Source organism: Bacillus sp. 166amftsu (assembly GCF_900107445.1).
GTDB lineage: Bacteria > Bacillota > Bacilli > Bacillales > Bacillaceae_G > Bacillus_A > Bacillus_A arachidis.
This window is the reverse complement of record NZ_FNQA01000001.1, coordinates 1-57,671: the sequence shown is the minus strand read 5'-3', so window position 1 is coordinate 57,671 and position 57,671 is coordinate 1. Positions and strand designations below refer to the sequence as shown.

The following is a 57,671-nucleotide window of genomic DNA, read 5'->3' as shown; positions in this document are numbered from 1 at the left end:
GAACGAATGCGGTTATGCTTTCTGCTGAAAGTGCATCAGGTGGTCATCCAATTGAAAGTGTTAAAACATTGCGTCTCGTTTCTGAATTTGCTGAGCATGTAAAAAAAGATGGTCCTTTTGTTATGAAAGATGTACTAGAATTGTTCCGTAAATCTCTTTAGTATATAAGACTGCATTAACCGCTCAGCTTAAAAAGGGAAATGTTTCTTTTCATAATTAAATATGAAAAATGCATCCTTTTATTTTGAGGAATTTATTGAGTCTTAGCTTTCTCAAGATGTGGTAAGATTACGAAGTACTGTTGACATTTCTGCATAATTTTATCCCACTATCCATGGGCAGTAAGCACTACAGCTTAAGGTTCATAGGGGAATGAATTGATAACTGCTCGTAAAAGAGCTGGACTGGTGAAGGCCTTCCATCAGTGAGAGATAAAGCTCTCCACCACTGATGGAAGCTTCACTATATTAAGTTTCACACAATGTACAAAAATTAACTAATTACACTATGGTAATATTATTAATGTAATAATGTGAATTTAGAATATGATGAGGAGGATAAAATATGACGACTTGGTTTATAGTTATGTTAATTCTTTTCGGTGCTTTAAAAATAGTAGTGACGAGTATGCCCACTTCTGTTATAGAGTCTATTATCGGTAGATTTGAACTGCACCCGCAATTGAATAATGAGGCTGTTACCGTAACGATTGATGGAAAGCGTTTAGAAGGGGAAGAAAAAATTCAAATTGTTGATTATTTTAACGAAGCGATATTTTTAGAAAAATATTATTTTCCTCCACACAGCAGTGGAACGCCATTGGTTATTGATACGAAAAAAGGAAAAAATGATGTTAGGTTTTCTGTGTACAGGTATGACGATCACGTTGATGTAGTCAAGCAGTATAAGAAGAAAGTGGTCGCGTATAGTCTACGTTCTAAAAGCCTTCAAAATTGTTCAATGTTAGTAGCCGGAAATTTAGCTTAAAGAGATCGTTAAAGAGACGGTCTTTTTTTTATTACATATGAAATGTTAAAAAGTAACATTCTTGAAATAGCATATGGGGGCGAAGGACTTAGAGTAGATATCCCCGTTGTTACGTTTTTTCATAGCCATGGAAAAACGTGAGTATTTAACTGATTTGGTTTAAAGAAATGTAACACTAGGAAATGGTAGAGTGAAAATTAGCGGACAAACATCTGCAGGAGACGATACAATTGAATCGAATTAAAAATAGACCAGGCTAACTGGTCTATTTTTAATGTAAATCACGATATACACCGATTACTTTTCCGATAACAGAAACTCTATCTAAAATGATGGGTTTTAAAGAAGAGTTTTCAGGTTGTAAACGGAAGTGATCTTTTTCTTTGTAAAAACGTTTTACAGTTGCTTCGTTATCTTCTGTTAAAGCAACGACAATTTCTCCGTTATATGCAGAATGTTGCTGACGAACAACAACTAAATCTCCGTCTAAGATACCTGCTTCAATCATGCTATCTCCAGAAATTCGTAACATAAACACTTGATCTGCTCCAGCAACAACGCTTGCAGGTAGTGGGAAATGCTCTTCTACACTTTCAACTGCTGTAATTGGTAAACCAGCTGTAACTTTTCCGACAATTGGGACTTGAACCACTGATTGTGTTTCTGTTTCGATTTTTACTTCCCCTAAAATTTCAATAGCTCTCGGTTTTGTTGGATCACGTCGAATATAACCTTTTTCTTCTAGACGTGATAAATGTCCGTGCACCGTAGAACTAGAAGCAAGGCCAACCGCTTGACCAATTTCGCGTACGGAAGGTGGATAACCTTTTTCTTGTACTTTTAGCTTAATGAAGTCGAGAATGTCTTGCTGGCGTTTTGTTAACTTTTCCATGTTTTTTAACACCTCGTTTTCTTTCAATTTTCTTACTTATAAGTATAACATGGGAAAAAACATTCTACAAACATAAGTTCGAACAAAAAAGTGATTTGTGATACACTAAAGTAAAAATTGAAGTGAGGAAGAGGGTTTTAAAATGAATGCAATTATTTATGCCCGTGTAAGCACAACAAAAGAAGCGCAAGAAACGTCATTATCACGTCAAAAAGATGAATTATTGCATTTAGCTAAGCGGTATCAAATGAATGTTATAAAGGTGTTTGAGGAGAAGGCAAGCGGCTATACAATTGAACGAGATGGTATATTAGAAGTATTGGATATGATTCGAGCTGAACAGGTCGATGTGCTTCTTATTCAAGATGAAACAAGGCTTGGAAGAGGAAATGCAAAGATTGCTTTAATGCACTGTTTACATAAAGAAGGGGTAAAGGTATATACGCATACACATAATGGCGAATTACAACTTTCTGATTCAGATTCTATGGTACTAGATATTATTGGTATAGTTGAAGAATATCAGAGAAAGATTCATAATTTGAAGATTAAACGTGGAATGCAGCGAGCGGTGGATAGGGGATTTCGTCCAGAAAAAAATTTAACAAATCGTCATTTAAGTACAGGCCGTGAAAAGAAAGAAGTACCGATTGAAGAAATTGTGCGTCTTCGTCGTAATGAATTAACATTTGAGGAAATTGCTGCAACACTTCGTGGTTTTGGTCATGATGTATCCAAAGCAACAGTACATCGCAGATACGTGGAATACACGAAGCAACTGCTTGATAAACAAGACTAACTATTGTATGATAATAATCAGTTTTAAGTAGAAAGGGGATTCGAGATGCTAAGTCACGAACTCATTGAACGCATTAATTTCTTAGCGAAAAAAGCAAAAGCTGAAGGATTAACTGAAGAAGAACAACGTGAGCGCCAATCGCTCCGTGAACAATATTTAAAAGGATTTCGCCAAAATATGTTAAACGAATTAAAAGGCATTAAAATCGTTAATGAAGAAGGTAAAGATGTTACACCGGCGAAATTAAAGGCATTGAAAAAACAAGATAATGCAAAGTTGAATTAAAAGATGGGCGAAGCCCATCTTTTTTGATTTTAATAGAATTGTTTATGGTATTACCAAAAACGAGAAGGAGGGGGCAGGAATAATGGTTCACTTATTTTGCTCGTTTTTGTTCAGAATTAGACTCTTTGGCTAAATTCCTTCATAAAGTGAAAGATAATGGAGGATACCTTTTGCATTTTTGAATGTAATCTTTTTTCCATCGGGGTGACCACATATAAAAACATTATTTTTTTCTAAATAAAGCTGAAATAAAAGAAATAGCAGTTGCAATAAATAAAGAAATAACGGCAATAAGAAACAAGAGGATCGCCATGAAACTATATAGATATCCTAATCCTTCACTTATTATAATTGCGCCCTGATCAAAATATAGTATGCAAAATGTAGCGATGGAGAAAATAAGCATGAGGACACCTGGGATGTATTTATGGGGTGATTTTAATTTGACTGAAAAATAAATAGAAAGAATTGAAATGAGGGTCAAAACCATTATAAAGGTGTAAGAAGCTATTCCTTCACTCATTATTTCGCATTCCTCCGTTTTTATTTAATCTATACGATGAAAATTAATATATGTTCATTTTAATGATATGTTGTGAATAGAGGGGACGATATGGAGTGGATAGAATATTTGTTAAAAATTTTTACGAGTCACGTATAAAAAATATAGATAATTCCCTTTATTGTTAATAAATGAATAATAAAAAAGTATAGCAGATTGAAACCCTATACATTGTGGAATTTCGTATTTTTTTTGAACAAACTCGAAAAAACATCAACATATTTGTCGATACATGTTGTATAATCTTGCGTGGGAAGCTATCATATAAATGTGTAAAACGTTTACTAATATAAGCGAAGGGAAGAATAGCATGTCACATTCAATCGAACAACTTTCTATCAACACGATTCGCACATTATCCATTGATGCGATTGAAAAAGCAAACTCTGGTCATCCAGGAATGCCAATGGGTGCAGCACCAATGGCTTATACATTATGGACGCAATTTATGAAACATAATCCAAATAACCCAACGTGGTTTAACCGTGATCGTTTCGTATTATCTGCAGGTCATGGTTCAATGTTATTATACAGTCTACTTCATCTATCTGGTTACGATGTAACAATGGATGATTTAAAGAACTTCCGCCAATGGGGAAGTAAAACTCCAGGACATCCTGAGTATGGTCATACAGCAGGCGTAGATGCAACAACTGGTCCACTTGGGCAAGGTATTTCAACAGCAGTTGGTATGGCAATGGCTGAGAGACATTTAGCAGCGAAGTATAACCGTGATGCATACAACGTAGTTGATCATTATACATATGCAATTTGCGGTGATGGTGATTTAATGGAAGGCGTTTCTGCTGAAGCATCTTCATTAGCTGCTCACTTAGGATTAGGTCGCCTTGTTGTGTTATATGATTCTAACGATATTTCATTAGATGGTGATTTAAATCGCTCATTCTCTGAAAGTGTAGAAGATCGTTATAAAGCATACGGCTGGCAAGTAATCCGTGTTGAGGATGGAAACGATGTTGAAGCGATTGCAAAAGCGATTGAGGAAGCAAAAGCTGATGAAAACCGCCCAACGCTAATTGAAGTAAGAACAACAATCGGTTTCGGTTCTCCAAATAAATCAGGAAAATCAGCTTCACACGGTTCTCCACTAGGTGTAGACGAAACAAAATTAACAAAAGAAGCGTATGCTTGGACGGCTGAACAAGACTTCCATGTATCAGAAGAAGTATATGAGAACTTCCGTAAAACGGTACAAGATGTTGGCGAAACAGCTCAAACTGAATGGAATACAATGCTTGGTGAATATGCACAAGCATATCCAGAATTAGCAAATGAATTACAAGCAGCAATGAAAGGTCTTCTTCCAGAAGGTTGGGATAAAAACTTACCAACTTATGAATTAGGATCAAAAACAGCAACTCGTTCTTCTTCAGGTACTGTAATTAACGCGATTGCAGAAGCTGTACCATCATTCTTTGGTGGATCTGCAGACCTTGCTGGTTCTAACAAAACATACATGAATAACGAAAAAGACTTTACAAGAGCTGACTACAGTGGTAAAAACATTTGGTACGGTGTACGTGAGTTCGCAATGGGCGCAGCAATGAACGGTATCGCGCTTCATGGTGGCTTAAAAACTTACGGTGGTACGTTCTTCGTATTCTCTGATTACTTACGTCCAGCAATCCGTCTTGCAGCATTAATGCAATTGCCTGTAACATATGTGTTTACACATGACAGTATCGCTGTTGGAGAAGATGGACCAACGCATGAACCAGTTGAACAATTAGCGGCGCTTCGTGCGATGCCAAACGTATCTGTTCTTCGTCCTGCTGACGGTAACGAGTCAGTTGCAGCTTGGAAATTGGCTTTAGAATCTACAAACAAACCAACTGCATTAATCTTAACTCGTCAAGATCTTCCAACATTAGAAGGTGCATTAGACGATACGTATGAAAAAGTTGCAAAAGGTGCGTATGTAATTTCTGCAAGCAAGAAAGAAACTGCTGATGTAATCTTACTTGCAAGTGGTTCTGAAGTAAGTTTAGCGGTTGAAGCGCAAAAAGTATTAGCAGAAAATGGTGTTGATGCAGCTGTTGTCAGCATGCCATCTATGGATCGCTTTGAAGCACAATCTGCTGAATATAAAGAATCTGTATTACCAAAAGCAGTAACAAAACGCTTCGCAATCGAAATGGGTGCTACTTTCGGATGGCACCGTTACGTTGGTCTTGAGGGAGATGTGTTAGGTATCGATACATTTGGTGCTTCTGCTCCTGGTGAAAAGATCATGGAAGAGTATGGATTCACTGTAGAAAATGTTGTTCGTAAAGTAAAAGAAATGCTTTAATGATTTGTGAAAAATCTCTCCGGCATGGAGAGATTTTTCTATGTAAATGAGTTTATTCGACAGAAAAAGTTTTTTCTTTCTCCGCAGTCAGACAATCATTGCATATTATCTTTTATATAATGTAGAGAAAAAGGTTGTCCAGTGCGGGAGGGAAAGTATGAAAACGTATGAATTGTATTTAATTCAAGAAGATATTGCGAAGGCATACTTTGGTCGGGAGTATTTGTTTTTCGATTTATTTGCTCGATTTTCAGAATCTGGTTCCCTTTCGGAAAAGAAAGTGTTATATAAGCAGATGATGTATATTACGATGCCATTACAAGTAATGAAAATTCACCATAAATTAGAACAAGCATTACGTAGTGTTGGAAAGTATAAGAGAATACACCATACGCACATATTATCTACGGGTGCAGAATATGGGGAAATAACGGTGAAATCACAATATATTCAAATGAATACATCTGGGAATGTATCGATGGAAACGACTTTCTTTGAGGTTCTTAGGAAATGTGAATTGACATTTTTGGCAATGGATTATGAGAATAAAAAGTATGGTTGGCTAAATCCTTTGAAACAAGCGCGAACATATGTGTAAAAAATGTCGAATACAATCTTGTCTTATTGAAAAGGTTTTAGTACACTGTAAGGTAGACAACATGAAGGAGGAAAATATATGTCAATTTGGGTAGTTGTTCTAGTGGGCGTATTAGCACTAGTAGCAGGCGTGGCGTTAGGATTTTTCATCGCCCGCAAATATATGATGAATTATTTACAAAAAAATCCACCAATCAATGAACAAATGTTAAAAATGATGATGATGCAAATGGGACAAAAACCATCCCAAAAGAAAATCAATCAAATGATGAGCGCAATGAACAAGCAACAAATGAAATAAGCGCTAAAGGGACACTCGATAAGAGTGTCCTTTCTTTTTGGAAAACTTTAGTGTTGAAAACTTTAAAAAATTCTGTGATTTTGATACACTGAAAACATCGCTCATTTCAGGGGAGGAGGATATGATGAAAGTATTTTTTAATTTAGCGTGGTTTTTTAAACAAGAAAAACGGGCGTATATAACGGGGATTATTTTGTTGTTTGGGGTAGCACTTCTTGAGCTTGTGGCACCAAAAGTCATTGGGATTATTGTAGACGAAATTAACAACCAGACGCTAACATTTGAAAAGTTGTTACAGTGGGTTGTTCTTTTAGTAGTTGTTGGGATTACAATGTATATATTACGTTACATATGGCGTATTATGATTTTTGGATCTTCTTTAAAGCTCGCACGCCAATTAAGAAAGAAATTATATGAACATTTTACAAACATGAGTCCGTCATTTTATCAATCACATCGTACAGGGGACTTAATGGCACATGCAACGAATGATATTCAAGCAATTCAACAAACAGCTGGGTCGGGCGTTTTGACACTTGTGGATTCGTTAGCCGTAGGTGGATGTGTACTTGTGGCTATGGGACTTACAATTAGTTGGAAGTTAACATTGTTAAGTCTAATTCCAATGCCGATTGTAGCGATTTCAACTAATTATTATGGTACTTTATTACATAGACGCTTTCATAAAGCACAGCAAGCGTTTTCTGAGATCAATGATAAAGTCCAAGAAAGCATGAGTGGGATGAAAGTGATTCGTTCACTCGGTCAAGAAAAGGAAGATTTACAAGCATTTAGAAAAAAATCAGAAGATGTTGTACATAAAAATATGTTAGTTGCACGTATCGATTCACTATTTGATCCAACAATTTCTCTTATTGTCGGTTTTTCATTCTTAATCGCTGTATGTTATGGATCACTATTAGTTGTTCGTGGAGAACTGACAGTTGGTGAATTAATTACATTTACAACATATTTAGGGACACTTGTTTGGCCGATGCTTGCATTTGGTTGGCTATTTAATATTATGGAACGTGGTCGTGCTTCATATGACCGTGTGGAAAAAATATTATCTCAAACTTCAGATGTGGTGAATAAGGAGAGCGCAGTACAAAATGTAGCAAGCGGTGACATTACGTTTGCAATCGATACATTTTCCTATAAGAAAAATGAAATAATTAATTTAGAAGATATTCATTTTACGCTAAAAAAGGGTGAAACATTAGGTATTGTTGGCCGAACTGGTGCAGGGAAAACGACATTACTAAAATGTTTAATTCGAGAATATGATCATTTTAATGGAGCATTGCAAGTTGGAGGAAAAGATATTCGTGATATGACGCTTCACGGTATTCGATCGGCTATTTCGTATGTCCCTCAAGACCATTTCTTATTTTCAGCAAGTATAGGTGAAAATATTGCATTTGGAAAGGTGGATGCTATGCATAAAGACATTACGCATGCTGCGAATATTGCTTGTATTCATGATGATATTATGCAATTTCCAGAAAGGTATGACACGGTAGTAGGGGAACGCGGGGTTTCTTTATCAGGTGGACAAAAACAGCGGATTTCAATTGCACGTGCTTTATTAACAAATGCTGAAATTTTAATTTTAGACGATTGTTTATCTGCAGTTGATGCAAAAACAGAAGAAACAATTTTAACGGCATTGAAACGAGAAAGAGCACAAAAAACAACAATAATTACAGCACACAGATTAAGTGCTATCCAACATGCAAATCTTATTCTTGTTGTTGATGAAGGGAAAATTGTAGAGCGTGGTACGCATGAACAACTAATGGGGCAAGAAGGTTGGTATAAAGAGATGTATGAAAGTCAGCAGTTAGAAGCGTTAGTTGAGAAGGGAGGCATATAATGGCTGAGAAAAAAAGAAGCGATTTATGGCGATTACTTTCGTATATGAAACCATATAAAGGCTTATTGGCACTGGCATTTCTATTTCTAGTTGGTGCAACTTTCACAGAAATGATGGGGCCATTTTTAATTAAGCAGTTTCTTGATGAACATTTAGTTCCACGGAACTTTGAACAATCAGCACTTGTAACCCTATTTGTTGTATATATGATTGCTCATTTATTAAAGGTTTTATTTACGTATTTAAATTTACTATATTTCCAAAATATTGCGTTTAAAATTGTGCAAGACATGCGGGTTGAAGTGTATGAACATGTACAAAGGTTGTCATTAAGCTTTTTTGATCGTACGCCAATTGGTACTCTCGTATCTCGTATTACTAATGATACGGAAGCAATTAAAGATTTCTATGTGAGTGTGTTATCAACATTTGTAAAAAATGTTGTGTTTTTAATCGGGATTTTGGTGGCAATGTTTTTACTTGATGTGAAGCTTGCTTTATGTTCTCTTATATTAATTCCAATTATGCTTACAATTATGACGATGTATCGCAAGAAAAGCTCTATTTTTTATTTGGAGCTACGGAATCAATTAAGTATTTTAAATGCTAAGCTCAATGAATCGATTCAAGGGATGAATATCGTGCAAGTATTTCGCCAAGAAAAACGGATGCGAAAAGAATTTGAAGAAGTGAACGATAAGCATTACGGTGCTGGGCGCCGTACGTTAAAACTAGATGCGTTATTTTTACGCCCAGCAACAGACCTTGTTCATATTATGGCTATCGCTTTAGTGCTTGCATTATTTGGCTTTAACGCCTTGAATAGTCCAGTTGAAGTTGGGGTATTATATGCTTTTGTTAATTATATTCATCGTTTTTTCCAACCTGTAAATGAAATGATGATGAAACTTTCTTTCTTTCAGCAAGCGCTTGTTTCTTCCTCACGTGTCTTTCATTTGATGGATGAAAAAGATTTAGCCCCTGTTCAACAAGGAAATGGAGAGTCAAAAGTGGATGAAGGAGAAATTGAATTTAAAGATGTTACATTTTCCTATGATGGAAAGCGTGATGTTTTGAAAAATGTATCTTTTCATGTGAAGCCTGGGCAAACGGTTGCTTTTGTTGGGCATACTGGAAGTGGGAAGAGCACGATTATGAACTTATTGATGCGTTTTTATGATATTAAGTCAGGCAATATTTTAATAGACGGGGTAAACTTAGAAAAATATGAAGAGCAGGAAATTCGAAAGAAAATTGGGCTTGTACTTCAAGATGCATTCTTGTTTGCTGGAAACGTAAAACAAAACATTCGTATGTATAATGAAAGTATTACGGATGAAGAGGTAGAAGAAGCTGCTAGATTTGTGCAAGCGAATATATTTATTGAAAAGTTACCAGAGCGATATAATACAGAAGTAGTAGAAAGAGGAGCTGCGTTCTCAAGTGGGCAAAGGCAACTCATCGCGTTTGCGAGAACAATTGCTACAAATCCGAAAGTATTAGTATTAGACGAAGCAACAGCAAATATTGATACAGAAACAGAAGAAGCGATTCAAACAGCACTGCAGCGCATGCGAAAAGGTAGAACAACAATTGCGATTGCGCACCGCTTATCTACTATTCAAGATTCTGATCAAATCTTTGTTATGCATGATGGAGAAATTGTAGAAAGAGGAACGCATCAAGAATTACTGAGTAAGCAAGGATTGTATTACAACATGTATTTACTTCAGAATAAAGGAAGCCTTCAGAATGCCTTATAATATTGAGGTTTTGAAGGCCTCTTTTTTATTCTCTTAAAAATGCCTCTATCTCTGTAATTTTTGTTATGCCCCACATACTGAATTCGTAGTGATACTCTGCTCGTTCAATACATACACCGAATGCTACATTATCTCCAACTAAATAAAATTTTTGAGAGAGTTCCTATCATACCGATTATAACTGCTTTTTTCAGTTGTTTTTCTTAATTTAATATTATTATCAAGAAAATCTGTGAGCTTTTTATTGAGAAACATTTGTACTATTGATGAGTGAAAGGAATTAAGATGCATAGGAAGAATACTGTTTATAAAGAATAAGACGATGTGTTCAAACTATCATACTCATTAATTGAATAAATATGACCCTTAGAAATTTTAGAAGCAAAGGAGTCTTGGGAATTATAGAAGTAATGGTATTGCAATAGCATAGCAATTTATAAACTCTGCGTCATCTTTCTGAAAAAAGGAGGGGTTATTATGTACGCGTCGTTTAAAAGATGCATGATGTTGATTACTACATTCATTTTACTCGTTACTCCTATTAGTATTGCAAGCGCTGAAGCAAATACTACGCCGAATTATGGTGGGGTGCTTCCGCCAAAAGAAACATTTAATCCAGGAGATTGGTTTTTAGGTGAGAAGCCTTTAAATTATGATGAAAATAGGCCACCGATTGTTTTTGTACAAGGGAGAAATGGAAGTGCAGATAGTTGGTATGGAAAAACAGTTTATCACGATGTAAACGATATGTATGATTATGCGTATCGTGCGGGATATCAAACGGTGTTTGTTCAACTATATGATGCAGCTGGAAAGGGATCTGCAAGTCAGTGGGATAATGGTAAATTATTGGCTGCAAAGCTAGAAGAGATTTATAATCATTTTGGTAAAAAAGTGAATATTGTGGCTCATAGTAAAGGTGGAATTGACACCCAAGCAGCGCTCATTCAATACGGTGCGAATCGTTTTGTAGGAAATGTTATTACACTAGCTTCGCCGCATTATGGGTCAAATTTAGCAGACTTATCCTATAGTTGGTGGGCGGGGTGGTTGGCTTCATTACTCGGACAAAGAGACGATGGCACTTATTCTTTACAAACAGGTGAAATGGCACAATTTCGTTCTGTAATAGATAACAATCCAAACGCTAAATTAAATCGTTATTATACAGTTGCAGGTACAAGTTGGGGACCGGCTTTCTCTGCTCTATCTTTAGGTGGGTTATATCTTTCTGCGTATGGCTCTAATGATGGTTTAGTGAATGAATGGAGTACAAAATTACCGTATGGAACACATTTATTTACTGATTCTAGATTTGATCATGATAATATTCGAAAAGGTTCAGCCGTCTTTTCTCGAATTGAATCGTATTTACGTACTTCTACTGCTACATTCGTTCCTCCTTATACTTTAAATAATAATAGAGAATTTGTTGATAATTTAAATACTACATCTAATCAAAGCATTTTAGGTGGAGAACTGGAGCCGAATAAATGGATTGATCAAACAATTGCGGTAGATACAAAAACAGAAGGTGTGGTCTCTGTGTTGACAGCATCTTCAGAAGTGAAAGTACAACTTATTTCTCCGTCGGGCAAAGTATATACGAATAAAGATAGTAAGTTTACGGTTGGAGACGAAACTTCCTACTTTAAGGGGGCGTCCATTCGGACATTTAAAATTAATCAAATGGAAACCGGAGAATGGCATGTTAAACTAATGACCACACATACAAAAGATGCCTATATGGTTGTTAGTGATTATAAACAAACAGCGCCGTTTACATTGAAAATGCCAGGGAAAATTAAAGCTGATAAAGTTGAATTTCAATTGAAGCAATCTACTAAAGAACTAGGAAAACAAGAGAATCTTTCTTTTACTGTTCGAGTTGTTGATCGAGAAGGGAATTTAGTATTACAATCGAACCAGCTGCAAAGGTTAGATGAGGCTGCATTCAAAGGCCTTTTGGATCATATAAAAAAATCAGATGTATATAATATGACGATTGATATTAAAGGTATTAACGCAGAAGGTAAAGCTTATACTCGTACAATTGTGCGTTCTGTGTATATTGAAAAATAAATCGTAATTACGAAAAAAGTACGGTTTGATGGCCATCATGTGCTGTTATTCTTTTTTAAAGATAGAGGTAATGGCAAGAAGACTGTAAACGTTTTGGTCTAAGTACAGTGTAATAAACGTTTATGAAAAATCTCCTACATGATGGGATGTTTTTACTTTACAATAAAAGAAGCTTTCGAAAAACCTTGTAATGTTGAGGTTTCGAGGGCTTCTTTTTTATGATTGATTCTTCTTAAGTTCTTGACTTTTTTCTACATATGTTTTCCTCTGATCTTAAATCAGTTGAGAGATAACTTGTTCACTTTTTATAGTAAATAAAGTATGCAAAATTTATCCAAATTTTACAGATCGTTATTATAATACGTAGTATAATAGATTGAAAATATTTTTAAAATTTTAGGTGATATCTACCTAATCTATAAAGGAGAAAAAAGATGGAATATGTATTCATATGTGTGATTTTAGCATTGCTAGTTGGAATATTTGTATTGTTTTATAAGAATAAACAGTTAGAATCTGACAAGCAACAAGTGGAGTTTGAAAGGACACAATCAATAGAAAACTACCAAAGTGAAATTGCTGCAACAGTAGCTACTTATGAGGAAAAACAAGAGACGTTAAAAAGTGTAGAACGAAAAAAGTATAACAATTTAAAAGAGAGTACAGCAAGAGAACTGGAAAATGTGAGAATGATGAAAAATCAATTAGCTGTGCAGCATAATAAGGAACGTAATGAGATGCAACAAAAACATAGTAATGAGATTCATTTGCTACAAAACCTTGTTACAGAGTTAAGAGCGTATTCCAAAAATAGCGAAGAAATGAATACACATGAAATATTAACTTATATGAAACGGGGATTTGTTCAGGAAGGCCTTATAACTAGAGAGGAGCTCTATATTATTCCGAATGTATTTGTACTCAATACCGATAGTGAGGCAGAAAATAAAAGTGGCTATACTCGAATTGATCATCTTGTATTATGTACGACTGGAATTTATGTTATTGAGACGAAAGAATGGCAGGGACGACTGATACATGGAGTGACGAAAGAGAATGCCGGTGTATATTCGTTTATGATTGATGAGATTGGTAAGTATCAAAAGGAAGAGACGTTTACTTTTGTTTCAGAGCGATCATCAGACGGAAATTCATTGAGTTTAAGAGTCGAGAATGAAGGAAATCCAGCATATAAAATAAAACATGCGTCCTCTGTTTTATATGATTGCCTTAAAGAAAGCTATCAGCAAGAAGTTAAAGAAGAAATTAAGCCTCTTTTATATTTCGGTAATGAGACGAACGGAAATAGGAATGAAGTGATTGATCTTTCTAATGAAGCACTCCCACGGCTGAAGGGAAGAGAGCAGCTAGTTACTTATTTTAGAAATGAAAAATTAAAAGAAAAAGAATTATATACGGTAAAAGAATTAGAAGATATAAAAGAAGTCATTGAACGTATGAATTATATGAAACTCTGAGGGGGTTAAAAGTTCAAATTTAAAATGAAGGTGGTTCTTTCTTGAAGAAACATAAAAATACTTTATTGTGGGGAATATTATATCTTTATGTTTTTGTGTATTTATTCATATATCTTGCTTTCATTCTTTTAATTGCTATCAGTCATTTAACTTATAGTGTAGAGAGTATATCGATTGTAATATTACCATTTGTTATTTTGTTGTTTATTGAATGGATAATTTGGAAGGTTTCTTTAAATAAAAAGAATGAAAAGCAAAAGAGAGATCTCAAAACTATAACAGTTGTTGGGGCGAGCCTATTTTTGTGTTGTGCTATGCAACTTGGAATAAATGAATACAACTCAAAATTCGATAGAGATGTATGGATAGAGAAAGAAAACAAAAGAGTGTATATAGTAGATGACCTTTTAGAAAAACATCAATTGGTAGGAAAATCAAAGCAAGAAATATTACAATTGTTAGGTAAGCCAACAGAAACAGAGCGTTTTATGAAAACGAATCAAATTGTTTATTATCTAGGAGATGAACGGGGCTTGATTCGAATTGATAGTGAGCGTTTAATTGTTAATTTTGATGAAAAAGATAGAGTAATAGAATATAAGATTCACAAAGACTAATTGCTATCGATTAGGATTGTGAAAGAAATTGAGTGAAAGATAAATACAACAAAAATGGCAAATGATGTATAATTAATTATATTGAATATAGAGATATTGGGAAGGGGATATATGTATATATGGAAGATTTACAAACACTCGGCTCATTCTTTTTAGGCCTAGGTACTATGTTCGCGGGATTAGGAGTACTGCTTGCAGGTTTTGGTGTGTATACAAAGTTTTCACGTGAATCAAAATGATGAAAGCATCCGTACAGGATGCTTTTTTATTTTTTTTTCAATATGTTATAAAAAGGAATCATACATTCTTTATGGAATTTAAGGAATGAAAATAGGAGGGAGAGTGTATATATAGATGCATTGGAACAATTTTATAATTTTAGATTCCAGTTCCGTGACGAAATATTATCAATGAAAAGTAAAGATTCTAGGAAACAAGAATGAAAAGGAGGTAAGACGGTGAAAAACGTACCGACTGAAGTCCTGAGTAAGGAATTAATGGAACGAAAAGGTGTTATATCAATTACAGTTAAAGAATTTGAGAAGATTGAAGTAGCTGGAGTGGTGGTATCTGGACCAGCTGTCATTTTAATTAATCAAGATTAGTTGAGTACATATGATGAATATAGGAAAATAATGAAAAGCGTCCTATGTGGATGCTTTTTTGTTTGCGTAAAAAAAGAGATATATCAGATAATAGAGCTACTGGAGGGAAAGAAAGTGGCTATTATTATAACAATGTTTTTAATGGGGATTTTATTAGGGTTTGTTGGAGCAGGCGGTGCTGGATTTATTATTGGGGTACTGACTCTCATATTTCAAGTTCCAATTCATGTAGCCCTTGCAACATCATTAACCGCAATGGCATTTACAACATTTTCAGGAGTGGTGAGTCATTATAGAGAAGGAAATGTTGTATTGAAAATTGGTAGTATTGTTGGAGGATTTGGAGCAGTTGGATCATATATTGGTTCTAAATTTGGTGCAGTGATTCCAGCACACCTTCTTCATTGGTTTACGGCTGGTATGTTGTTTTTATCAGCAATATTTATGTTCATTCGATTACTTTTTTTTCAAAATCAAAAGAAATTGTCTATGAACATAGTAAAGAAATTATCTATCATTAGAAAATGTATTTTGTTAGGGCTAGTAACTGGAGGATTAGCAGGTGCATTTGGGATAGGGTCAGCGCCTTTTATTCAACTAGGACTAATGGTGTTGTTAGGTTTAACAATTCAACAGTCAGTCGGGACTACAATGCTTATTATTTTACCAATTGCCATTGGGGGCGGATTTGGATATAGTTCTGAGGGGTATTTAGATTATCTATTATTAGTACAAGTTTTAATTGGAACAATGCTTGGGGCATATATAGGAGCGAAGTTTACCAATTATACACCTCGTATTATTTTGAAATTTTCGATGATTATGACGCCCATTCTAGCTGGATGTATGTTATTAATAGAATAAGTTATAAAGAATATTGAGGAGGAAAGTGGTGTGTCTGTTCATCTTCATAAATTGTTATGTGCAAGTTTTTGGATTGCGTTACTTATATCAGGAATATGCCCAAAAGATTTTTTCACATGGTGTTTAGAAGTCGCACCAGCATTTATTGTAGTACTCATTTTAATGATTACATATCGACGTTTTCGATTTACAACGTTCACATATGTATGGATTTTTATTCATATGTTAATATTGCTCATTGGGGGACATTATACATACGCAGAAGTACCACTATTCAACTATTTTCGTGATACATTTGATTTAGAAAGAAATTATTACGACCGTGTTGGGCATCTCATGCAAGGGTTTGTTCCAGCTTTAATAGCGAAAGAAGTACTTGTAAAAGTAGTTGAGGTTCAGAAAAAAGGGTGGTTAGAACTACTTGTGATATCAGTTTGCTTAGCATTTAGTGCACTATATGAATTGTTAGAGTTTGCAGTCGCAAAATTAACAGGGACAGGAGCAGAAGCATTTCTTGGAACGCAAGGAGATGTTTGGGATACACAATGGGATATGACATTTGCATTAATTGGAGCGATATTAGCACTGATAGTTTTCCGTAGTAAGGAAACTATATAGTAATTTATTAATATGTTTTACGTATGAATTATGTAAGTAATTCATATTTCTCATATAAAAGGATTTACTATAATATAATGAGTGTAACGTTCGAGTATTCGACGTATTACTAGTATTATATCCCTATCCCTTTTCTAAAAATGCGAACAAGTTTTGCCCTATTCTATTCAATATTTTATTGTATAGAAATATATTGTTCGATGCCCATTATGGAACGTACATAATGGTGAAATCCCGATCCTTAAAGAGGATGCCCCTAATCTTCATGTGAAAATATGATCGGATAAAGAAAGTTGACCAACATATGGTCAGCTTTCTTTTTTGTTTCCAACTAATTCCTCTGTAATTTCTGTTTGTAATAGAAGTGTTTTTCCAAATCGGCGTTTGCATTCATCTGTCACTTTTTGAACGGCAAGCGCATGGGAGGTAGCAGACACGGTGACAGTTGCTCGCCTAGATTTTCGATTTTCTTCACAAAAGACACATTCCACAACATATTTAGAAATCATCTTTTCATCCTTTCGTCTGAATTTCAAGGAATGAGCTATCTTTGAAGTTGTTATAGTTCTTCGTTGTAAAAATTAATTTTCCCTCTATTTCAAAGGAGAAGAATAAAGAAAAGAGAATATTAGGAATAGGAGGGAGAGGAAATGAAAACATGGATTGGGACAGCAGCTATATGTATAAATCAGAAAAATGAAATTTTGATGGTATTACAAGGAAAGAAAGACGAACCAAAAAGGTGGTCAGTGCCAAGTGGGGGACAAGAGAAAGGGGAAACATTAGAGGAGTGTTGCGTTCGAGAAGTATGGGAAGAAACTGGATATCAGGTAGAAATTATAAATAAAATATATGAAAAAAAGGGTATAACATACGGTGTACCTGTTCATGTATATTATTATCTTGTGAAACAAATAGGAGGGTTTATGAATATACAGGATCCAGACGGATTAATTCACGAGATTGATTGGAAGAATGTTACTGAATTAGGGGATATTTCTTTATCTTTTCCAGAAGACTATGAGTTGCTAGTGAGGCATATAAATGCCTACTTTTCATAGTACGTTTTAGTTCATTATTTGTATTGCTTAATTGCGTCATTGTTTTCCTCAATTTCATAATTGATAGGGTGAAAATTGATGTGTTTCCGTTTTTAAATTGTTATTTTTATTTTTGGAAAATTCGACAATTTAATTGATTTCAGTTTAGATTTTTGCTAAATTGATAGTTAATTGAGGTTACTAATATATTACAAGTAAAGTTGAGGCGAGTTATGGTACAGTCCATTGATCGAGCGATAGGTATTATTAAGTTATTAAATTCTACAAATGAAAAAGAGTATTGGGCTATCTCTGATATAGCTGATAGAACACATCTCCCGGTTAGTACAGTACATAGGTTACTTAACTCTCTAATGGAGCACGGATTAGTTACACAAATTTCAGAAACAAAACAGTACACAACTGGACCAATGTGGATGGAAATAGGATTACGTCAATTAGAGAAGGTAGACTACAGATCTGTTGCAAGAGAAGTGATGAAGCGTTTGGCTGCTGAAGTTGAAGAAAGTGTTTATTTGAATATTCCAAATGGAACACATTCTATTATTATTGAAAGAATAGATAGTCCTTTAAAAATTCGAGTTATCGATAACTTAGGGGAACAGATTCCTCTTTCGATTGGCGCCGCAAATAAAACGATGCTTGCTAATATGAAAACGAATGAAATGGAACACATTGTAGAACATTTACTTTCTTCTTTACCAGAACAAAAGCAAGTTCTTTTTAATCAACTAAAGCAGATAAGAAATGAAGGATATGCTGTGAGTTATAGTGAAAAAACAGAAGGGACAGCTTCAGTAGCTGCACCAATTATAGGATTTAATCATAAAGTAGTAGGAGCATTAAGTATTGGGTTAATTAGTCATCGCATTAATAATGATCGACTATCATTTCTTATTAGTAAGGTAAAACAAGCGGCTAGTGAAATATCAATAAAAATCGGCAGAACATCAGAATAATAATTTTGATAGCCTGTCGTTATTTTTTATTCATATAGCGGAAATGGATTTCATAATATGGAAAACAGGGGGATTTATATGTCAAAATGGCAATCAAAAGAACAATTGGTTCAATTATTAAGCAATCTTGTTGAAATTCCTAGTATTACTGGCTCGGAAGCTGAAGTTATATTGCCTGATTTTGTTGTAGAACAATTATCTGACTTACACTATTTCAAACAAAACCCGCATCATTTGCAAAAAAATCCGACTGGGGATGGACGATATTTTGTTACGGCTCTAGTAAAGAAAAATAATAGTACAAAAAATACAGTAATTCTTGTTAGTCATTTTGATGTTGTAGATGTACAAGATTATGGAGTGTGGAAAGCAGATGCATTTAATCCTAAAAAATTAACATCTATGTTTTATTCTCACAAAGATGAATTACCAGATCATGTACGTGAAGATATAGCACAAGGGGATTGGTTATTTGGTAGAGGAACAATGGATATGAAATGTGGTCTAGCTTTGCAAATGGCGATGGTTGAGCAAGCTTGTGAAGGAAGATTTGATGGAAATGTCCTTTTATTGACTGTTCCAGATGAAGAAGTGAACTCTGTAGGGATGAGGGCTGCTGTTCCAAGATTATTAGATTTAGCAAAAGAACATAACTTAGAATATAAAACAGTCCTAAATTCAGAACCTATGTTTTCTCGATATCCAGGTGATCAAAATAAGTATATTTACACTGGCTCTATTGGTAAGGTGTTGCCTGGTTTTCTTTGCTATGGAAAAGAAACACATGTAGGTGAACCTTTTGCAGGATTAAATGCAAATTATATGGCTTCATTATTAACAGCTGAATTAGAATTGAATACGGAACTTTGTGATATTGTAGAAGGAGAAGCGTGTCCCCCGCCCACTAATTTATTTCAGAGGGACTTGAAGGAGGATTATTCTGTACAAATTCCTCATCGTGCAGTTACATTATTTAATTTGTTTTTACTAGAAAAAACGATGATGGATGTAATTGCATTGTTACATCAAAAGGTAACGAAAGTAGCAGAGAAAATTGAAGAGTCGTATGAGAAGCAAGCATATCGTTTTTCTAAGTATAATCCGTTCATACCGCCTAATCTTAAAGTAAATGTATTAACGTATGAAGAACTTATCGCTTATGCAATTAAACAACATGGGCAAGAAAAAATAGATAGTATTCAATCTACTGTTATAAAAAATAGAGAAGATAAAGATGATCGTGAGGTAACAATTGATTTGGTTGATAAATTAGCTATTTTATGTAAAGAAAAGGCACCAATGATTGTACTTTTCTTTGCCCCACCATACTACCCAGCTGTGAGCTCACACCACAATTCTTTGATTAAAGAAGTAGTTGGAGAAATGGAAAGGTATGCTCACTACAGTCATGGAATTACTTTTAAAAATCAAAATTATTTTGGCGGAATTTCAGATTTAAGCTATGTGGGCTTACAGTACCCAGTTGATTCAATGAGCTCACTTGTTGAAAATATGCCATTATGGAATAAAGGTTATTCAATTCCGCTTCAGGAATTAGAAAAATTTGATGTTCCAGTATTAAATATGGGACCAGTAGGAAGAGATGCACACCAATGGACAGAGCGCTTAGACATAAATTACGCATTTGAAACGTTACTGGATATGTTACCAATATGTATTGAAAAATTACTAGTTCCTAATAAAATTGCACAGTTATAGTTATGTCTGTATAAGAAAGAAAGAAATTTAAATCGAGATTTCAATTAAAATTAAGAAAAAGGATAGAAACTGTAGCGCTATACTACAGTTTCTATCCTTTTTCTTGTAATAATTTATTTTTATCTCACTATTTGTGGGCGGTAAGTCCTCACTTTATCCAAAGCCCGACTAATTGGGATAAATAAAATAAAAGAATCGTGTGGTTTATTGTAACCAAGATAAGCAAAGTGGCACAATGACTAAACTTGCCCCAGCTGTTAGAAGCATGGATAAACTTGCAATTGTACCTTCAACTGGTCCGATTTCAAATGCTTTTGAAGTACCAGTTCCGTTTGCGCTAGTACCTAGCATAATACCTTTCGCAATGGATGTTTTAATGCGGCATATGCGAATAAGAGAAGGACCTAACAGTGCTCCCGTTAGTGCTGTAAGTACAACGAATACAGCTGTTAATTGTGACATACCGCCAATCATTTCTGAGATCGCCATTGCAATCGGTGTTGTGACAATGTGCGGTGCTAAGCTTTGTTCCAGTGATGAATCAATATGAAAAGCATCTGCCAGAAGAGCCGAAGTAATAACAGATAATAATGAACCAACAATGACGTTAATTAAAATTGCACTTGCATGTTTTTTTAATAAATCAAAATATTTATAGATTGGCCATGCAAAAGCTACCGTTGCTGGTTTTAATAGTTCAGTTAACCATTGACCGCCAGAATTGTATGTTTCATAAGATGTATCGAGTCCAAGTAATAACGCAATTAAAACAATTGGACAAACGAGAAGTGGTGAAAGTATACTCCAATTCCAGCACCAATAAAGTTTCTTAGAAATCCAATATGTTAATAGTGTTAATAGTAAACAAAAAAAGCCGATCATTATGCTGATCCTTTCCGCTTTAATAGCATTTCTGTTAAGATTCCAGTGACGAGTGTTACACAAAGGGTACTAATCATGATAATCAAAATGAGATCGATACCATATTGTGATAATGTATCTTTGTAGCGGATAACAGCCACGGCAGAAGGAATAAAAAATAAGATAAGTTCTTTTAATAAAAAGTCTGCTCCATCTTGAATCCATTCTTTTTTCACCAAGTTAAATTTTAATGATATTAACAATAAGAAAATGCCGATAATACTTCCTGGAATTGGGAGGTGTACCTGCTTTGCGATCCATTCACCTGTCCAAGCGAAACAAAATAAGAGTAAGGTTTGTCCGCTTAATTTCCACCATTTCATACAGTAACACCTCTTTCGTTTTTTTACATAAAAATTGTAAAAAAAATTAACAATTTCTACTATAAATCCTTTCAAAATATTTGTCTAATATATAAATTATATGTTATTAATTTATTATACATATTAATCGAAAAGAGGATCCCAAATGGAATTACGGCATTTGCAATATTTTGTTGTTGTGGCAGAAGAGTTACATTTTGGGCGGGCAGCTGCTCGCTTGCAAATGACACAGCCACCGCTAAGTCAACAAATTCAGCAATTAGAGAAAGAGATGGGGGTTACATTATTTTCAAGAACGAAGCGGAAAGTTGAGCTGACAGAAGCAGGAGAAATGTTTTTAAAAGAAGTGAAAAAAGCATTTGATCAAATTGAGAAGGCGGTAGAAGTTGCACAAAGTGCACAAAGGGGAGAGGTTGGATCACTTTCAATTGGGTTTGTAGGGGCAGCTATATATGATATTTTACCGTCTATTGTTAGGGAGTATCGAGAGAAGTTCCCGAGAGTATCTGTTGCACTGCATGAATTATCGACACCAGATCAGGTTCATGCGCTTCATGATAATCGAATTGATGTTGGATTTTTACGTCCACCAATTAATACGCAATTACTAGAATTAGAACCCATTCAAAAGCTTTCGTGTACATTATGTTTACCAAAAGCGCATCCACTAGCAGAGAAAGAAGAAATTCATATTGAAGATTTACAAGATGAGCCATTTGTGTTCATAACTAGACCGGTTTGGCCTGCATTATACGATACGATTTTATCATTATGTAGGAACGCTGGATTCAGCCCACACATTGTACAGGAAGCAACAGAGTACCAAACTGTTATGGGGCTTGTAGCAGCGGGAATTGGATTAACAGTGATTCCGGTTTCTGCGAATAAGTTGTATAAAACAGAAGTTGTATATAAGGCTATATATGATTCTAATTTTGTAGCAGAGATGTCGGTTGCATATCGGAAGTCAAATAGTAATCCTGAGTTGCTAGAGTTTTTAAAAATTGCAAGGGAGAAAAAGCGAATAGAAGTGGAGAATGATAAGTAAGGTGGCACAAATGTGTTAAAAGAGGAGATACTATTGTGGTGTATCTCCTTTTTTATTTCAATACTGAATAGGTAGACATGTTCATTTTCTAGAATTAATTGTTGGCGTGAGCTTTCATCATCCATAGAGAGTGAAAATATATGATTTTTATTTGTTTTTATCCAAGCAGTAAGAACTGTTCTTGTATTATATTTTATTTTTATGGGGCTACTAATTTCTTTAAATGCAGACATTAGGTAAGCTATTTTCAGAAGCGGTCATTTCTGCGACTTAAGACCTAGTAAATATTCCGATTATAGTTCGATGTTAAAAAGGTCATATTTTTATACACTAGTAGTATAGAAGATTGGACGTTATGAAGTAAGGTGGGGGAATCAATTATGTCTTTATTTCGGCTAGCAAGGAAAAATATACAGAACTACGCTGCCCAAAGATTAAAACAATTTATATGGATAGCAATGAGTACCATGCTATATTTTTTTATTATATCTGTCCGATCTAATGAAGCGGTAATAGAAAAAATACAACATAGACCGTTTTTGCTAGCTACGTTATATTATGGGGAAGTACTGTTGTTTTTTGTATGCACTGCTGTTACATACCAAATGACAAAAAGATTCTTAAAAAATAGGAAACAGGAACTACTGTTGTATGAAATTGCTGGTATGAAAAAAAGAACGATTTTTTGCTTGTTATCTCAGGAGCAGGTTTTGATTTATGGAGGAGCGATTCTTTTTGGTTTAATTCACGGAATGTTATTTTTGAAGTTATTTACAGTGATTTTTATAAAGCTAACAGGAGTTCATGGAATAAATAGCATACCTATTACATCATACGCATTATTGGTAGTAACGATGCTAGTGAGTATTATAATCTTATTATCCATATGGCAATGTTATAAGTTTATTCGGAAATTTCCATGTGAACAAGTGTATAAAATGGAGAGAAAGGCATGAGATATCATGTCTTTTTCGTCGTTTTACAGCAGAAAATAATCATGATACAGTGTAAGGAACTGAAAAAAGTGTTAGAGAGAAAGGTTGTATAGGATGGTAAATAAACAATCTATAGTGAGAGTAGAACAACTAACAAAGCGAATCGGCTCAAAGACATTAGTAGAAAATATAAGCTTTGAAGTAAAGAAGGGAGAAGTTGTTGGTTTATTAGGACCAAACGGTGCCGGAAAAACAACATTGATGCGAATGATGGTCGGTATGATAAGTATGACTGAAGGAGAAGTATGGATTGACGGACAATCTGTAAAACAAGAGTTTGAAGGTACAGCTATGAAAATCGGTGCCGTAATTGAAAATCCGGAATTTTATCCTTTTTTAAGTGGGTATGAAAACTTAACATATTTTGGACGTATGCATGGTAATGTTACTGAAGAGCGTATTGACGAGGTAGTCCAATTATTAGGTATGGGACAGGTTATTAATCGTAAAGTAAAAGCGTATTCGCTTGGTATGAGACAGCGTTTAGGAATTGCGCAAGCACTCGTACATAATCCAGATGTACTCATTTTAGATGAACCGACCAATGGACTGGATCCAAGTGGGATTCACGAAATGCGTATGTATATAAAGAAAATTGCTCATGAGCAAGGGAAAGCTGTCCTTGTTTCAAGTCATTTATTATCTGAAGTTGAATTGATGTGTGATCGAGTTATTATTATTCAGCACGGAGAATATGTGGCAACCCAAAATATTCAGCGTAATGAAAACGAAGAGATGGATATGATACATATACGCGTGGACGATGTGAAGCAAGCGGCTGAACTTTTAAAACATGATGTCACGATTCAAGATAATGAATTGATTATGATTGTGAAAAATGAAGAAATTCCAGATGTGATTCGTACATTAACAGAACAAGGTATTCGTATTTATCGTGTTTATGAAGAAAGAAAAACGCTGGAAGAGAAGTTTTTAGAATTAACAGGGGGAAAGGATATTGTTTAATTTAGTTTACAATGAAATATATAAAATTTTTAAACGGAAGCGAACGATTATTCCATTTGCCATTATTACAATTCTAGTTATAGGTTTGGGATGGGTGTCAGTTAAATATTTTCCATCTTCATCGGGAGATTGGAAAGTAGATTATACAGAAAGAACGGCAGAAATTGAAAAAAAACTTGGGAGTACAAAACAGGATATTTTGAATCAAAAATCAGGAGATGAGCTTGTTAAAGAGTATCAGTTGAAAATGAAGCATTTAGATACGAATACTCCACTAGCAGGCGATTCACCTTTAACCTTTATGAGGGACACAGGTTTAATTGTGTTTCCAATTTTATTACCATTTATTCTTGTATATGCAAGTACAATTTTTGCGAATGAGTACAATTGGGGAACTTATAAATTTTTAATGATTCGCCCGGCAAGTCGATTTAAAATTTTAACAGCGAAGTATATTGCAATTGTTATTTTCTCTGCATTATTATTTATATTTAATATGGTTTTCTCACTTTTATGCGGGTTTATTATTTATAAATTTCAACAACCTGCATGGGTGGAATTTATCATGCAAAATGGTAATATCGTTCAGCAAAATATATTTGTTGATGTGAGTAAGTATTATGTATTAGAATGGTTGCCAACTCTTGTGTATGCAGCATTTGCTTTTATGATTTCTGTTCTAACGAGATCGAGTGGGGGAGCAATTGGTATTTCCTTATTCGTGGCGTTATCTGGTGGAATTATTTTAATACCAGCGTCTAGGTACGAATGGATGAAGTTTTTATTACCAGCTAATACAGATTTATATGGAATCTTAAAGGGTGGTAGTTTCATTCAAGGTGTAACATTCTCATTTGCGTCTTGTATGCTTCTAATTTACTTACTTGTATTTTTAGGTATTTCTTATACTGTATTTTTAAAGCGCGATTTAACGTAATAACAGATGAAAAAGCCGTTAAGAAGAATAATCTTAACGGTTTTTCTCTATCTTAATTTGTTAATGGTAACAAATTTTTACATTAAAATATTGTATCTTTTACACTACATGATCGTTATTTACAAGAAATTCATAAATGTAAGATATACTAAAACATGTAAACACAAATACATACAAAATTCGTGTAGAGGCCATAGTATAACGCAGCGGAGAATGATTTAAAATCGCTATTGTTACTTATGGTCTTTTTGTATGAAAAGGGGGAGAGAAAGTTGAGAAGTGTGGGGAAAAAATTTCTTACTATTGTATCATTATGTATTTTGTTTTTGGTAACAGCCTGCTCCAATTCAAATGTTTCTGGGAAAGAGCAATCAAAAGTTAAGGAGAACAGTGAAAAAATGAGCAGTGGAAAGACAGAGATTGTATTTTGGCATGCAATGGGTGGAAAAACAAAAGAAGTTTTAGAACAAATTGTTCAAAAGTATAATCAATCTCAAGATAAAGTTGAAGTAAGAGCGTTGTTCCAAGGTACATATGATGAATCGTTTATTAAGTACAAGAATATTGCAGGCACAAAGGATGCACCAGATGTTATTCAAGTTTTTGATGGTGGAACGAAATATATGATTGATAGCGGGAAAATTGAACCGGTTCAAAAGTTCATCGATCAAGATAAGTATGATGTGTCTCAATGGGAACCAAATATTCGCAGTTATTATACAGTAGATAAAAAGCAATATTCGATGCCTTTTAACTCTTCTACACCTGTTATGGTATATAACAAAGATGCATTTAAGGAAGTGGGATTAGATCCAGACCAAGCCCCAAAGACATTTAAAGAAATAGAGGAAGCAGGGAAGAAATTAACGAAAAAAGAAGGGAATCAAGTAAAACGTTACGGGTTTACTTATTTATTAGATACTTGGTTTTTTGAAGAAATGTTAGCGGTTCAAGGTGGAACGTATGTAAATAATGATAATGGTCGTGCTAAAGCAGCAACGAAAGCAACTTTTAATGGGAAAGAGGGGCAAAGAATTTTAGAGTTTGTCAATAATCTTAATAAAGAAGGTATTAATGGTAACTACGGTTCGGATTGGGATAATACGCGTGCTGCCTTTTTAGCGGGGAAAACAGCAATGTACCTAGATTCTTCAGCTGGTGTGAAGGATATAATTAACAGCGCACCGTTTCAAGTTGGGGTAGCGTATCTACCTTATCCTGAAGATGTTCAAAGGGAAGGTGTTATTATTGGCGGCGCATCATTATGGATGGCCAAAGATATTGGGAAAGAGAAACAAAAAGCGGTTTGGGAGTTTATGAAGTATATGACTACACCATCTATACAAGCAGAATGGCATGTAAACACAGGATACTTCGCGGTAAATCCAAAGGCGTATGAGGAGGAGTTAGTTAAAAAAGAATATGAGAAATATCCACAATTACAAGTAACGGTGAATCAACTTCATGATTCGAAAGTATCACCTGCAACACAGGGCGCGTTAATTACAGTATTTCCAGAATCGCGTCAAAAAGTACAAAAGGCAATGGAAAGTATTATAGAAGGAACAGATGTAAAACAAGCATTAGATCAAGCAGCTAAAGAAACAGACCGCGCTTTAGAAATTGCGAATCGGGCTAAAAAATAATAGGAAATACTAAAAAAAGAGGTTTCTCAAATGAGAAGCCTCTTTTCTTTTATGCAGCAACTTTCTTATGTGTATGATGTTTTCGATATCGTCCGCGCATCGCAAATGCAATTTGTGGAATTGCAATACCAACCAAGATAAGTGATACACCAAGCCATTGAGAAGAGAGTACCGCTTCTTTTAAAACAAATACAGACATAATTGTTGTAACAGGTAGTTCAGCTGCACCAAGAATAGTTGCTAATCCAGAACCGATTTTTGGAATGCCGATTGTGAAGGCGATGGATGGAATGACAATACTAAACGTTCCGAGTCCTAAACCATATTTCCAAAGTCCTTGTGAAATAGCCCCGTTAAAAATAAATGTTGGTGGGAATACTATCATTACTAAAGTTAAAGCACCAGCCATTAAGAGAACGCCTCGTGGTAATGATGGTACTTCGACAGCAACTCTACCACTTACAAAAATGTAGGTTGCAAATGTAACAGCAGATAGTAAACCTAATATGATTCCAGTTGTATCGAAATCGCCTGCTGATTTTTCTAATAATCCGCTCGATAAGAATGTACCAGCAAGTAAAAAGAGAACAGAAATAACTTTTTCTCTTGATGGTAATGTTTTTGTTGCCACAGCTTCAATGATAATACCAACCCAAACGAATTGGAATAACAGTATAATGGCAATAGATGCCGGCACAGTTTTCAGTGAAGCGTAATAAAAAATTCCTGTGAAACTTGCAGAGGTTCCAGCGACAAATAAAATAAGCATTTGTTTCAGTGGAACGCGGTGCCTAGAAAATAGGAGTGTAATTCCAAGCAAAATAAACCAACCGAACAAATATTGACTACCAATTACTTCTCCAAGTGAAAAACCTTCTGCGTATGCAAGTTTAACAAAGATAGCTAAAATTCCATAGCTACATGCTCCTAATAAAACTAAAAGAGAATAACGAAGCATGAAAATCCCCTCCCATCCTATATATTTAATTGTTCCAAAACGGACATATATAACTAGATGGAAGTATACAAAATTAAAAATGAAGGGTCAAATGAAAGAAAAGTGTGACATTTTATAGAATAATAATAAAAATATGATATTTATGCATAATCTTGAAATTTATAATTATAGAAGTATTGTAAGGTAAGGAATGGGCTGTATAAAGTTATCATTTGAAAAAAATATTTTTTATAGGGAATGTCCTGTATACGGAGGTATCGTAGACGAATCATTTGTTGTTTGGAAGAAGCTTTGATATGTTAATGAATAATAGAATACATTTATAATAGAAGAAAAATGAAAACGCTTTAGAAAAATAGCAGTGTACAGCTATTTTTTCTTATTAAAACGTTGTAAATAGTGAATTCATGAATTGTACATAGTATTTTCTTTCATTTTTGCTACAATATTGTAGAAGAGAGGAGTGAAACGATGCAAGATATTAATATTTTTTTAGCGTTTGGTGCGGGATTCTTATCATTTATTTCCCCTTGTTGCTTGCCGCTTTATCCAGCATTTTTATCTTACATAACGGGAATGTCGGTTTCTGAATTAAAAGAAGAAAATGCGATGCTCCGTAAAAGAAGTATGATACATACGGCGTTTTTCTTATTTGGATTTTCTATTGTTTTTATCGCAATTGGTTTTGGTACAAGTTTTATTGGATCATTTTTTCAAGATTATAAAGATTTAATTAGACAGTTAGGGGCACTATTCATTATTGTATTCGGACTTGTAATTGTGGGGGTATTTAAACCAAAGTTTTTAATGCAAGATCGAAAATTTACATTTAAAAGTCGTCCTAGTGGTTATATTGGATCTATTTTAATTGGATTGGCATTTGCTGCTGGTTGGACACCTTGTACAGGACCAATTTTAGTAGCTGTAATTGGACTGGCTAGTACGAATCCAGAATCAGCAATGCTATATATGATTGCTTACATACTTGGTTTTGCAATACCGTTCTTTATACTTTCATTTTTTATTACGAAAATGTCTTGGATTAAACGACATAGTGGAACGTTTGTGAAAGTAGGCGGATATATCATGATTGTTATGGGTATATTTTTATACTTTAATTGGATGACAAAAATTATTGCGTATTTCTCAAGTTTATTTGGTGGTTTCACCGGTTTTTAGTATTATCCTGTGAAAATGTTGGAAATACTAGTAGAAAAGCATATAATGAAACTAGATTTTCATATTGCCACAAAAAAGGATGAGAAAGTATGAACATAGTTCTTTTGTCGAGTATTGTTGCTGTTTGTATGGCTGTTGGTGCGATGTTCATTCGTTTAAAAGCAGCGAAGAAACCTGCAACATTGAAAAAAATCATTCTCCCACCATTTTTCATGAGTACGGGGGCACTGATGTACATTTTTCCGGAATTTCGCCTGACACCAGCGGAAATGTTAGAAGCGATCGGTGTAGGTTTGTTTTTCTCAATATTTCTTATTAAAACATCTAAATTTGAAGTGCGTGGACAAGAGATTTACTTGAAACGTTCAAAAGCTTTCGTATTTATTTTAATCGGTTTGCTTGTGGTGCGTATTGTCTTTAAAACATATTTAAGTCAATCGCTTGATTTAGGGCAACTAAGTGGTATGTTCTTCTTACTTGCTTTTGCAATGATTGTATCATGGAGAATTGCTATGTATCGTTCATTTACAAAAGTGCAAAAGGAAATGGAAAAGGAAGATGGTTTTTATAATGAGAAAGATATGAAGTTAACGTAAAAAACCTCAAGATTCCTTGAGGTTTTTTTATTTGGCTAACAGTGATTGATAACGAGAGTAATCAATTTGCTTTTCTTGTAATTTTTTAATGAGAAATTTATGATCTCGTTTTGGAGTTGCTACAATATATCCTTTAATGATTAAATCTTCAGTTATTTTTGAAGCTTTTTCTTGTAATGCAAGTTCTCCAATTTTACCAGCAATTTTTGACCTGGCAACATCACGAAATAGCTCAGGAACAGGACTTACAAGTTCTTCTAACAATTGTTTTTGCTCATCATCCCATAAGTGCCTTGTTTGATCAATATAACGCTCTTCCCAATCTAAAATAGACATGCCATCTTCTTTTGGTAATCGTTTTAAGAATTTTCGGAACATGAAATATCCACCAATAGACATAAGTCCTAGTAAAATAACGGTCCAAATCACAATAAACCAACTAAACCATCCTTCAAGCAAGTATATACCCCCTTTGCGATAGCAGTTTTCCTTTTACTAGTATTATAAGCAGTGAGATTGATAGAAAGCAAGAACGCTTGGCCGTTTTGACCAAGCGTTCTGAATTAAACAAAGTATAGTTGTTCGACACGTAATATATCATTATCATCTTCTAAATATTCAATAATGAGTGTTCCAACTTTACGATCTTTATCATCAGTGGTGAAAATAGAGTAAGAAGTAAAACGTTTTGTTGATAGGCCGCTAATATGTGTAGGAAGAGAAATGTAGTCGTTATCGCGGAAAAACTCCATGAGTTCAACATCTTCAAATTGTTTTCGATCTACTGCTTGATTTGTGTAGCGACGTTGTAGTTGTTTTAAAGATTCGTTCCAAGAAATTACTTTTGTATCGTATACCATTTGTTCTATCTCCTTACTATATGTAATCATTAAGAACATATGTTCTATTGTAGTATACCCTGTTTTTAATGAAAGGGAAAGCAAAAAATAATGTAAGCTTGGAAATCCAAGCTTACACAAAAGGCGTCCATAATCGTCTCTATTTTTTATTATAAGCTAGATAGAAATAGGAAACAAGGTAGGAAGTATTTTGTTGATAGTTTATAAAATTCCGTTTATTGTAAAAAAGAGGTTTATTTTAGTGGAAAAGGATGGGAAAAATGACGTATATAATTTCACTTCAAGGACCAATGGCAGGCGGAAAAACAACGTTAGCAAGAAGATTAGAGCAAAGAGGTTTTCAAGTAATATATGAAAATCCTTATGAAATTGTAGAAAAAAGAAAAAGATTAAATTTGGATATTTACACAAAAGAGGGATTTATTACAAATCAAAAAATGTTTATTGAAGCGAAGATTAAACAGGTTCAAAGTGTCACGGGAGATATTGTGATATTTGATCGGGGCCCAGAAGATGTTGAATTTTATACAATACATTTTCCAAAATTGATAGGAATGGATTGGGATATTGAAAAGGAATTAAAAGATGAATTACATAAATTAAGGAAATGTCGTTCAGATGCGATTTGTTATTTGGATGTTTCTAAAAAGATATTGCAGGAGAGAAAAGAGAATGATACGTCGAGAAGACGAAGTTCATTTGAAGAGCAGTTAGAATTGGTAGAAGTGGAAAGGGAGTGGTATAAACAATTTTCGGTTACATATGTGAATACTGATGAAGTGACAGTAGAGGAAACAGAGGTGTATTTTATGAAATGGGTGAGGGAGAAGAGAACATGAAGAAAATACTTTTATTTGTATATCCGACATTTGCAGAATTCGAGGTTACCGTGGCTACAGCGTTATTGAAAGACGACTATAAAATTGAAACAGTAGGAGTAACAAAAAATATCATCACAAGTGAAACAGGATTGCAAGTGCAAACGCATTTGGAATTAACTGAAGTTCATGTGGATGATTATTCCTGGTGGGGATGTCAAACATATTAAAGATGCTAAAGAGCTGTTTTCTATCGTGCGTCAATTCTATAAAAAAGAAAAATTAGTTGCAGCTATTTGTGCTGGACCATTTGTATTGGCAACAGCTGGTGTATTAAAAGATATTCCTTATACAGTTACGTTGGATTATAGTAAAATAGATTGTTTTCCTATAGGGACTTTTATTTATAAAAATGTTGTTAGTTATAAAAATATTATAACAGCACAAGGGCATGGTTTTGTCGAATTTGGAGTTGCAATAGCTGAATATTTTGGGATAATGAATGAGCATAAAGGGAATGTATATCGAGGTAAAGGCAATATACTAATAGAAAAGCTTTTCGAACAAACAGTTGAAGAGTGAAAGTGCATGTAAAGGGGATAAAAAGCTAGCAAATTGCTAGCTTTTTATATGGAGGAAGAATAGGCTTGTTTCATTAGTGCAAGTAAATTCTCAGTGATTTTTTGACATAGTGCCCCGTGTTTTTTTATCGATATATTGATAGTGTGCATCAAACCATTTTTCATTTGGATAACGCCAGACAGGATAAGGTTTTCGTTCTTCTGGTTCACGGAATGACCATCAAGCTAATTTTTTCTAATGCCCTAAGAATGAGAGTTTTATATAACTTTCAATTTTAGTATTTTGGGTGCTTGTATATAACTGTCACGCGATTTATAAATATATGTTACGAAACCGCATATACCTTTATAATGATGAAGAGGTATCAAGATTGTTGAGTTATGATACTAAAAAAGCCGATCTCCTATTGGAAATCGACTTTAAAGCTTTTCTTCAAGAAAAGCACCTGTTTAGCTTAATAACTAAAACTTTATTGCATCTATAATTAACGACGGAAAAACAAGTGTATCCCCTTGATTTCGTGGATCATATTTTTTTGAACGAAAAATAACCCCATCGGCTCCATCCCACTCATTGTAATGAAAATGTCCCTCTTCATCACAATATTCAAGTAATTCCACTTCGAATCCAACAGTTTCAAATATTTTCCTTAAAGTTTTATAATTATGAACTATTTTATGACTAGCTGCGGGGTGGTCTTTAGGTCCAGGTCCTCCAACTTGTACAACCTCTTGGTATTCTTCATCTGGGAAAAATGCATCAGGAACGGCGCATCGAATATAACCACCATGCTTTAAAAATTCATAACATACTTTCGCCGCTTCTATGCCTTCTTCATATGATAAATGTTCCCATACATGCTCCGCTAAAATTACCGCTAAAGAATTAGGATCAAACTTTTTTGTCCAATCTTCCCTTTTTAATAAATTCAATTCCTCTTCATTTGTATGTAGCCAGCCTGGATTATTATTATATTCCCCTGCACCAATTACCACCTTAATTTCCTTTTGTTTTATAGCCAACAGTTTCACCTCTTGTATTTTTGTTTATTGTTATATTTGTAATATATAATTCTCCTCTTGGGGTATCGCCATATCAACATCAACCTAAGATAAATTTAAAGAGCTTATTATAAAGTAGATTCAAATTCATTTTGTACATCTATAAATAGCTAGTGTTTTTGGATCATGCCATACTCCGCCATGAAGAGATAATTCATTTTCTATTTCCATGGTCAGCCATCCTTTCATTTCTGAATGAAGATGAATGTCATCAGGTATGTTTAAAGATGGAAACATACTAGAGATATAGTTAACGATAGGTGTAGCATGATGAAATAGAAGTGCATTATGAATAACTGTTTCCTCCACAGTTTGAAAAACAGATTGTAATAATTGTTTTCCGTTTTCTAAACAAAATGGAGAAGCTGATGGTGCTTTTTTGGGTAAATCGAATGCGACTAACATTTTGTTACACATTTCATCTATACGGGGTAATGAGATTTTGGAATTTGTTGTGGCTAGGAACCTGCCTTCAGGAAAAATTACTTTATGAAATCCTTGAATTGTTTTTTCAACATCTGTCATGTGATACAGCATATGTCTTGCGATGATCCAATCATAAGAATCAGCTGAGAAAGGGAGTTTGGTAGCATCTCCAAGTTCCCATTCAATATTTACATGTTGCTGCGCTCCATTTATAGCGGCTTCTCGCAGCATAGTTATAGATTGATCCAAACCAGTGAGATGCCCCTTATGACCGTTTTTTTGTAGCAGTGCAAGGAACTTTCCATTAGCGCATCCAACTTCTAATATCTTTTCCGTTCCTTGTAATTGTAGATGACCTATTACAATTTCATCTAAGTCTACTCGTTTTTCCTCATATTTTTTATGAGTATCGATCCGTGTTTGCAGATGGTTACTTACAGCGTATTGCCTTTTTATATCATTCAATTTTTCTGATTCCACCTTTACGCAAAATTGCTGAATAGCATGTGTTAAAATATCTGTTTTATTTAGACCTTCATAATGAAGTGCTGCTTCAAATTTTTCTAGTAATCTTTCGTCAATTCGAAAGTGAATATCTTTTCTCTTAACCAATTCGGGTCCCCCTTGCAGCTGTTAGTGAAACTATAGCATGGCTAGAAATTTTCTGTAAATAAATTGTGTGCACAATTGAACAGAGTATTGAAAAAATTCATTTAAATAATTATTTAAACTATTGACGATTTAACCGTTTTCATATATTCTTAAATTAAGTAATATTCAAATAATTAACGAGAAATGAGAGAGTCACATGCTTCTTCAAGGAACACATCGAATTGGTCGTATGGCTATGTTGTTGGCACTTGCGGATGAGAATGAAAGCCCTGTATTATCGATTCCGAAAGGTTGGAAATATTGTACTGGGAAAGTCGGTTCTATGAATTCGCAAAAAGTTGTCGCAGCAATGGAAACAGCGGCTAAGAGCAACCAAGTTATTGAAACAGACGTTTACAGAGAAACGCATGCACTTTATCATGCAATCATGGAAGCGTTGTACGGGGTAACGAGAGGTCAAATTCAGTTAGCAGACGTTCTTCGTACAGTAGGTCTTCGGTTTGCAATCGTGCGCGGCACACCATACGACGGAAAAAAAGAAGGCGAATGGCTTGCTGTTGCACTTTATGGAACGATAGGTGCGCCTGTAAAAGGATCTGAGCATGAGGCGATTGGTTTAGGAATTAATCACATATGATTTGCCCATAGTCTATTAGTTAGAAGGGGGCCTTGCTTTTTAGGACAGAAGTCTGTCTTGAAAAGGTAAGGTCCCCTTTTGCTCTTTTTAAGGAGGAAAAAGGATGATTACATTAACAGGACATTCATTGACAGTAGAAGAAATGAAGCGCTTGCTGCTTGAAGGAGAAGGAGTAACACCTTGTCCAAATAGCATGCAAAAAGTAGCGGAGTGCCGCGAAGTTGTTGAAAAAATTGTAGAAGGGGGAAAAGTTGTTTACGGTATTACAACTGGGTTTGGAAAATTTAGTGATGTATTTATTCAAAAAGATGATGTAAAAGCACTTCAACATAACTTAATTCAATCACATGCATGTGGAGTTGGCGATCCATTCCCTGAAGAAGTGTCACGCGGAATGTTGATTTTACGAGCTAATACGATGTTAAAAGGGGTATCGGGTGTTCGCCCTCTTGTTGTGAATATGTTGCTAGAGTTTGTAAACCGTAAAATTCATCCGGTTATCCCGCAGCAAGGATCACTTGGAGCGAGCGGTGATTTAGCGCCACTATCTCATCTTGCTCTTGTTCTATTAGGGGAAGGAGAAGTGTTCTATAAGGGGAAACGCGTTCATGCAATGGTAGCTCTTACAGAAGAAGGTTTAGAGCCAATTGAATTAGAAGCGAAAGAAGGGCTTGCATTAATCAATGGTACGCAAGCAATGACAGCACAAGGAATTCTTTCTTATATAGAAGCTGAGGCGATTGCTTATCAATCAGAATTAATTGCTTCCATGACAATTGAAGGATTGCGTGGCATTATCGATGCATTTGATGAAAATGTGCATAAAGCACGTGGCTATAAAGAACAAGTGGAAGTTGCAAAGCGTTTTCGCGACGTACTTCATGACAGTAAACTAATAACAAAGCAAGGAGAACTGCGTGTACAAGATGCATACTCACTTCGCTGCATTCCGCAGGTGCACGGTGCTTCTTGGCAAGTTTTAAATTATGTGAAAGAAAAATTAGAAATTGAAATGAACGCAGCAACAGATAACCCATTGATTTTTGATGGTGGAGAAAAAGTAATTTCTGGCGGGAACTTCCATGGTCAGCCAATTGCATTTGCAATGGACTTTTTGAAGGTTGGAATGGCGGAACTGGCGAATATTTCTGAGCGCCGTATTGAGCGTCTTGTGAACCCACAATTAAATGATTTACCACCATTTTTAAGTCCAGAGCCAGGGCTTCAGTCTGGTGCAATGATTATGCAATACGCAGCAGCTTCACTTGTTTCAGAAAATAAAACGCTAGCTCATCCAGCGAGTGTGGACTCAATTCCATCATCAGCTAACCAAGAAGATCATGTAAGTATGGGAACAATTGCTTCACGTCATGCACATCAAATTATTCAAAATGTAAGACGTGTCCTTGCAATTGAAATGATCTGCGCAATGCAAGCTGCGGAATACCGTGGTACCCAAGAGATGAGTACAGTAACGAAAGCGTTTTATCACCAAGGACGTCAGCAAGTACCGTCAATTACAAATGATCGTGTTTTCTCAACAGATATTGAAAATCTTGCACATTGGTTAAAAACAAGTCGCTTTACATTAGAACGATTGGATGTAAATGCAACACTATAAAAAGGGAAAAGGGAGAGGTTAAAATGGAAAATGTAAAACAAACAATTCGTGCACCAAGAGGAACAGAACTACAAACTAAGGGTTGGGTTCAAGAGGCAGCTCTTCGTATGTTGATGAATAATTTAGATCCAGAAGTAGCTGAGAAACCAGAAGAGTTAGTTGTTTACGGTGGTATCGGTCGTGCAGCTCGTAACTGGGATAGCTATCATGCAATTGTGGATTCGTTAAAAACATTAGAAAGTGATGAAACATTACTTGTTCAATCTGGTAAACCAGTTGCTATTTTTAAATCGCATGAAGATGCACCACGCGTTCTTTTAGCAAATTCGAACTTAGTACCGAAATGGGCAAATTGGGAGCACTTCCGTGAACTAGAACAAAAAGGTCTTATGATGTATGGACAAATGACAGCTGGCAGCTGGATTTATATTGGTACACAAGGGATTTTACAAGGAACATACGAAACGTTTGGAGAAGCAGCGCGCCAACACTTTGGCGGTTCACTAAAAGGCACGCTAACACTCACTGCTGGTTTAGGCGGTATGGGTGGAGCGCAACCTCTTGCTGTTACGATGAACGGTGGGGTAGTTATTGCGATTGATGTAGATAAGCGTAGCATCGATCGTCGTATTGAAAAAAGGTATTGTGATATGTACACAGAATCTTTAGAAGAGGCGCTGGCTGTTGCGAAAGAATATAAAGAAAAGAAAGAGCCAATTTCAATTGGACTATTAGGAAATGCTGCAGAAATTTTACCAGAACTTGTGAAACGTGATATTACACCAGACCTAGTGACAGATCAAACGTCTGCACATGATCCATTAAATGGATATGTTCCAGTGGGTTATTCATTAGAAGAAGCGGCAAAACTTCGTGAAGAAGATCCAGAACGCTACGTACAATTATCAAAAGAAAGCATGAAAAAACATGTAGAAGCAATGCTTGAAATGCAGAAAAAAGGTGCAATTACATTTGATTATGGTAATAACATTCGCCAAGTTGCTTTCGATGAAGGGTTAAAAAATGCATTTGATTTCCCAGGGTTCGTCCCAGCGTTTATTCGTCCATTATTCTGTGAAGGAAAAGGACCATTCCGCTGGGTAGCACTTTCTGGTGACCCAGAAGATATTTATAAAACAGATGAAGTTATTTTACGTGAGTTTGCGGATAACGAGCATTTATGTAACTGGATCCGTATGGCACGTCAGCAAGTTGAGTTCCAAGGACTTCCATCACGTATTTGTTGGCTTGGATACGGGGAACGTGCAAAATTTGGACGTATCATCAATGAAATGGTTGCAAATGGTGAATTATCCGCACCAATCGTGATCGGCCGTGATCATTTAGATTGCGGATCTGTAGCTTCACCGAATCGTGAAACAGAAGCGATGAAAGACGGCAGTGATGCAGTGGCAGACTGGCCAATTTTAAATGCATTAATTAACAGTGTTAACGGTGCAAGCTGGGTATCTGTACACCATGGTGGTGGCGTTGGTATGGGATATTCACTTCACGCTGGAATGGTTATTGTTGCAGATGGAACAGAAGCAGCAGCAAAACGCATTGAGCGCGTATTAACTTCTGATCCAGGTATGGGTGTTGTTCGTCACGTTGACGCAGGATATGACTTAGCTGTTGAAACAGCGAAAGAAAAAGGCGTTAACATTCCAATGATGAAATAAGGAGGAAGAAACATGCTGGACATTTTACTAACAAATATTGGCCAATTGCTAACAATGGATCAAGAAGATGGCTTGTTAAGACGGGAAGCGATGAACACGCTTCCTGTTATCGAAAATGGTGCAGTTGGTATTGAAGATGGTGTGATTACTTTCGTTGGAACAGCGGAAGAGGCAAAAGGTTTACAGGTAAAAGAAATCATCGATTGCGAAGGGAAAATGGTTTCTCCAGGGCTTGTTGATCCTCATACACACCTTGTATTCGGCGGATCTCGTGAAAATGAAATTGCTCTTAAGTTACAGGGAGTACCGTACTTAGAAATTTTAGAAAAGGGCGGCGGAATTCTTTCGACTGTGAATGCAACGAAGCAAGCATCGAAAGAAGAACTTGTGAAGAAGGCGAAATTCCATTTAGATCGTATGTTATCGTTCGGCGTTACAACAGTGGAGGCAAAGAGCGGGTATGGATTAGATGCTGAAACAGAGTGGAAGCAATTAGAAGCTGCGGCACAGTTGCAAAAAGAGCATCCAATTGATTTAGTATCAACATTTCTAGGAGCACATGCTGTTCCGAAAGAATACAAAGGAAGATCAAAAGAGTTTTTACAGTGGATGCTAGATTTATTACCAGAGATGAAAGAGAAGCAATTAGCGGAGTTCGTTGATATTTTCTGTGAAACAGGGGTATTCTCTGTGGAAGAATCGAAAGAGTTCTTATTAAAGGCGAAAGAACTTGGCTTTGATGTGAAGATTCATGCAGATGAAATTGATCCACTTGGCGGTGCGGAAGCGGCAGCTGAAATTGGTGCGGCATCAGCAGACCATTTAGTTGGAGCATCGGATAAAGGTATTGAAATGCTTGCTAATTCAAATACAGTTGCAACGTTACTTCCAGGAACAACTTTCTACTTAAATAAAGAAAGTTTTGCACGAGGACGTAAAATGATTGACGAAGGTGTAGCGGTTGCTTTAGCGACAGATTTCAACCCGGGTAGCTGCCCGACTGAAAACATCCAGCTTATTATGAGCATTGCAATGTTAAAACTGAAAATGACACCAGAAGAAGTTTGGAATGCTGTAACAGTTAACTCAGCATATGCGATTAATCGCGGAGATGTTGCTGGGAAAATTCGCGTCGGACGTAAGGCAGACCTAGTTTTATGGGATGCATATAATTATGCGTATGTACCGTATCATTATGGTGTGAGTCATGTAAATACAGTATGGAAGAATGGTAATCTTGCATATACAAGAGGTGACAAAGCGTGGATCAAGGCCACTATTTAAAGAAGAATGCAAAGTTTATAGATCGTGAAGTAACGAAATGGAGCGATATGATTAAAGTGTGGGATGGAGAAGAAATCTTTGGAGCGGCTTTAATGGGTGCGCCGCTCTCTAAATCTTCTATTAGTCATTCAGGTGCATGTTTTGCACCGAAAACCATTCGTGCAATGCTAGATGCATATAGCACATATGCGATTACAGAAGAGCATGATATGAAGGAAAGCGTCTTGTATGATTGTGGTGATATAACCATGCATGTTACAGACATAAAAGAAAGTCACGCTCGTATTGCTAAGACGCTGAGTCATTTGACGAAAGTGAATCCACAAATGGTACCAATCGTTCTTGGAGGAGATCATTCTATTAGCTTTCCTAGTATAAGTGGTTTTGCAAGTAGTAAAGGGAAAATTGGTATTATTCAATTTGATGCGCATCATGATTTGCGTAATTTAGAAGATGGTGGTCCGTCTAATGGGACACCATTCCGTAGCTTGTTGGAAAATGATGTGATTACAGGGAAGCAGCTTGTTCAAATTGGTATTCGTAACTTCTCAAATGCTCGTACGTACCATGAGTATGCAAAAGAGCATGGTGTGACGGTGTATACAATGAAACATGTCCGTGAGAGAGCAATCAAGGATATCATTACAGAAAGCATTGAAACCTTACGTAGACAAGGGGTTACAGCTATATATGTCTCTGTGGATATGGATGTACTAGATCAGGCATTTGCACCAGGATGTCCGGCAATCGGCCCAGGTGGGATGGATAGTACGACGTTACTTGATGCGATTACGGCACTTGGACAAGAACCACTTGTCCAAGGTATGGATATTGTAGAAATCGATCCAACGCTCGATTTTCGTGATATGACAAGTCGTGTGGCTGCTCAGGTTATTATGAGTTTTCTGTTAGCAAGAGAAACAGTTAGTAAGCAGGTTAGTATATAAGAAAAAAGAGGTCTCTTCTTATTTGAAGAGGCTTTTTTGTATGGCCCAATATACGAATATTGTGTGATAAGAGCGTATAAATTGACGTACTAGTTTGTGAGAAATTATGATGCGGTTATAGATAATTTCTATCGTTTCAATGAAATGTAAGTGGAATTTTTAATTAAGGGGGAAGAAAGATGACAAATTCAAATAATAAAGTAGCCAGTATCTATGAAGGCACGAATATAAACAATTGGGGATCATTTCAAAACGTGGAAGAAACAAAGTTATTTGATCCGATTCAAATTGGAGCTTGGTCTCTTCGGAATCGTGTGGCAATGGCTCCGATGACGCGTTGTTTCGCAAATGATGAAACAGGAGTAGTCGGAGCTGATGTAGCCGAGTATTACCGAAAGCGTGCGGCAGATGGTGTTGGTCTCATTATTACAGAAGGAATAGTAATTAGTCCAAGAGCGAAGGGAAATCCAGGTGTCCCAGGTATTTATACCGGGGAGCAAATTGAATCTTGGAAATCAGTAACAGATGCAGTACATAAAGAAGGTGGAACAATTATTGCGCAAATATGGCATGTAGGACGTATGAGCCATCATGAACTAACAGGTGGATTCTTACCACAAGCACCTTCAGCTATTGCGGCACAAGGAAATGTCCCGCGTTTTCGGAAGCCTTTTGATACGCCAGAAGCGATGACGATAGAGGAAATTCAAGAGACTATCGAACAGTATGCACAAGCTGCTAGGAATACGATAGAAGCAGGCTTCGATGGGGTAGAAATTCATGGGGCACATGGATATTTAATTGATCAATTTGCTTATGAGTTTGCGAATCATCGAAATGATCAATACGGCGGAGACTTAAAACAAAGGTTAACGTTTATGAAAGAAGTATTACAAGCTGTTATAAGTGCGATTGGTACAGATAAAACGCTTATTCGTTTTTCGGCATTTAAAGGTGATAACCCTGGTTATATGTGGAAAGATCCTGAAGCAGCAATAAAAACTTTCATAGAGATGTTCTGTGAAGTAGGATTAACGATGATTCATCCTTCTACAATGAATTATACGCAAGTTATAGCTGACGGAAAAAACTTACATCAATTAGTTCGTAAATATTGGGAGGGTATAATTGTAGGAGTTGGGAATTTAAATCCAAAAGAGGCAGAAGAAGCACTACAAGAAGGTACAATTGATGTAGCAGCATTTGGTAGACCATTGATTTCTAATCCGGATTTTGTTCATCGTGTTAAACGAGGGGAAAGCTTAGGGGAATACGATGCAAAGCAGCATCTTGCTACATTAATCTGAATAATAATAAAAGAAGAGCACATAAGGTGTTCTTCTTTTATTATGTAAGCAATAAATATAAGAGAATAATATGATAGGGAGAAGAGAAAATGAATGAAACGCTACTTGTTATTATTCGGCACCGGGGAGATGGGTAATCGAATATCTACAGTTGTTCCTTTATTCAATTTACTTGAGATTTGAAGTTTACCGTGATGCTCATCGATAATTTTATAACACATCATTAAACCCAGTCCGGTGCCTTTTTCTTTTAGACTATAGAAAGGCTCACCTAAACGAGAAATACGATCCTGCGGAATACCACAGCCCTCATCTAAAATACGTATTAAAATGAAATTATCTTTTAATGATTTCGTTTTAATAAAGATATTTCCACCATCTGGCATAGCTTCAATGGCGTTTTTTAAAATATTAATAAAGACTTGTTTTAACTGATTAGCATCACATTGGATTTCGGGCAGAGCAGAAGAATGATCCATAATAATATGTACATTATGCATAACCGCAGTAGGTAAAATGAAGGTTACAACTTCTTCGATTACTGTTTGGATTTGACAAGAATGGATAGATAAAACTTGTGGTTTAGACATCGCCATAAATTGACTTGTAATGGATTCAATTTGTGAAATTTCACTTAGCATAACATCTATATACCACTTGTTTTTTTCACTAATATCAGGCCGTAATAATGTTAAGAATCCCTTTAAAGCTGTTAATGGGTTACGTATTTCATGAGCTATTCCTGCCGTTAGCTGTCCGACTACCGCTAATTTTTCAGATTTTCGTAGTAATTTCTCTGTTTCTTTTAATTCAGTAACATCCCTGCCCATAACAATGAGTCCTTTTCGGGATCCGTCAGGGTGAAAGAGTGGAACTTTTGAAAGGTCCAAAATCATATTGGATGTATCCTTATGAAAAACCAATTCTTCACCATGAATAATTTGTTTTTTTTGCCATGCAAGTTCATCAATTTCTTCGCAATGTAAAAATGCTTCGCGGTACGCTTCGTTATATTGAACGAGTTCACTATCTTTTTTTCCATGATAAGGAACGCTGTGAAAATCAAAGCAAGAAAGTGCGTAATCGTTTGCTTCAAGCCAGCGTCCTTCATGATCTTTAAAGATGACAAAGGCTGGCATTGAATCCATTAATGTGCGCAATCGTTTTTCGCTCTCTTTTAACATTTTTTCAATTCGTTCAGATTTTTCGAGAGGTTTCATAATTGCATATACACCCGAGAGGTGATTTTGAATAAAAATAGGGACTAATTTTGTAACTACATCTATTTGATATCCATCTTTATGGCGGATAGAAAGTATGTATTCTTCTTGATTATCAGCTGTAGTATTCTTTATATGTTGTAGTACTTGATCAGAAATATGTGCTTCTATAATAGACGTAATTGTTTTTCTTTCTAATTCCTCTGAAGTATATCCTAATATTTTTTCTGCAGAGGGATTAATATGTAATATGATTCCTTGTAAGTTCAGTGAAATAATACTATCAGGATTATGCTCAAAAAGAGATGCATACATTTCTGTTAAAGTACAATTTTGTATATGACTTTGTAAACGGCGAGGCACAGCCGAATGACGATTTTTTTGAATAGATGAAAACTTTTTCCGACTCATAACTTTTCCTCCATGCAACTAGCATCTAAAACAGATTCAATAACCTATTATAAATATAATATATGAAAAATGTTATATATTTCTATAAAAAATAAAGTTACAGAATTGAATGTTTTTTCGCTCTTTTTAATCGGTGCTTGTTAAAATACCCTCTTCATTATAAAACAAACAATATGTATATAGTTGATTAGTAAATCTTATCGTGTTTTATAAAATATAAATAAGTTATTTTTTAAGCAGTATACTATAAAATAAAAATATAAAGGGGGAGAGATATATGGTAAGTTACATTCAAGGAATCGATCATGTACAAGTAGCAGCACCTGTAGGATGTGAAGAAGAGGCAAGAGAATTTTATGGACATAAAATAGGTTTAGAAGAAATTCCAAAACCTGAAGAATTAAGAAAACGTGGCGGTTGTTGGTTTCGTTGTGGAAATCAAGAAATTCATATAGGAGTTGAACAAACCTTTTCTCCTGCTAAAAAGGCACATCCAGCTTTTTATGTTCATAGAATTGAAGAATTTAAACAAAAATTAATCGAGCAAGGGGTTCAAGTTATAGATGATCATGCTCGACCAGATGTAATTAGATTTTATGTTTCAGATCCATTTGGAAATAGAGTAGAATTTATGGAGAATAAATAAAAAAACTAGGTGGAATTCTACCTAGTTTTTTAACCTTTTCTAAATAAACCTAATACTTCAACCGTCTCTGTAATATTTACGAATGCTTGCGGATCAATTTCAGAAATGGCTAGTTTCATATCAGCAAGCTCTTCACGCGAAACAACCGTCATAAGTACACGTTTTTTTTCACTTGAATAAGCTCCTTCACCATCAAGAAGTGTAATTCCACGTACCACAGTTGAAAGAAGTCTCTTTTTCATTTCTTCAGCTTGGTTTGTTACGATCATAAGTGTAACTTTACGATGTTTTGTATGGACAGCATCGATTACTTTACCTGTTACATAGATTGAAAGTAAACTCGTTAATGCTACATCCCAGTCAAAGAAAAATCCAGCAATTACAATAACAACTGTATTCAAAATAATGAGAAAACCACCGAGTTTAATATCCCTTTTGCGAGATAATAGCATGCCGATAATATCGAATCCACCGGTGGAACCATGACAATTAAAGACAAGACCAACTCCTGCACCGGCAATTACGCCTCCAAATACGGAAGAAAGAAGTGGGTCTTTTGCGACGATTTGTACTGGAATCCAGTATAATGCTACAGATAATACTATAACAGAGACAACGGTATTAAAAATCACTTTTTTTCCAAGGCCTATGTATCCTAAAATAAGAATTGGTAAGTTTAATACAAAGTTAATAATTCCTGTATTTACAGGGGTTACAATTCCTAAGATAATAGCAATTCCACCAATTCCACTACTTAATATTTTGTGGGGGATGAGGAAAAGATTAAAGGCAACTGCAATAATGATAGAACCAATGATAACTCCAAGAAATCTGACCATCTTTTTCCCGTCCTTCACTAAAAAAATCATATTATTTCAAGATTATATATGAAATTGAAAGCCTTTTGGGAAAACAGTTTATTTAGGGAAATTAGATTAATCAAAAAAATTTGAATAGTTAGTATTGTTGGATAGAGGAGTGTAAAGAAATGGAAATAAAAAGATACCAACAGAAAAGTCCTTTGAAACAGGAGTGTGAGGATACACTTTTTTGTAATGAAGATATGCTAGTTTATGGTGTGTGTGATGGAGCAACACCGCTTACACCATTTCAAGATGAAACGGGGCATAACGGAGCATATCTTGCCTCACATTTATTTGCAAGTCATTTTACATCGCTAAAAGAAGTGACTAGTTTACAAGAGGAAATTGTAAATGCAAACGAAGCGTTACAAGAAAAAATGATAGATTATAGGATTGATACGACGAAGAAACATCATTTATGGTGTACATGTATTGCTGTAGTTCTTATAAAAGATGAAATCATTCAATATGCTCAACTTGGTGACTGTATGATTGTTGCTACATTTCATGATGGAACCATAAAGGTGTTAACAAAGGATACAGTAAAAGGGATTAGTACACGAGCGAAAAGAAAGCGTGAAGTAGATAGGAACAAAGGACGTTCTGTACCGGAAGAACATATATTTAATGACGTGAGACAGCAATTAAAATATAATCGTTATCTTGCTAATATGCCAAATGGATATGCAGTAGCAAATGGAATGCCAGAAGCAATTGAATGGATTCAACAAGGAATATTGTCACGAGGAGAAGTAAAAGATATATTTATTTGTTCTGATGGACTATTTCATGCTGATTGGTCACTGGAACAAACAGTACAATATATCAAAAAATATGGTATACCGGCATATGTTTCAATAATTGAAGAGCTAGAACAAGAGAAACGAATTCGTCCGGATGATAAAACTGCTATTATGATTCATTTGTAAAGGGAAGGGATATAGATGAAAATTCAAAGACCGAAATTCTCTTTTCGAGATAAGCTTAAGCCATTGCAATGTGTAACAAAAATCATTATTCATCATACAGCTGAAGATGGATGGGATGTGTATAAAACACATGAATTCCATCAAAAGGTAAGAGGGTGGAGCGGTATTGGATATAATTATTTTATTGAAGAAGAGGGGACTGTGTTTGAAGGTAGGGGATTATATGTTGGAGCCCATGCAAAAGGATATAATAGTGAAACGATAGGGATTTGTATGACAGGTAATTTTGATAAATATGATCCAACCATAGCACAAATAGATTCTTTACATTCGTTATGTAGAGACTTAATGGAACAATTCTCTATATGTGAAGCACACATACTTGGTCATCGTGAATTAGAAGGTGTTACAAAAACTTGTCCAGGAATACGCTTTTCTATGGTAGAGTTAAGGAAAACCTTATCTCAAAAATAGAGGAGAAGATAATTCATGATGAATGTAAAAATACCAAATGAAAAGAAAGAGGAGCTTGTAGAGCAAATTCAGCAGTTTTTTGAAGAAGAGGACTTAGATACAATTGGACGTTTCCAAGCAGAGCGTTTAATAGAAGAGATGATAAAATTACTTGGACCGTATGTATATAATCAAGCGATTGGAGATGCGAGAAAATTAGTTACAGATAAATTGTCGAACATAGAAGAGGATTTATATGTATTAGAAAAACAGAATGGTAAATAAAAAGAGCTTATAAAAGGCTCTTTTTATTTATGTTCATCTACTTTTTCTGTTACGGTACCGATAGTATGCTTCACAATTTGTATGGAATGTACAAGAGAAGAAATATTGAAAGGTAAATATTTTTTCATTTATCATTCCCCAACAGAAAACTCCCACCTCAAGGAATGGGTAGGACATGGTCTAATGAGTAGGTGGGAGATGAATGGTGGTTAGGTAAAGGCCTAACATTCCTTCTTGCGGAAGAGTCAGTATGAGGTATCGGGATCCGTTCGTTCCTATAGAAGGGAGATGATGCAGGAAGAAGCATTTTTACATATAAGGAATTGTTCCATCATAAAAGTCTTTCCATATGTATACATTTTTGAAGGGTGGTAGAGGAATTTCGACAAAAAAGAAGAAATGATACGAGAGAAGTATTTTTGAATATATTCCGATATCGTTCTCATGCATATCGTGAAAAAAGCATGTAGAAAAACTAAAATAGAAAGTGAGGTGGAAAGTGGTGCTCGTCCATAAAGCGTATAAGTTCCGGATCTACCACATGCCCATCAACCTAACAAGAATAAACTACCCCAAAACGAAAAAAACGAGCTGAATTCTCATAAATAACTATAAAATAATATTTTTTTTTGTTTTAGGGGCAATTCAAAATACTAGCTTGATGACAATGGGGTATTAAAATCTCTTAAGTTGATGGGCATGGGCTGTACCCCTATGTAATAGAAATTACCTAAATTTACATTTAAATTAAAATCTTGCTATATCCTCTTACATATTTTTTAGCAAAGATGACATACTATGTATATGATGCTATTACATTAATAGCTTAAATAATTGTTCATTCAATCGGCAGATAATCCATTTGTTTATCTGTTAAACTCTCTCATACGCTTTTTATTTTCAAAAAAATTTAGTGTTTGGAGGTATAAAAATGAATTTTCAACATTCTAAAAAAGAAAAGAGTAAAAACTCAAAAAGCTTAAGATCTGAAACTACAAAAACTGGACTTCAACCAGTTGAACAAGCCATGAATGGTTTGTACGGAATGCCTGAAACTGATATAGAAAACAAAGAACACCAAAAAACGGAGATTTAAAAAAATAATTAGTATTTAGATACTACTTTTATTATATATATATTATTTCTAATAAAAAACCAAGGGAAATTAATTTTCCTTGGTTTTTTAATTTTATAATATTATCAAGCACCTACTTTTGTTCTTTCTTTTTTTCTCCAAAGTTTACCTGGCCAAAATGCTAATCGTCCTAGAACCACTGTAATGGCAGGGACAAGAAGTGGTCTTACAATGAATGTATCTAATAGTACTCCAATTGCTGTAACAATACCAAATTGAACAAGCACTTGGATTGGTAGTGAAGCTAAAACAGCAAACGTTCCTGCTAAGATTAAACCAGCAGACGTAATAACGCTACCTGTTTGAACCACCCCGTTTTTGACTGCTTCAAGGTGTGGCTGGCTACTTTTGTTTTTCCATATTTCAGAAACCATAAATATGTTATAGTCCTCTCCTAATGCTACCAAGAACACAAATGCATATAGAGGAATCGCCCCTTGTATTGCAGGCGCATCCATACCATAGTGAAGTAGTAACCATCCTGCCCCTAATGCAGAGAAGAATGATAATATCACTGTTACAATTAAGTAGATCATCGCCACAACAGAACGTAAATATACAAGTAATAATAATGCGATAATACCAATCATAACAGGAATAATCACATTTTGATCACGTTCAGTTGTCTGTTTCGTATCGTATAATGTAGCCGTTTCTCCTCCAATCCATATGTGATTATTAGCATCACTTATTTCAGCACTTTTCATTACCTGTTCTAAACTTTTTCTTAACTCAGGGATTTTATTCATCCCCTCAATAGAATACGGATTATCTTTTATTGAAACTTCAAACAATTGTAATTGATTATTCAGTTTTCCTTTTACTGGTTCTGTTACTTGATCTACAAAAGAAATTTTTGTTAATTCTTCTTTGACAGATACATCTTTTCCTTTTGTATCAACAACAATTTGTACAGGTGCTAACTCACCAGGTGAAAAATGATTAGAGATTAAATCAAATCCTTCACGTGAAGGCATATTTTTTGGAAATGATTCTAATAAATCATACGTAAATTGGACACGTGGAACAAATGAAGCCAACCCACCTAATAAGAATAGTGTTAACAGGATAATTGTCCATGGTTTACGAATAACAAGATCTCCAAGTTTTTTACTTAAGAACCCATTCAACTCCTTTAACTTAATTGTTTTCTTTTTTTTCTTAGCATATTCTTCATTTATTTCTATTGTTTTTGGAATGAATGGGAAAAATGCTACTCTCCCCAAAATAGCTAGTAATGCGGGTAAAAGCGTCAATGAGGCAACCCCCATTAGGAATACAGCAACACTAAATGGTACTGCAAATCTATGGAAAGAACCAATATGAGCAAGTAAAAGGGTACCTAATCCAACTACTACTGTAAGAGCACTCATGATAATTGCCCCGCCCGATTCTTTGATAGCAAGTTGCAGAGCTTTAAATTTATTTTGTTCTACTAATAAAAACTCTCTATATCTTGAAATAAGAAATAAACAATAATCGGTACCAGCTCCAAACAAAAGTACAGTCATAATTGAAATTCCTTGTGCATCAGCAATAATCAATCCTTTATCTGCTAAAAATCCTAAAGTTGGACTAATTACCCCGTAAGCAAACCCAACTACAATTAAAGGTAAGATTGCTAAAAGTGGTGAGCGATACAGAAGAATAAGTAAAACTAAAACAAGTAGTACTGTTGCAATAAGTAATTTTACATCAGCCTGACTGAATAAGCTTACTGCATCAGTCTGAATACCAACTGGTCCTGATAGACGAACATGCAGACCAGAATCAGAAATTTTTCTTTTAAAAGGATCATCTGCCAAAGTATCCTTTATAATACGCTGCAATTCATTCATATTCTCTTGAAGAATATCTGTCCCTGCTGTTGTGTTAAAAAATACAGGAGTTACTAGAGACGTACCATCTTCTGAAACACTCTTTGCTAATGTTTGCTGTGGTATTGTATCAAATGGCGGTAACATTGATTGACCTTTTAATGGTGTTTTCTTTAGCTGTTTGTAAGTATCTTGAATTGTCTTAAAGTCATTCGCTTCTAAACCCTTGTCTCTATGCCAAACGATAAGTGCGGGGTTTCCAGCATCATTAGGAAACTCCTGTTTAATTAAACGATTAGCTTGTTGTGACATAGTGTTTTCAGGAAGGTTTGGAGCCGTCTCATCTTCAACTTTATTAACTGCTGGCCATGTAAATGATAAAACCAGGGTTAATAAGACCCATACTAAAAGAGTAATCCACCTTGCTTTTGGTCCCCCAACCAATTGTCCCAAAGTATATAGAGGATGCTTTTTCATAAATATCCACCTTTCTAACTCAACTTTTGCAGTAATTATATATACTAGTCAGTTAATTAATCAAGAACTATTATATGAATATGCTATAATGTTTTTAACTCTGAAAAGTCAGGAGCGAATAGAATTGGAACACAAACAGCGTCCCTTGGGAAGACCACGTCAAAATAAAAATACTATATCTACAAAAGATAAAATTGTAAACATTGCTACAAAATTATTTTTAAATAAAGGATATCAAATTGTTTCTATGGATGATGTTGCTAAAGAATGTGATGTGACAAAGGCAACTGTTTACTATTATTATGCTACTAAGGCTGATCTTTTTACTGATACAATGGTTCAAATGATGGTTCGAATTAGAGAAAATATGTATAGGATTCTTTCATCAAATAAGCCTCTTAAAGAGCGCTTACTTGATGTTGCAAAAATTCATTTAACCGCTACAATGGACATTGATATAAAAAGCTTTATGAGGGATGCAAAGATTTCCTTGTCTGATAAGCACTTAAAACAAATGCAAGATGCAGAAGATAAAATGTATGAGGTATTGGCACAAACTATAGATAAAGCGATACAAGAAGGGGAAATCCCTAAAAGGCACACGCTTTTAAGTGCTCACGCCTTTGTCGCTTTGCTATACGTTGGAGACTACAAAGATGTTGATCAAAATCCCCTTATCCCTGATATAGAAGATTTAGCACAACAAATTGTTGATTTTTATTGGAACGGACTAAGCAAGTCATTATGATTGCTTCTTAATTATTTTTTCTACAATACTCTCTTTTTAATTGATCACAATTCATTTCGGTAAACTTTTAATTAATTCCTCCATTAGGTTTAATCAATTCGGATTAGGTTCATACTAACTTTTGTTTAAATATATGAGAAATGGAGCTGGATTAAATATGGAATTTGAAGGTAGAAACTCTACAGAATCTGCACTTCATCATTATAAGTATGGTTTGGGTTTATTTACTGAGAAAATGCCTAAGCTAGCTGAACAATTTAATTCTTTTACAGAGGAATGCTTTAAAGAAGGCACCTTATCCAAAAAGCAAAAACAGCTAATTGCTTTAGGTATTAGCCTTTATTCTCAGGATGAATATTGTATCATTTATCACATTAAAGGATGTCTAGATCAAGGAGCTTCAGAACAGGAGATCTTTGAGGCAGTGGGAGTGACAGCTGCATTTGGTGGTGGTGCTACTATAAGTCAGGCAGTTACTCTTGTACAAGAATGTATGCAAGAGTTAAAGCAGTAATAAGAATATCATCATGGATTGGGGAATAAATTGCTCGAGTTTATGTGTTACTCTTCTTACACAATAAATAAAAACAAAAAACTTGAGCGTGTGCTAATTCTACTCAAGTTTTTTGTTTTCTCTGTTAGGAATATTAGGTGCGATCTTTTGTCGTTTGGATTATGTGTTGTGAAAATAAATTCTTTTTGCAATAACCGTTGTATAATTCCTGTCACTGTTGGTCTGGCCGAAATATTTACATTCTAAATTCTTAATTTTAAATTTAATATTTGAAAATGTTGTTTCTCCTTATTCATTATAATACCTATAAATGTGTACTATATCATTAAGTACATTAATTCCTGAATCTCTAATTTTTTTATGCACGTATACATTCTATGTGAAATATTCTAATTTTGCATTGGGAAAGAACTTCTCCATATAAGAATATAGATAATTTTTCATATCTTCTTCTTCTTCTTTTTGATAAATATATTTTCCAATTCCGTATTTTCCCCATTTATATCTTCTTTTTTCTTCATCTAATTCCAATTTTGTCATTGGGTAATTTTTTTCAATCACTCTCTTAGCAGGCTTTGTAAAACGATGTTGAATAAATTCAAACGTGATATCATCACGTGCATCAGGGGGTAATTCAGCATTAAGACGCTCAAACATCTGATAGTATCCATCTTTCCAGCCTTCATGAAGATAAATAGGAGCAACAATAAATCCGAGGGGATATCCTGATCTTGCTACCTTTCCAGCTGCCTCAATCCTTTTAGCTAGTGGCGAAGTTCCTGGCTCAAAATTTTTAATAACATAATCAGCGTTTACACTAAACCGAAATCTTGTTTTTCCATTATGCTTTGCATCAAGTAAATGATCTACATGATGAAATTTTGTAACAAACCTCAATTTTCCATACTCGGATTCTCCAAAATGCTCAATTGCGCGTTTGAGGGTATGAGTCAAATGATCAATTCCCACAATATCGGATGTACAGGAGGCTTCAAACCTTGTCAGTTCAGGTGCACGTGCCTCTATATATTTGTCAGCAGCTTCTAGAATTTCGTCTACATTTACATAGGTACGGATATATGGCTTACTTCCCATTGTTGTTTGTAAATAGCAATAATGACAATGGCCCATACAGCCTGTTGCAAACGGAATAGCATACTCTGCTGAAGGCTTTGAGGTATCAAATTTTAGTGTTTTTCTAACGCCCACGACAAGAGTAGATTTTGCTACCCGATACTTTTGAAAATCGTTTTCTCCTGGGAGATCTCTCACTTGATTATGAGAAGTAGTATGCCGAATCTCTACATCCATCTTTGCAAATTTTTCATGAAGCTCTCTCCCTAATGGATAATCCAGTGCTTTGGGTTCAAAGTATACAAGTTTAGGCATAAATGGATTATTCATTCTAGCCTCCCCACTGAAGCATCCCCATAGTAGTAGTTGTAAGCTTGGTTTGCCTCTTCTTCTGTAGAATAAACAGCCATTTCAAGTGAAAGTGGATAATAAGTTTCATAAAGAAACAATGCTAATTCATTAGGAGTATTAGGGTTATTTACAACAGCTGCGGCTTGTATATTTGCTACATCCTGAGTGTGGGGATTGCGATAAAAAACATAGACAATATCTCCAGCATGATAAGTTTTGCTTTCGTTAGATAATTCCATTCTATCACCTTTTCTTTTTATAAAATTTACTACATAAAGTTATTCATTAATAAAATTTTCCCTTTAGGATTTAGAATTATGTCATCTTTATTATGGAAAATTAGGTTCTGGTGCAAAGATAAAACAAAAGAGAATATAGCGCTTATATTTCTAGCGGAATTGTATTTTATGCTGTTAGGGGTCACCATACATGCCCATCAATTTAAGAATTCAGAATTACCCCAAAACGAAAAAATGAGCTTTTTGTTACAAGTTAACACAAAATTTCGTTCTGGGGGTACTATAAAATTTTAGCTTACTAGCGATGGGGCATCGCCAGCATTTCGGAAAAAAAACATGCTAAGCAAAAAAAATAAGCCATCCATATGGATAGCTCATTTACATAATTTCCGAAAGCGGAAATTAAAAGTTTTTAGTTTCTTGCTCACTTAAAGCACCCGTTACTTTAAGTGTATTTCTTCACAATCTTATTTTTAAAATTAGAAAAAGATTTTACTCTTTTTTAAAAATAAAGCCAGTAGTTAATCAACGAGGGTTCAATCTCAATATTTTCTTGATTTAATGATAATAGAAGATGGTCTCCGTTTTTCATTTATTAATTCTGGCATTTTTTCTAATCCTGTTGGAGTTGACTCTGGCTCAATAATTTTCTCAATTACAAGACCGTTGTCTATAAGAGTATTAATTAATGTTGAAATTGTTCTGTGATATTTAACAACACCATCTATCCACCAATGTTCCTTCCTTTTTCCTTCTTCTTGGTAATTATCTAATGCCCAATGTAATCTGTTTCCATTATTATCCTTGAACCAATTATTCATTTCCTTTCGAGCTGTTACTATTGGATGTTCTGTTGAAAAGATAAATTCACCATCATTTTTTAGCAGACCTCTTATTTTCTTAATTAGATGTGAGTAATCTTCTATGTAATGTATAACTAAAGAACTTGTTATTAAGTCGAATTTTTGATTTGGCAAATTAAGTTCTTCTATTGGTACACATATATAATCTATTTTTTCGTTTTTGTTATACATTTCAGCTTGTTCAATCATATTTCTTGAGATGTCCACTCCTATAACTTTCGAGGCACCATTTTCTACACAGTACATAGAAAAATGACCAGTTCCACATCCCAAATCTAATACAAACTTATCTGTAAGATTAGCAATTATAGATTTAATTGCTGGCTGTTCAACAAAATCATTAAAGGTAAATCCAGTTTTACGTAATGACTTATACTTTTTAAAGAAAAACGGATTATCATAAATGTTTTGTTTCATTTTTTGTTTATAGAACCAATAGCCGAAGGTTTTACGCATGGTGTGGGTACCAATGGATTCTACACCAGCAAAATCTCCAGCTTTTTGCAATTGTCGGTACGCTTGGATTTTGCTATAAGGATGCTGACATATTTTCGTCAACTAAAAATTTTATAGAGCCCGCCAGAACGAAAGTTTTATGTTAACTTGCAACAAAGAAGCACATTTTTTCTTTTTGGGATTGATCTGTTTTCTTAAGTTGATGGGCATGGGGTACCGCCACATTGCTATCAAGTTAAAATTTTATAATGCCCCCCAAATGAAATTTTGTATCTCTATAGTTAATTACAACCCTAGTGATTTAGATATTCAGTAGTGTATTCATTTCCTAAAGTTATTTTATAATTAATGATTTAATCGACAGTTCGTAATGCTGGAATTTTAAAGTATATATATAAGGTAAATGCTATTAAAGATAAGGCACCAACCATAATAATAAATTTTATATTTATCTCAAGTGAAAGACTTAATGAAGTCAATCCATAGGAAATGGGTGTTAATCCCATGGAAGAGACTGTTTGAATACTCATTACTCTCCCAATCATTTCTGGTTCAGCTTCATTTTGCACAACAGAAACAGCACATATATTAGAAATTGTCATTGATATCCCCAAAAAAACAACAATAACAACACTTTGCCATAGTTCATTACTAAAACTTAATATCAAGAAACAAAGTCCTACAAACATTTGTGAGGTTAGGCTAAGAATTCCTCTCTTTCTTTTGAGATTTATAATACCAAGGATAATAGAGCCTAGTACCATCCCGATAGCTAAAAACGACATTATAAAACTATAGTCTATTGTTTCTCCCTCCAATATATTTTTAACAAAAATCGGTAATCCTATAGTTAATGGACCTACGAAAAAAAGATTCAAAAATAATGTTTTTAAAATGAAAGCCATTAATATTGGTGCCTTCCTAACATAGCTAATTCCCTCTTTTAAACTTATAAGCAAATGATGCTTATTTTCTTGAGTATTAACAACTTGTTTATTAACTTTAATAAAAAATATAAAGCAACTACCTAAAATCAGCAGGATTGTAATCAAACTAAAAATCCCTGTATAATCAAATCCAACAATTATAAATCCACTTATCATTGGACCCAAAATTGAAGTAGATTGACTTGTAGTCTGAATAATTGAATTCGCCCTTGTTAGAAATTCTTTTGGAACAATAACGGGAGTAATAGAACTAGATGCAGGCCAGAAAAATGCATCCAAAACACCAAAAAATAACGCAAAAATAATTAATGTCCAGAGATGTATCTCACCTGTAAATAACAACAATAAAACTAATCCTCCAATTAATATGGCTTTTGTTAAGTCTGAAAAAAACATTATTTTCGATTGACTTAGTCTATCAGCTAACACGCCGCCTAACAACATAAATAAAATCCGAGGAATTGCTCCAATAATATAAATAATCCCTAAGGAAGCTTCTAAATTTAACTCCTGAACAACGTACCATGCTTCAGCAAAATAAAACATACTGAAACTCAACCCAGAGAAGATGGTACTAATCCAAAGTAATATAAAAGATTTTTGTTTGAATAAAGATTTTACTTTTGTCGTGACTGCAGTTTTTTGTAAAACAGGTTCACTCATCTTTATCCCCTTCCTTAAAATGAGGCTCATCTACTTGGAATCCGACTGTGGCTAAATAAAACCATTCCGCGTCACTATTCTCTATTTCATCAATATCATGGAGTTCTTTTAAAAGATCATGATACTTAGCAACCCATTCTTCAAATCGCTTTTTTGTTGTGCGAATTTCTATTTGACTTGATATTCTAGCCCATTCTTCTGGCTTTTCAGACTGTGTTAAAAAAGCATTTTCAGGAGCTGATAAAGCACGACTCTTTGCTCTCTCTAAAGTTGCAATGGTTAATAACCTACGACTTTCTCCATACTCCGAATGAAAAGGTAATAAGTTATTAGAGGGGATAAAACTTTTAGCAACCGCTTGGTATAGTTTTTGAGTCATATTTCTTTTCTTATTTTCCTCTACTATTTGGACTAAACCATTCTTTTCTAGATCACGTAAGTGATAGTGAATTTTCGAACGTGACAAACCAATAATTTGTGACAATTGTTGCCCTGAACGAGGTTCTTCAATCAAAAAAGAAAGAATTTGAACTCTTAAAGGATCACTTAATGATTTTAATTGTTCATACTCATTTAGAATTAATATATCTTTTTGCGTCATTTAACATGTTCCTTTCTTTTGACTAGTCAGTTTTTATTGACATAAATATAACTGTTTTTTCTGACTATTGTCAATAAAAATAAAATATTTTCTAAAAAATTTAAAAAACGTTATCCTGTTTCTAGAATTATAGGAAAGGATGGCGTTTTTGTATGTCTATTTCTGTATCTGATGAATTACAATTATTTGCTCAAGAAGTTCAAAGCTTCTTATCCCCAAATATCTTACGAGAACTTGCTAGAGATGTTGGTTTTGTGCAACGAACTAGTAAATACCAAGCAAAAGATTTAGTCGCTTTATGTGTATGGATGAGCCAAAATGTCGCTACAACTTCTTTAACTCAGTTATCTAGCTGTTTAGAAGCATCAACAGAAGTGCTCATCAGTCCGGAGGGACTGAATCAACGATTTAATAAAGCGGCTGTCCAATTTTTACAACACATATTGGCTGAACTACTAAACCGAAAATTAGCCTCATCTATGCCGATTTCTTCTCCATACACTTCTGTTTTCAAACGTATTCGTATTTTAGATTCAACTGCATTTCAACTCCCGGATGTATTTTCATCGGTTTATCCAGGTGCAGGAGGATGCAGCCATACAGCTGGGATAAAAATTCAACTTGAGTATGATTTGTTAAGTGGACAGTTCCTACATATTCATACAGGTCCAGGTAAACAACATGATCGCACTTACGGCTCTCTGTGTGCCCCAACTGTGACGGCGAATGATTTATGTATCCGAGATTTAGGTTATTTTCATTTAAAAGACCTTCAGTATATACAAGATAAAGAGGCCTACTATATCTCTCGTATCAAGTCGAATACACGTATTTATCAAAAAAATCCTAACCCTGATTATTTTCAAGATGGAAGAATTAAGAAAAGTACAGAGTATATACAGTTAGATATGGAGGTCTTAATGAACTCTCTTCAACCAGGACAAACATGTGAAATAGCTGATGCTTATGTAGGAATGATTGATAAAGTGCCAGCTCGTGTAATTGTTCATCGATTAACAAAACAACAGCAACAAAAACGATTACAAGATCAAGCCGTAAGAGAAAAAAAGAAAGGAATGAAGTATTCTCCTCATAGTAAACGACTCAGTGGTATCAATGTATATATGACAAACACCCCTACAGATATTGTCCCGATGGGACAGGTACATGACTGGTATTCTTTGCGTTGGCAAATCG

At 34.8% G+C, this 57,671-nt stretch carries 58 protein-coding genes and 2 pseudogenes (1 of these 60 running past the window's edge); 41 read left to right on the top strand and 19 right to left on the bottom strand.

Translation table 11 applies throughout. From position 1 onward, the window contains the following. Positions 1-161, top strand: partial view of a pyruvate kinase gene (locus BLV40_RS00320; protein ID WP_139265479.1) — the final stretch only. Its footprint begins 925 nt before the window's first position; the window shows 161 of its 1,086 coding nt (coding positions 926-1,086); its start codon lies beyond the left edge, outside the window; the stop codon is at positions 159-161. A 403-nt stretch (positions 162-564) separates the two neighbouring features. Then, complete coding sequence (locus BLV40_RS00315) at positions 565-987, top strand: YfmQ family protein (RefSeq protein ID WP_026592649.1); 423 nt, start codon at positions 565-567, stop codon at positions 985-987. 271 nt (positions 988-1,258) lie between these two features. Here BLV40_RS00315 and lexA read toward each other — a convergent pair whose 3' ends face one another. Next, positions 1,259-1,879: a transcriptional repressor LexA gene (gene lexA, locus BLV40_RS00310; protein ID WP_090686939.1), complete on the bottom strand. Its 621-nt coding sequence runs from the start codon at positions 1,877-1,879 to the stop codon at positions 1,259-1,261. A gap of 142 nt (positions 1,880-2,021) precedes the next feature. On the opposite strand from lexA, the gene BLV40_RS00305 reads away from it, so the two are divergent. Further along, the gene (locus BLV40_RS00305) at positions 2,022-2,678 is read left to right on the top strand and encodes a YneB family resolvase-like protein (protein WP_090686938.1); all 657 of its coding nucleotides are present in this window, start codon (positions 2,022-2,024) and stop codon (positions 2,676-2,678) included. Between the two features lie 45 nt (positions 2,679-2,723). Beyond that, positions 2,724-2,963 carry a DUF896 domain-containing protein gene (locus tag BLV40_RS00300; protein WP_026592652.1) on the top strand — a complete coding sequence of 80 codons (240 nt, stop codon included), beginning with the start codon at positions 2,724-2,726 and terminating at the stop codon, positions 2,961-2,963. Positions 2,964-3,186: 223 nt separating this feature from the next. Here BLV40_RS00300 and BLV40_RS00295 read toward each other — a convergent pair whose 3' ends face one another. Further along, entirely contained in the window at positions 3,187-3,486 is a 300-nt protein-coding gene (locus tag BLV40_RS00295; protein WP_090686936.1) for a hypothetical protein, read from the bottom strand. A 349-nt stretch (positions 3,487-3,835) separates the two neighbouring features. Between BLV40_RS00295 and tkt the strand changes: the two genes are divergently transcribed. The 11 genes from tkt (at position 3,836) to BLV40_RS00235 (ending at position 16,637) form a co-directional block, all read left to right on the top strand. Continuing rightward, positions 3,836-5,836, top strand: a complete 2,001-nt coding sequence (gene tkt / locus BLV40_RS00290) for a transketolase (RefSeq protein ID WP_026592654.1) — start codon at positions 3,836-3,838, stop codon at positions 5,834-5,836. Between the two features lie 157 nt (positions 5,837-5,993). Next, positions 5,994-6,434 (top strand): sporulation inhibitor of replication protein SirA, encoded by a 441-nt coding sequence (gene sirA / locus BLV40_RS00285; RefSeq protein WP_026592655.1) that lies wholly within the window; start codon positions 5,994-5,996, stop codon positions 6,432-6,434. Between the two features lie 78 nt (positions 6,435-6,512). Then, the gene (locus tag BLV40_RS00280; protein ID WP_003199214.1) at positions 6,513-6,734 is read left to right on the top strand and encodes a YneF family protein; all 222 of its coding nucleotides are present in this window, start codon (positions 6,513-6,515) and stop codon (positions 6,732-6,734) included. 124 nt (positions 6,735-6,858) lie between these two features. Next, entirely contained in the window at positions 6,859-8,610 is a 1,752-nt protein-coding gene (locus BLV40_RS00275; protein WP_090686934.1) for an ABC transporter transmembrane domain-containing protein, read from the top strand. Further along, complete coding sequence (locus BLV40_RS00270; protein WP_090686933.1) at positions 8,610-10,373, top strand: ABC transporter ATP-binding protein; 1,764 nt, start codon at positions 8,610-8,612, stop codon at positions 10,371-10,373. The genes BLV40_RS00275 and BLV40_RS00270 overlap by 1 nt, the downstream gene beginning before the upstream one ends. Positions 10,374-10,850: 477 nt before the next feature. After that, the gene (locus BLV40_RS00260; RefSeq protein ID WP_026592658.1) at positions 10,851-12,455 is read left to right on the top strand and encodes a lipase family alpha/beta hydrolase; all 1,605 of its coding nucleotides are present in this window, start codon (positions 10,851-10,853) and stop codon (positions 12,453-12,455) included. A gap of 434 nt (positions 12,456-12,889) precedes the next feature. Beyond that, positions 12,890-13,933 carry a nuclease-related domain-containing protein gene (locus BLV40_RS00255; RefSeq protein ID WP_090686931.1) on the top strand — a complete coding sequence of 348 codons (1,044 nt, stop codon included), beginning with the start codon at positions 12,890-12,892 and terminating at the stop codon, positions 13,931-13,933. Between the two features lie 41 nt (positions 13,934-13,974). After that, positions 13,975-14,550 (top strand): outer membrane protein assembly factor BamE domain-containing protein, encoded by a 576-nt coding sequence (gene bamE, locus BLV40_RS00250; protein ID WP_090686930.1) that lies wholly within the window; start codon positions 13,975-13,977, stop codon positions 14,548-14,550. A gap of 458 nt (positions 14,551-15,008) precedes the next feature. After that, positions 15,009-15,155, top strand: coding sequence for a BC1881 family protein (locus BLV40_RS00245; protein WP_035415214.1), 147 nt, complete (start codon positions 15,009-15,011; stop codon positions 15,153-15,155). Between the two features lie 114 nt (positions 15,156-15,269). Further along, on the top strand, positions 15,270-16,019 hold the full coding sequence (locus BLV40_RS00240; protein WP_090686928.1) for a sulfite exporter TauE/SafE family protein: 750 nt from the start codon (positions 15,270-15,272) through the stop codon (positions 16,017-16,019). A 30-nt stretch (positions 16,020-16,049) separates the two neighbouring features. Next, positions 16,050-16,637 (top strand): DUF2238 domain-containing protein, encoded by a 588-nt coding sequence (locus BLV40_RS00235; RefSeq protein ID WP_090686927.1) that lies wholly within the window; start codon positions 16,050-16,052, stop codon positions 16,635-16,637. Between the two features lie 308 nt (positions 16,638-16,945). Here BLV40_RS00235 and BLV40_RS00230 read toward each other — a convergent pair whose 3' ends face one another. After that, positions 16,946-17,146 carry a DUF3903 domain-containing protein gene (locus BLV40_RS00230; protein ID WP_090686925.1) on the bottom strand — a complete coding sequence of 67 codons (201 nt, stop codon included), beginning with the start codon at positions 17,144-17,146 and terminating at the stop codon, positions 16,946-16,948. A 141-nt stretch (positions 17,147-17,287) separates the two neighbouring features. On the opposite strand from BLV40_RS00230, the gene BLV40_RS00225 reads away from it, so the two are divergent. The 3 genes from BLV40_RS00225 (at position 17,288) to BLV40_RS00215 (ending at position 20,376) form a co-directional block, all read left to right on the top strand. Then, complete coding sequence (locus BLV40_RS00225; RefSeq protein ID WP_026592664.1) at positions 17,288-17,698, top strand: NUDIX hydrolase; 411 nt, start codon at positions 17,288-17,290, stop codon at positions 17,696-17,698. Between the two features lie 212 nt (positions 17,699-17,910). After that, the gene (locus BLV40_RS00220; RefSeq protein ID WP_090686923.1) at positions 17,911-18,657 is read left to right on the top strand and encodes an IclR family transcriptional regulator; all 747 of its coding nucleotides are present in this window, start codon (positions 17,911-17,913) and stop codon (positions 18,655-18,657) included. A gap of 78 nt (positions 18,658-18,735) precedes the next feature. Further along, entirely contained in the window at positions 18,736-20,376 is a 1,641-nt protein-coding gene (locus BLV40_RS00215) for a M20/M25/M40 family metallo-hydrolase (RefSeq protein WP_026592666.1), read from the top strand. Positions 20,377-20,580: 204 nt separating this feature from the next. Here the strand turns inward: BLV40_RS00215 and BLV40_RS00210 are convergent, their stop codons facing one another. Continuing rightward, a complete protein-coding gene (locus tag BLV40_RS00210) occupies positions 20,581-21,258 on the bottom strand; it encodes an LrgB family protein (protein WP_026592667.1) in 678 nt (225 codons plus the stop codon). Then, positions 21,258-21,620, bottom strand: a complete 363-nt coding sequence (locus BLV40_RS00205; protein ID WP_090686921.1) for a CidA/LrgA family holin-like protein — start codon at positions 21,618-21,620, stop codon at positions 21,258-21,260. Before BLV40_RS00205 ends, BLV40_RS00210 begins: the two co-directional genes overlap by 1 nt. A 145-nt stretch (positions 21,621-21,765) precedes the next feature. On the opposite strand from BLV40_RS00205, the gene alsR reads away from it, so the two are divergent. The 5 genes from alsR to BLV40_RS00175 all read left to right on the top strand — a co-directional run bounded on the left by alsR (position 21,766) and on the right by BLV40_RS00175 (position 27,212). Then, entirely contained in the window at positions 21,766-22,668 is a 903-nt protein-coding gene (gene alsR / locus BLV40_RS00200; RefSeq protein ID WP_026592669.1) for an acetoin biosynthesis transcriptional regulator AlsR, read from the top strand. 380 nt (positions 22,669-23,048) lie between these two features. After that, a complete protein-coding gene (locus BLV40_RS00190; protein WP_026592670.1) occupies positions 23,049-23,624 on the top strand; it encodes an ABC transporter permease in 576 nt (191 codons plus the stop codon). A 93-nt stretch (positions 23,625-23,717) separates the two neighbouring features. Further along, the gene (locus tag BLV40_RS00185; RefSeq protein ID WP_026592671.1) at positions 23,718-24,629 is read left to right on the top strand and encodes an ABC transporter ATP-binding protein; all 912 of its coding nucleotides are present in this window, start codon (positions 23,718-23,720) and stop codon (positions 24,627-24,629) included. After that, complete coding sequence (locus BLV40_RS00180) at positions 24,622-25,566, top strand: ABC transporter permease (RefSeq protein ID WP_090686918.1); 945 nt, start codon at positions 24,622-24,624, stop codon at positions 25,564-25,566. Before BLV40_RS00185 ends, BLV40_RS00180 begins: the two co-directional genes overlap by 8 nt. 272 nt (positions 25,567-25,838) lie before the next feature. After that, positions 25,839-27,212 carry an ABC transporter substrate-binding protein gene (locus BLV40_RS00175; RefSeq protein WP_026592673.1) on the top strand — a complete coding sequence of 458 codons (1,374 nt, stop codon included), beginning with the start codon at positions 25,839-25,841 and terminating at the stop codon, positions 27,210-27,212. Positions 27,213-27,261: 49 nt separating this feature from the next. Here the strand turns inward: BLV40_RS00175 and BLV40_RS00170 are convergent, their stop codons facing one another. Continuing rightward, positions 27,262-28,170: an EamA family transporter gene (locus tag BLV40_RS00170; protein ID WP_026592674.1), complete on the bottom strand. Its 909-nt coding sequence runs from the start codon at positions 28,168-28,170 to the stop codon at positions 27,262-27,264. 471 nt (positions 28,171-28,641) lie between these two features. Here BLV40_RS00170 and BLV40_RS00165 point away from each other — a divergent pair, with 471 nt between their 5' ends. Together BLV40_RS00165 and BLV40_RS00160 are read left to right on the top strand one after the other, a co-directional pair. Beyond that, positions 28,642-29,349 (top strand): cytochrome c biogenesis CcdA family protein, encoded by a 708-nt coding sequence (locus tag BLV40_RS00165; protein ID WP_026592675.1) that lies wholly within the window; start codon positions 28,642-28,644, stop codon positions 29,347-29,349. 89 nt (positions 29,350-29,438) lie between these two features. Further along, on the top strand, positions 29,439-29,945 hold the full coding sequence (locus BLV40_RS00160; RefSeq protein ID WP_026592676.1) for a CcdC family protein: 507 nt from the start codon (positions 29,439-29,441) through the stop codon (positions 29,943-29,945). Positions 29,946-29,972: 27 nt separating this feature from the next. On the opposite strand, the gene BLV40_RS00155 is transcribed toward BLV40_RS00160, so the two are convergent. Both BLV40_RS00155 and BLV40_RS00150 read right to left on the bottom strand, forming a co-directional pair. Beyond that, entirely contained in the window at positions 29,973-30,404 is a 432-nt protein-coding gene (locus BLV40_RS00155) for a DUF2621 domain-containing protein (RefSeq protein ID WP_026592677.1), read from the bottom strand. Positions 30,405-30,508: 104 nt separating this feature from the next. Further along, a complete protein-coding gene (locus tag BLV40_RS00150) occupies positions 30,509-30,805 on the bottom strand; it encodes a hypothetical protein (protein WP_026592678.1) in 297 nt (98 codons plus the stop codon). A gap of 260 nt (positions 30,806-31,065) precedes the next feature. Between BLV40_RS00150 and BLV40_RS00140 the strand changes: the two genes are divergently transcribed. Together BLV40_RS00140 and BLV40_RS00135 are read left to right on the top strand one after the other, a co-directional pair. Continuing rightward, positions 31,066-31,644, top strand: a complete 579-nt coding sequence (locus tag BLV40_RS00140; protein ID WP_090686916.1) for an AAA family ATPase — start codon at positions 31,066-31,068, stop codon at positions 31,642-31,644. Next, positions 31,620-32,205 (top strand): annotated as a pseudogene (locus BLV40_RS00135) (glutamine amidotransferase). The gene BLV40_RS00140 and the pseudogene BLV40_RS00135 overlap by 25 nt, the downstream one beginning before the upstream one ends. A 461-nt stretch (positions 32,206-32,666) precedes the next feature. Here the strand turns inward: BLV40_RS00135 and BLV40_RS00130 are convergent. Both BLV40_RS00130 and BLV40_RS00125 read right to left on the bottom strand, forming a co-directional pair. Next, positions 32,667-33,227, bottom strand: coding sequence for a class I SAM-dependent methyltransferase (locus BLV40_RS00130; protein ID WP_090686914.1), 561 nt, complete (start codon positions 33,225-33,227; stop codon positions 32,667-32,669). Between the two features lie 126 nt (positions 33,228-33,353). Then, on the bottom strand, positions 33,354-34,304 hold the full coding sequence (locus BLV40_RS00125; protein WP_090686912.1) for a class I SAM-dependent methyltransferase: 951 nt from the start codon (positions 34,302-34,304) through the stop codon (positions 33,354-33,356). Between the two features lie 196 nt (positions 34,305-34,500). On the opposite strand from BLV40_RS00125, the gene hutP reads away from it, so the two are divergent. The 6 genes from hutP to BLV40_RS00095 all read left to right on the top strand — a co-directional run bounded on the left by hutP (position 34,501) and on the right by BLV40_RS00095 (position 41,782). Next, positions 34,501-34,941 carry a hut operon transcriptional regulator HutP gene (hutP, locus tag BLV40_RS00120; protein WP_003199156.1) on the top strand — a complete coding sequence of 147 codons (441 nt, stop codon included), beginning with the start codon at positions 34,501-34,503 and terminating at the stop codon, positions 34,939-34,941. Positions 34,942-35,044: 103 nt separating this feature from the next. Further along, a complete protein-coding gene (hutH, locus tag BLV40_RS00115) occupies positions 35,045-36,562 on the top strand; it encodes a histidine ammonia-lyase (protein WP_090686911.1) in 1,518 nt (505 codons plus the stop codon). A gap of 23 nt (positions 36,563-36,585) precedes the next feature. Continuing rightward, the gene (gene hutU / locus BLV40_RS00110; RefSeq protein ID WP_026592684.1) at positions 36,586-38,244 is read left to right on the top strand and encodes a urocanate hydratase; all 1,659 of its coding nucleotides are present in this window, start codon (positions 36,586-36,588) and stop codon (positions 38,242-38,244) included. A gap of 12 nt (positions 38,245-38,256) precedes the next feature. Continuing rightward, the gene (hutI, locus tag BLV40_RS00105) at positions 38,257-39,528 is read left to right on the top strand and encodes an imidazolonepropionase (RefSeq protein ID WP_090686909.1); all 1,272 of its coding nucleotides are present in this window, start codon (positions 38,257-38,259) and stop codon (positions 39,526-39,528) included. Then, positions 39,507-40,475: a formimidoylglutamase gene (hutG, locus tag BLV40_RS00100; protein ID WP_090686907.1), complete on the top strand. Its 969-nt coding sequence runs from the start codon at positions 39,507-39,509 to the stop codon at positions 40,473-40,475. The genes hutI and hutG overlap by 22 nt, the downstream gene beginning before the upstream one ends. Before the next feature lie 179 nt (positions 40,476-40,654). Further along, positions 40,655-41,782, top strand: coding sequence for an alkene reductase (locus tag BLV40_RS00095; protein WP_090686905.1), 1,128 nt, complete (start codon positions 40,655-40,657; stop codon positions 41,780-41,782). A gap of 101 nt (positions 41,783-41,883) precedes the next feature. On the opposite strand, the gene BLV40_RS00090 is transcribed toward BLV40_RS00095, so the two are convergent. Continuing rightward, positions 41,884-43,413 (bottom strand): BA3702 family sensor histidine kinase, encoded by a 1,530-nt coding sequence (locus BLV40_RS00090; RefSeq protein ID WP_090686903.1) that lies wholly within the window; start codon positions 43,411-43,413, stop codon positions 41,884-41,886. A gap of 277 nt (positions 43,414-43,690) precedes the next feature. Between BLV40_RS00090 and BLV40_RS00085 the strand changes: the two genes are divergently transcribed. Further along, on the top strand, positions 43,691-44,059 hold the full coding sequence (locus tag BLV40_RS00085) for a VOC family protein (protein WP_026592689.1): 369 nt from the start codon (positions 43,691-43,693) through the stop codon (positions 44,057-44,059). 29 nt (positions 44,060-44,088) lie between these two features. On the opposite strand, the gene BLV40_RS00080 is transcribed toward BLV40_RS00085, so the two are convergent. Continuing rightward, complete coding sequence (locus tag BLV40_RS00080; RefSeq protein ID WP_139265429.1) at positions 44,089-44,928, bottom strand: YitT family protein; 840 nt, start codon at positions 44,926-44,928, stop codon at positions 44,089-44,091. 119 nt (positions 44,929-45,047) lie between these two features. Between BLV40_RS00080 and BLV40_RS00075 the strand changes: the two genes are divergently transcribed. The 4 genes from BLV40_RS00075 (at position 45,048) to BLV40_RS00060 (ending at position 47,685) form a co-directional block, all read left to right on the top strand. Beyond that, a complete protein-coding gene (locus BLV40_RS00075; RefSeq protein WP_026592691.1) occupies positions 45,048-45,851 on the top strand; it encodes a protein phosphatase 2C domain-containing protein in 804 nt (267 codons plus the stop codon). 15 nt (positions 45,852-45,866) lie between these two features. After that, positions 45,867-46,325, top strand: a complete 459-nt coding sequence (locus BLV40_RS00070) for a peptidoglycan recognition protein family protein (protein WP_026592692.1) — start codon at positions 45,867-45,869, stop codon at positions 46,323-46,325. 15 nt (positions 46,326-46,340) lie between these two features. Next, positions 46,341-46,589 (top strand): DUF2164 domain-containing protein, encoded by a 249-nt coding sequence (locus BLV40_RS00065; RefSeq protein WP_026592693.1) that lies wholly within the window; start codon positions 46,341-46,343, stop codon positions 46,587-46,589. 931 nt (positions 46,590-47,520) lie between these two features. Beyond that, complete coding sequence (locus tag BLV40_RS00060; protein ID WP_081811062.1) at positions 47,521-47,685, top strand: DUF4021 domain-containing protein; 165 nt, start codon at positions 47,521-47,523, stop codon at positions 47,683-47,685. A 104-nt stretch (positions 47,686-47,789) separates the two neighbouring features. Here BLV40_RS00060 and BLV40_RS00055 read toward each other — a convergent pair whose 3' ends face one another. Continuing rightward, a complete protein-coding gene (locus BLV40_RS00055; RefSeq protein ID WP_090686900.1) occupies positions 47,790-50,018 on the bottom strand; it encodes an MMPL family transporter in 2,229 nt (742 codons plus the stop codon). 124 nt (positions 50,019-50,142) lie between these two features. Between BLV40_RS00055 and BLV40_RS00050 the strand changes: the two genes are divergently transcribed. Next, complete coding sequence (locus tag BLV40_RS00050; RefSeq protein ID WP_026592695.1) at positions 50,143-50,766, top strand: TetR/AcrR family transcriptional regulator; 624 nt, start codon at positions 50,143-50,145, stop codon at positions 50,764-50,766. A 157-nt stretch (positions 50,767-50,923) separates the two neighbouring features. Next, positions 50,924-51,280, top strand: coding sequence for a carboxymuconolactone decarboxylase family protein (locus tag BLV40_RS00045; RefSeq protein WP_026592696.1), 357 nt, complete (start codon positions 50,924-50,926; stop codon positions 51,278-51,280). Between the two features lie 104 nt (positions 51,281-51,384). On the opposite strand, the pseudogene BLV40_RS00040 reads toward BLV40_RS00045, so the two are convergent. The 6 genes and pseudogenes from BLV40_RS00040 to BLV40_RS00010 form a co-directional block, all read right to left on the bottom strand. Beyond that, positions 51,385-51,513, bottom strand: a pseudogene (locus BLV40_RS00040) (MarR family transcriptional regulator); the annotation flags it as partial. Between the two features lie 142 nt (positions 51,514-51,655). Beyond that, on the bottom strand, positions 51,656-52,684 hold the full coding sequence (gene splB / locus BLV40_RS00035; protein ID WP_090686898.1) for a spore photoproduct lyase: 1,029 nt from the start codon (positions 52,682-52,684) through the stop codon (positions 51,656-51,658). Further along, positions 52,681-52,944: a transcriptional regulator SplA domain-containing protein gene (locus tag BLV40_RS00030; RefSeq protein ID WP_026592698.1), complete on the bottom strand. Its 264-nt coding sequence runs from the start codon at positions 52,942-52,944 to the stop codon at positions 52,681-52,683. The genes splB and BLV40_RS00030 overlap by 4 nt, the downstream gene beginning before the upstream one ends. A gap of 542 nt (positions 52,945-53,486) precedes the next feature. Then, a complete protein-coding gene (locus tag BLV40_RS00020) occupies positions 53,487-54,224 on the bottom strand; it encodes a class I SAM-dependent methyltransferase (RefSeq protein ID WP_090688247.1) in 738 nt (245 codons plus the stop codon). A 392-nt stretch (positions 54,225-54,616) separates the two neighbouring features. After that, positions 54,617-55,873: an MFS transporter gene (locus BLV40_RS00015; RefSeq protein WP_090686895.1), complete on the bottom strand. Its 1,257-nt coding sequence runs from the start codon at positions 55,871-55,873 to the stop codon at positions 54,617-54,619. Then, positions 55,866-56,474 (bottom strand): ArsR/SmtB family transcription factor, encoded by a 609-nt coding sequence (locus tag BLV40_RS00010; protein ID WP_090686893.1) that lies wholly within the window; start codon positions 56,472-56,474, stop codon positions 55,866-55,868. Before BLV40_RS00010 ends, BLV40_RS00015 begins: the two co-directional genes overlap by 8 nt. Before the next feature lie 152 nt (positions 56,475-56,626). Here BLV40_RS00010 and BLV40_RS00005 point away from each other — a divergent pair. Beyond that, positions 56,627-57,671, top strand: a 1,045-nt coding sequence (locus BLV40_RS00005) for an IS4 family transposase (protein ID WP_090686891.1), incomplete at its 3' end; no start/stop codon positions are given.

What these genes read in the sequence shown, in the direction of transcription:
- BLV40_RS00315 (WP_026592649.1), top strand. Translation starts at nt 565, where the DNA reads ATGACGACTTGGTTTATAGTTATGTTAATTCTTTTCGGTGCTTTAAAA.
- lexA (WP_090686939.1), bottom strand. Translation starts at nt 1,879, where the DNA reads ATGGAAAAGTTAACAAAACGCCAGCAAGACATTCTCGACTTCATTAAG.
- BLV40_RS00305 (WP_090686938.1), top strand. Translation starts at nt 2,022, where the DNA reads ATGAATGCAATTATTTATGCCCGTGTAAGCACAACAAAAGAAGCGCAA.
- BLV40_RS00300 (WP_026592652.1), top strand. Translation starts at nt 2,724, where the DNA reads ATGCTAAGTCACGAACTCATTGAACGCATTAATTTCTTAGCGAAAAAA.
- BLV40_RS00295 (WP_090686936.1), bottom strand. Translation starts at nt 3,486, where the DNA reads ATGAGTGAAGGAATAGCTTCTTACACCTTTATAATGGTTTTGACCCTC.
- tkt (WP_026592654.1), top strand. Translation starts at nt 3,836, where the DNA reads ATGTCACATTCAATCGAACAACTTTCTATCAACACGATTCGCACATTA.
- sirA (WP_026592655.1), top strand. Translation starts at nt 5,994, where the DNA reads ATGAAAACGTATGAATTGTATTTAATTCAAGAAGATATTGCGAAGGCA.
- BLV40_RS00280 (WP_003199214.1), top strand. Translation starts at nt 6,513, where the DNA reads ATGTCAATTTGGGTAGTTGTTCTAGTGGGCGTATTAGCACTAGTAGCA.
- BLV40_RS00275 (WP_090686934.1), top strand. Translation starts at nt 6,859, where the DNA reads ATGAAAGTATTTTTTAATTTAGCGTGGTTTTTTAAACAAGAAAAACGG.
- BLV40_RS00270 (WP_090686933.1), top strand. Translation starts at nt 8,610, where the DNA reads ATGGCTGAGAAAAAAAGAAGCGATTTATGGCGATTACTTTCGTATATG.
- BLV40_RS00260 (WP_026592658.1), top strand. Translation starts at nt 10,851, where the DNA reads ATGTACGCGTCGTTTAAAAGATGCATGATGTTGATTACTACATTCATT.
- BLV40_RS00255 (WP_090686931.1), top strand. Translation starts at nt 12,890, where the DNA reads ATGGAATATGTATTCATATGTGTGATTTTAGCATTGCTAGTTGGAATA.
- BLV40_RS00230 (WP_090686925.1), bottom strand. Translation starts at nt 17,146, where the DNA reads ATGATTTCTAAATATGTTGTGGAATGTGTCTTTTGTGAAGAAAATCGA.
- BLV40_RS00225 (WP_026592664.1), top strand. Translation starts at nt 17,288, where the DNA reads ATGAAAACATGGATTGGGACAGCAGCTATATGTATAAATCAGAAAAAT.
- BLV40_RS00220 (WP_090686923.1), top strand. Translation starts at nt 17,911, where the DNA reads ATGGTACAGTCCATTGATCGAGCGATAGGTATTATTAAGTTATTAAAT.
- BLV40_RS00215 (WP_026592666.1), top strand. Translation starts at nt 18,736, where the DNA reads ATGTCAAAATGGCAATCAAAAGAACAATTGGTTCAATTATTAAGCAAT.
- BLV40_RS00210 (WP_026592667.1), bottom strand. Translation starts at nt 21,258, where the DNA reads ATGATCGGCTTTTTTTGTTTACTATTAACACTATTAACATATTGGATT.
- BLV40_RS00205 (WP_090686921.1), bottom strand. Translation starts at nt 21,620, where the DNA reads ATGAAATGGTGGAAATTAAGCGGACAAACCTTACTCTTATTTTGTTTC.
- alsR (WP_026592669.1), top strand. Translation starts at nt 21,766, where the DNA reads ATGGAATTACGGCATTTGCAATATTTTGTTGTTGTGGCAGAAGAGTTA.
- BLV40_RS00190 (WP_026592670.1), top strand. Translation starts at nt 23,049, where the DNA reads ATGTCTTTATTTCGGCTAGCAAGGAAAAATATACAGAACTACGCTGCC.
- BLV40_RS00185 (WP_026592671.1), top strand. Translation starts at nt 23,718, where the DNA reads ATGGTAAATAAACAATCTATAGTGAGAGTAGAACAACTAACAAAGCGA.
- BLV40_RS00170 (WP_026592674.1), bottom strand. Translation starts at nt 28,170, where the DNA reads ATGCTTCGTTATTCTCTTTTAGTTTTATTAGGAGCATGTAGCTATGGA.
- BLV40_RS00165 (WP_026592675.1), top strand. Translation starts at nt 28,642, where the DNA reads ATGCAAGATATTAATATTTTTTTAGCGTTTGGTGCGGGATTCTTATCA.
- BLV40_RS00160 (WP_026592676.1), top strand. Translation starts at nt 29,439, where the DNA reads ATGAACATAGTTCTTTTGTCGAGTATTGTTGCTGTTTGTATGGCTGTT.
- BLV40_RS00150 (WP_026592678.1), bottom strand. Translation starts at nt 30,805, where the DNA reads ATGGTATACGATACAAAAGTAATTTCTTGGAACGAATCTTTAAAACAA.
- BLV40_RS00140 (WP_090686916.1), top strand. Translation starts at nt 31,066, where the DNA reads ATGACGTATATAATTTCACTTCAAGGACCAATGGCAGGCGGAAAAACA.
- hutP (WP_003199156.1), top strand. Translation starts at nt 34,501, where the DNA reads ATGCTTCTTCAAGGAACACATCGAATTGGTCGTATGGCTATGTTGTTG.
- hutH (WP_090686911.1), top strand. Translation starts at nt 35,045, where the DNA reads ATGATTACATTAACAGGACATTCATTGACAGTAGAAGAAATGAAGCGC.
- hutU (WP_026592684.1), top strand. Translation starts at nt 36,586, where the DNA reads ATGGAAAATGTAAAACAAACAATTCGTGCACCAAGAGGAACAGAACTA.
- hutI (WP_090686909.1), top strand. Translation starts at nt 38,257, where the DNA reads ATGCTGGACATTTTACTAACAAATATTGGCCAATTGCTAACAATGGAT.
- BLV40_RS00095 (WP_090686905.1), top strand. Translation starts at nt 40,655, where the DNA reads ATGACAAATTCAAATAATAAAGTAGCCAGTATCTATGAAGGCACGAAT.
- BLV40_RS00090 (WP_090686903.1), bottom strand. Translation starts at nt 43,413, where the DNA reads ATGAGTCGGAAAAAGTTTTCATCTATTCAAAAAAATCGTCATTCGGCT.
- BLV40_RS00085 (WP_026592689.1), top strand. Translation starts at nt 43,691, where the DNA reads ATGGTAAGTTACATTCAAGGAATCGATCATGTACAAGTAGCAGCACCT.
- BLV40_RS00080 (WP_139265429.1), bottom strand. Translation starts at nt 44,928, where the DNA reads ATGATTTTTTTAGTGAAGGACGGGAAAAAGATGGTCAGATTTCTTGGA.
- BLV40_RS00075 (WP_026592691.1), top strand. Translation starts at nt 45,048, where the DNA reads ATGGAAATAAAAAGATACCAACAGAAAAGTCCTTTGAAACAGGAGTGT.
- BLV40_RS00070 (WP_026592692.1), top strand. Translation starts at nt 45,867, where the DNA reads ATGAAAATTCAAAGACCGAAATTCTCTTTTCGAGATAAGCTTAAGCCA.
- BLV40_RS00065 (WP_026592693.1), top strand. Translation starts at nt 46,341, where the DNA reads ATGATGAATGTAAAAATACCAAATGAAAAGAAAGAGGAGCTTGTAGAG.
- BLV40_RS00060 (WP_081811062.1), top strand. Translation starts at nt 47,521, where the DNA reads ATGAATTTTCAACATTCTAAAAAAGAAAAGAGTAAAAACTCAAAAAGC.
- BLV40_RS00055 (WP_090686900.1), bottom strand. Translation starts at nt 50,018, where the DNA reads ATGAAAAAGCATCCTCTATATACTTTGGGACAATTGGTTGGGGGACCA.
- BLV40_RS00045 (WP_026592696.1), top strand. Translation starts at nt 50,924, where the DNA reads ATGGAATTTGAAGGTAGAAACTCTACAGAATCTGCACTTCATCATTAT.
- splB (WP_090686898.1), bottom strand. Translation starts at nt 52,684, where the DNA reads ATGAATAATCCATTTATGCCTAAACTTGTATACTTTGAACCCAAAGCA.
- BLV40_RS00030 (WP_026592698.1), bottom strand. Translation starts at nt 52,944, where the DNA reads ATGGAATTATCTAACGAAAGCAAAACTTATCATGCTGGAGATATTGTC.
- BLV40_RS00020 (WP_090688247.1), bottom strand. Translation starts at nt 54,224, where the DNA reads ATGAAACAAAACATTTATGATAATCCGTTTTTCTTTAAAAAGTATAAG.
- BLV40_RS00015 (WP_090686895.1), bottom strand. Translation starts at nt 55,873, where the DNA reads ATGAGTGAACCTGTTTTACAAAAAACTGCAGTCACGACAAAAGTAAAA.
- BLV40_RS00010 (WP_090686893.1), bottom strand. Translation starts at nt 56,474, where the DNA reads ATGACGCAAAAAGATATATTAATTCTAAATGAGTATGAACAATTAAAA.